Annotated in this window: 54 protein-coding genes (2 of these 54 running past the window's edge); 12 read left to right on the top strand and 42 right to left on the bottom strand. The window is 75.1% G+C overall.

The annotated features are described in order from the left end of the window. Positions 1 to 313, bottom strand: the start of a protein-coding gene (locus ACYX4T_RS03560; RefSeq protein ID WP_476013202.1) for an alpha/beta hydrolase family protein. The gene continues 491 nt to the left of window position 1, outside the view; only the first 313 of its 804 coding nucleotides appear in the window; it begins with the start codon at positions 311 to 313; its stop codon lies beyond the left edge, outside the window. A gap of 62 nt (positions 314 to 375) precedes the next feature. Here ACYX4T_RS03560 and ACYX4T_RS03555 point away from each other — a divergent pair, with 62 nt between their 5' ends. Beyond that, the gene (locus tag ACYX4T_RS03555) at positions 376 to 927 is read left to right on the top strand and encodes a TetR/AcrR family transcriptional regulator (RefSeq protein ID WP_476013201.1); all 552 of its coding nucleotides are present in this window, start codon (positions 376 to 378) and stop codon (positions 925 to 927) included. Here ACYX4T_RS03555 and pheT read toward each other — a convergent pair. From pheT to ACYX4T_RS03515, 8 genes are all read right to left on the bottom strand, one after another. Continuing rightward, on the bottom strand, positions 924 to 3,446 hold the full coding sequence (gene pheT / locus ACYX4T_RS03550) for a phenylalanine--tRNA ligase subunit beta (protein WP_476013200.1): 2,523 nt from the start codon (positions 3,444 to 3,446) through the stop codon (positions 924 to 926). The genes ACYX4T_RS03555 and pheT overlap by 4 nt on opposite strands. A gap of 48 nt (positions 3,447 to 3,494) precedes the next feature. After that, positions 3,495 to 4,562 (bottom strand): phenylalanine--tRNA ligase subunit alpha, encoded by a 1,068-nt coding sequence (pheS, locus tag ACYX4T_RS03545; protein ID WP_476013199.1) that lies wholly within the window; start codon positions 4,560 to 4,562, stop codon positions 3,495 to 3,497. A gap of 81 nt (positions 4,563 to 4,643) precedes the next feature. Beyond that, positions 4,644 to 5,477, bottom strand: a complete 834-nt coding sequence (locus ACYX4T_RS03540; protein WP_476015175.1) for a TrmH family RNA methyltransferase — start codon at positions 5,475 to 5,477, stop codon at positions 4,644 to 4,646. Beyond that, on the bottom strand, positions 5,474 to 5,866 hold the full coding sequence (rplT, locus tag ACYX4T_RS03535; RefSeq protein ID WP_476013198.1) for a 50S ribosomal protein L20: 393 nt from the start codon (positions 5,864 to 5,866) through the stop codon (positions 5,474 to 5,476). Before rplT ends, ACYX4T_RS03540 begins: the two co-directional genes overlap by 4 nt. An 81-nt stretch (positions 5,867 to 5,947) precedes the next feature. Next, on the bottom strand, positions 5,948 to 6,145 hold the full coding sequence (gene rpmI / locus ACYX4T_RS03530; RefSeq protein WP_274203414.1) for a 50S ribosomal protein L35: 198 nt from the start codon (positions 6,143 to 6,145) through the stop codon (positions 5,948 to 5,950). 138 nt (positions 6,146 to 6,283) lie between these two features. Further along, complete coding sequence (infC, locus tag ACYX4T_RS03525) at positions 6,284 to 6,883, bottom strand: translation initiation factor IF-3 (protein WP_476013197.1); 600 nt, start codon at positions 6,881 to 6,883, stop codon at positions 6,284 to 6,286. Positions 6,884 to 7,188: 305 nt separating this feature from the next. Next, positions 7,189 to 7,875 carry an alpha/beta fold hydrolase gene (locus ACYX4T_RS03520; protein ID WP_476013196.1) on the bottom strand — a complete coding sequence of 229 codons (687 nt, stop codon included), beginning with the start codon at positions 7,873 to 7,875 and terminating at the stop codon, positions 7,189 to 7,191. Between the two features lie 32 nt (positions 7,876 to 7,907). Continuing rightward, a complete protein-coding gene (locus tag ACYX4T_RS03515) occupies positions 7,908 to 8,636 on the bottom strand; it encodes an alpha/beta fold hydrolase (RefSeq protein WP_476013195.1) in 729 nt (242 codons plus the stop codon). 137 nt (positions 8,637 to 8,773) lie between these two features. Here ACYX4T_RS03515 and ACYX4T_RS03510 point away from each other — a divergent pair, with 137 nt between their 5' ends. After that, positions 8,774 to 10,843, top strand: a complete 2,070-nt coding sequence (locus ACYX4T_RS03510) for an alpha/beta fold hydrolase (protein ID WP_476013194.1) — start codon at positions 8,774 to 8,776, stop codon at positions 10,841 to 10,843. Here ACYX4T_RS03510 and ACYX4T_RS03505 read toward each other — a convergent pair. The 3 genes from ACYX4T_RS03505 to ACYX4T_RS03495 all read right to left on the bottom strand — a co-directional run bounded on the left by ACYX4T_RS03505 (position 10,780) and on the right by ACYX4T_RS03495 (position 18,105). Beyond that, positions 10,780 to 14,040, bottom strand: a complete 3,261-nt coding sequence (locus ACYX4T_RS03505) for an ATP-binding protein (RefSeq protein ID WP_476013193.1) — start codon at positions 14,038 to 14,040, stop codon at positions 10,780 to 10,782. The genes ACYX4T_RS03510 and ACYX4T_RS03505 overlap by 64 nt on opposite strands. Before the next feature lie 141 nt (positions 14,041 to 14,181). Continuing rightward, positions 14,182 to 17,082 (bottom strand): excinuclease ABC subunit UvrA, encoded by a 2,901-nt coding sequence (uvrA, locus tag ACYX4T_RS03500; protein WP_476013192.1) that lies wholly within the window; start codon positions 17,080 to 17,082, stop codon positions 14,182 to 14,184. Between the two features lie 189 nt (positions 17,083 to 17,271). Further along, complete coding sequence (locus tag ACYX4T_RS03495) at positions 17,272 to 18,105, bottom strand: AraC family transcriptional regulator (protein WP_476013191.1); 834 nt, start codon at positions 18,103 to 18,105, stop codon at positions 17,272 to 17,274. Positions 18,106 to 18,157: 52 nt separating this feature from the next. On the opposite strand from ACYX4T_RS03495, the gene ACYX4T_RS03490 reads away from it, so the two are divergent. From ACYX4T_RS03490 to ACYX4T_RS03470, 5 genes are all read left to right on the top strand, one after another. Continuing rightward, complete coding sequence (locus ACYX4T_RS03490) at positions 18,158 to 18,730, top strand: TIGR03086 family metal-binding protein (protein ID WP_476013190.1); 573 nt, start codon at positions 18,158 to 18,160, stop codon at positions 18,728 to 18,730. A 19-nt stretch (positions 18,731 to 18,749) separates the two neighbouring features. After that, positions 18,750 to 18,983 carry a hypothetical protein gene (locus ACYX4T_RS03485; protein ID WP_476013189.1) on the top strand — a complete coding sequence of 78 codons (234 nt, stop codon included), beginning with the start codon at positions 18,750 to 18,752 and terminating at the stop codon, positions 18,981 to 18,983. A gap of 10 nt (positions 18,984 to 18,993) precedes the next feature. Further along, positions 18,994 to 19,671, top strand: coding sequence for an MBL fold metallo-hydrolase (locus ACYX4T_RS03480; RefSeq protein ID WP_476013188.1), 678 nt, complete (start codon positions 18,994 to 18,996; stop codon positions 19,669 to 19,671). Positions 19,672 to 19,786: 115 nt separating this feature from the next. Further along, entirely contained in the window at positions 19,787 to 20,305 is a 519-nt protein-coding gene (locus ACYX4T_RS03475; RefSeq protein ID WP_476013187.1) for a hypothetical protein, read from the top strand. A 96-nt stretch (positions 20,306 to 20,401) separates the two neighbouring features. Further along, positions 20,402 to 21,322: an alpha/beta hydrolase gene (locus ACYX4T_RS03470; protein ID WP_476013186.1), complete on the top strand. Its 921-nt coding sequence runs from the start codon at positions 20,402 to 20,404 to the stop codon at positions 21,320 to 21,322. A gap of 9 nt (positions 21,323 to 21,331) precedes the next feature. Here ACYX4T_RS03470 and ACYX4T_RS03465 read toward each other — a convergent pair whose 3' ends face one another. The 3 genes from ACYX4T_RS03465 to ACYX4T_RS03455 form a co-directional block, all read right to left on the bottom strand. After that, complete coding sequence (locus ACYX4T_RS03465) at positions 21,332 to 21,784, bottom strand: pyridoxamine 5'-phosphate oxidase family protein (protein ID WP_476013185.1); 453 nt, start codon at positions 21,782 to 21,784, stop codon at positions 21,332 to 21,334. Positions 21,785 to 21,873: 89 nt separating this feature from the next. Beyond that, positions 21,874 to 22,293: a TIGR03668 family PPOX class F420-dependent oxidoreductase gene (locus tag ACYX4T_RS03460; RefSeq protein WP_476013184.1), complete on the bottom strand. Its 420-nt coding sequence runs from the start codon at positions 22,291 to 22,293 to the stop codon at positions 21,874 to 21,876. Beyond that, complete coding sequence (locus ACYX4T_RS03455) at positions 22,293 to 23,132, bottom strand: LLM class F420-dependent oxidoreductase (protein WP_476013183.1); 840 nt, start codon at positions 23,130 to 23,132, stop codon at positions 22,293 to 22,295. The genes ACYX4T_RS03460 and ACYX4T_RS03455 overlap by 1 nt, the downstream gene beginning before the upstream one ends. 45 nt (positions 23,133 to 23,177) lie before the next feature. On the opposite strand from ACYX4T_RS03455, the gene ACYX4T_RS03450 reads away from it, so the two are divergent. After that, the gene (locus ACYX4T_RS03450; RefSeq protein ID WP_476013182.1) at positions 23,178 to 23,561 is read left to right on the top strand and encodes an RNA-binding S4 domain-containing protein; all 384 of its coding nucleotides are present in this window, start codon (positions 23,178 to 23,180) and stop codon (positions 23,559 to 23,561) included. Here the strand turns inward: ACYX4T_RS03450 and ACYX4T_RS03445 are convergent. The 6 genes from ACYX4T_RS03445 to nadA form a co-directional block, all read right to left on the bottom strand. Continuing rightward, positions 23,547 to 24,326, bottom strand: a complete 780-nt coding sequence (locus ACYX4T_RS03445) for a GH12 family glycosyl hydrolase domain-containing protein (RefSeq protein WP_476013181.1) — start codon at positions 24,324 to 24,326, stop codon at positions 23,547 to 23,549. The genes ACYX4T_RS03450 and ACYX4T_RS03445 overlap by 15 nt on opposite strands. A 113-nt stretch (positions 24,327 to 24,439) precedes the next feature. Then, entirely contained in the window at positions 24,440 to 25,318 is an 879-nt protein-coding gene (locus ACYX4T_RS03440) for a GH12 family glycosyl hydrolase domain-containing protein (protein WP_476013180.1), read from the bottom strand. A 10-nt stretch (positions 25,319 to 25,328) separates the two neighbouring features. Further along, complete coding sequence (locus ACYX4T_RS03435) at positions 25,329 to 26,450, bottom strand: NAD(P)/FAD-dependent oxidoreductase (RefSeq protein WP_476013179.1); 1,122 nt, start codon at positions 26,448 to 26,450, stop codon at positions 25,329 to 25,331. Between the two features lie 47 nt (positions 26,451 to 26,497). Further along, a complete protein-coding gene (gene nadC / locus ACYX4T_RS03430; protein WP_476013178.1) occupies positions 26,498 to 27,376 on the bottom strand; it encodes a carboxylating nicotinate-nucleotide diphosphorylase in 879 nt (292 codons plus the stop codon). Next, positions 27,373 to 28,965, bottom strand: a complete 1,593-nt coding sequence (locus ACYX4T_RS03425) for an L-aspartate oxidase (RefSeq protein WP_476013177.1) — start codon at positions 28,963 to 28,965, stop codon at positions 27,373 to 27,375. Before ACYX4T_RS03425 ends, nadC begins: the two co-directional genes overlap by 4 nt. Continuing rightward, a complete protein-coding gene (nadA, locus tag ACYX4T_RS03420) occupies positions 28,962 to 30,005 on the bottom strand; it encodes a quinolinate synthase NadA (protein ID WP_476013176.1) in 1,044 nt (347 codons plus the stop codon). The genes ACYX4T_RS03425 and nadA overlap by 4 nt, the downstream gene beginning before the upstream one ends. A gap of 231 nt (positions 30,006 to 30,236) precedes the next feature. Between nadA and ACYX4T_RS03415 the strand changes: the two genes are divergently transcribed. From ACYX4T_RS03415 to ACYX4T_RS03405, 3 genes are read left to right on the top strand one after another with little or no spacing between them, the layout of a single operon-like run. Beyond that, positions 30,237 to 30,941: an NUDIX hydrolase gene (locus ACYX4T_RS03415; protein WP_476013175.1), complete on the top strand. Its 705-nt coding sequence runs from the start codon at positions 30,237 to 30,239 to the stop codon at positions 30,939 to 30,941. 47 nt (positions 30,942 to 30,988) lie between these two features. After that, positions 30,989 to 31,699: an LON peptidase substrate-binding domain-containing protein gene (locus ACYX4T_RS03410; RefSeq protein WP_476013174.1), complete on the top strand. Its 711-nt coding sequence runs from the start codon at positions 30,989 to 30,991 to the stop codon at positions 31,697 to 31,699. A gap of 20 nt (positions 31,700 to 31,719) precedes the next feature. Then, positions 31,720 to 32,184 (top strand): DUF3237 domain-containing protein, encoded by a 465-nt coding sequence (locus tag ACYX4T_RS03405; protein WP_476013173.1) that lies wholly within the window; start codon positions 31,720 to 31,722, stop codon positions 32,182 to 32,184. Here ACYX4T_RS03405 and ACYX4T_RS03400 read toward each other — a convergent pair. The 10 genes from ACYX4T_RS03400 to ACYX4T_RS03355 form a co-directional block, all read right to left on the bottom strand. Further along, complete coding sequence (locus ACYX4T_RS03400) at positions 32,169 to 33,278, bottom strand: M20 family metallopeptidase (protein WP_476013172.1); 1,110 nt, start codon at positions 33,276 to 33,278, stop codon at positions 32,169 to 32,171. The genes ACYX4T_RS03405 and ACYX4T_RS03400 overlap by 16 nt on opposite strands. Next, on the bottom strand, positions 33,275 to 33,877 hold the full coding sequence (locus ACYX4T_RS03395; protein ID WP_476013171.1) for a DUF2567 domain-containing protein: 603 nt from the start codon (positions 33,875 to 33,877) through the stop codon (positions 33,275 to 33,277). The genes ACYX4T_RS03400 and ACYX4T_RS03395 overlap by 4 nt, the downstream gene beginning before the upstream one ends. After that, positions 33,874 to 34,131, bottom strand: coding sequence for a biotin synthase auxiliary protein BsaP (gene bsaP / locus ACYX4T_RS03390; RefSeq protein ID WP_476013170.1), 258 nt, complete (start codon positions 34,129 to 34,131; stop codon positions 33,874 to 33,876). The genes ACYX4T_RS03395 and bsaP overlap by 4 nt, the downstream gene beginning before the upstream one ends. After that, entirely contained in the window at positions 34,128 to 35,162 is a 1,035-nt protein-coding gene (gene bioB / locus ACYX4T_RS03385; protein ID WP_476013169.1) for a biotin synthase BioB, read from the bottom strand. Before bioB ends, bsaP begins: the two co-directional genes overlap by 4 nt. A gap of 56 nt (positions 35,163 to 35,218) precedes the next feature. After that, the gene (gene bioD / locus ACYX4T_RS03380; RefSeq protein ID WP_476013168.1) at positions 35,219 to 35,914 is read right to left on the bottom strand and encodes a dethiobiotin synthase; all 696 of its coding nucleotides are present in this window, start codon (positions 35,912 to 35,914) and stop codon (positions 35,219 to 35,221) included. Positions 35,915 to 35,948: 34 nt separating this feature from the next. Then, positions 35,949 to 36,851 (bottom strand): MEDS domain-containing protein, encoded by a 903-nt coding sequence (locus tag ACYX4T_RS03375; protein ID WP_476013167.1) that lies wholly within the window; start codon positions 36,849 to 36,851, stop codon positions 35,949 to 35,951. Continuing rightward, complete coding sequence (locus ACYX4T_RS03370; RefSeq protein WP_476013166.1) at positions 36,848 to 37,726, bottom strand: STAS domain-containing protein; 879 nt, start codon at positions 37,724 to 37,726, stop codon at positions 36,848 to 36,850. Before ACYX4T_RS03370 ends, ACYX4T_RS03375 begins: the two co-directional genes overlap by 4 nt. A 170-nt stretch (positions 37,727 to 37,896) precedes the next feature. Then, complete coding sequence (locus ACYX4T_RS03365; RefSeq protein ID WP_476013165.1) at positions 37,897 to 39,057, bottom strand: 8-amino-7-oxononanoate synthase; 1,161 nt, start codon at positions 39,055 to 39,057, stop codon at positions 37,897 to 37,899. A gap of 108 nt (positions 39,058 to 39,165) precedes the next feature. Next, positions 39,166 to 41,595 (bottom strand): SulP family inorganic anion transporter, encoded by a 2,430-nt coding sequence (locus ACYX4T_RS03360; RefSeq protein WP_476013164.1) that lies wholly within the window; start codon positions 41,593 to 41,595, stop codon positions 39,166 to 39,168. Between the two features lie 473 nt (positions 41,596 to 42,068). Continuing rightward, positions 42,069 to 43,382, bottom strand: a complete 1,314-nt coding sequence (locus ACYX4T_RS03355; RefSeq protein WP_476013163.1) for an adenosylmethionine--8-amino-7-oxononanoate transaminase — start codon at positions 43,380 to 43,382, stop codon at positions 42,069 to 42,071. A gap of 49 nt (positions 43,383 to 43,431) precedes the next feature. Here ACYX4T_RS03355 and ACYX4T_RS03350 point away from each other — a divergent pair, with 49 nt between their 5' ends. Then, entirely contained in the window at positions 43,432 to 44,289 is an 858-nt protein-coding gene (locus ACYX4T_RS03350) for a PaaX family transcriptional regulator (RefSeq protein ID WP_476013162.1), read from the top strand. Positions 44,290 to 44,334: 45 nt separating this feature from the next. Here ACYX4T_RS03350 and ACYX4T_RS03345 read toward each other — a convergent pair whose 3' ends face one another. The 11 genes from ACYX4T_RS03345 to ACYX4T_RS03295 all read right to left on the bottom strand — a co-directional run. Further along, positions 44,335 to 45,717 carry an NAD-dependent succinate-semialdehyde dehydrogenase gene (locus ACYX4T_RS03345; RefSeq protein WP_476013161.1) on the bottom strand — a complete coding sequence of 461 codons (1,383 nt, stop codon included), beginning with the start codon at positions 45,715 to 45,717 and terminating at the stop codon, positions 44,335 to 44,337. Positions 45,718 to 45,726: 9 nt separating this feature from the next. After that, positions 45,727 to 47,172 carry an MFS transporter gene (locus tag ACYX4T_RS03340; RefSeq protein WP_476013160.1) on the bottom strand — a complete coding sequence of 482 codons (1,446 nt, stop codon included), beginning with the start codon at positions 47,170 to 47,172 and terminating at the stop codon, positions 45,727 to 45,729. Beyond that, positions 47,169 to 47,786, bottom strand: coding sequence for a TetR/AcrR family transcriptional regulator (locus ACYX4T_RS03335; protein ID WP_476013159.1), 618 nt, complete (start codon positions 47,784 to 47,786; stop codon positions 47,169 to 47,171). Before ACYX4T_RS03335 ends, ACYX4T_RS03340 begins: the two co-directional genes overlap by 4 nt. Before the next feature lie 86 nt (positions 47,787 to 47,872). Continuing rightward, positions 47,873 to 48,727, bottom strand: a complete 855-nt coding sequence (locus tag ACYX4T_RS03330; RefSeq protein ID WP_476013158.1) for an amidohydrolase family protein — start codon at positions 48,725 to 48,727, stop codon at positions 47,873 to 47,875. Positions 48,728 to 48,812: 85 nt separating this feature from the next. After that, positions 48,813 to 49,640: a class II aldolase/adducin family protein gene (locus ACYX4T_RS03325; RefSeq protein WP_476013157.1), complete on the bottom strand. Its 828-nt coding sequence runs from the start codon at positions 49,638 to 49,640 to the stop codon at positions 48,813 to 48,815. A gap of 69 nt (positions 49,641 to 49,709) precedes the next feature. Further along, complete coding sequence (locus tag ACYX4T_RS03320) at positions 49,710 to 50,096, bottom strand: VOC family protein (RefSeq protein ID WP_476013156.1); 387 nt, start codon at positions 50,094 to 50,096, stop codon at positions 49,710 to 49,712. 40 nt (positions 50,097 to 50,136) lie between these two features. After that, on the bottom strand, positions 50,137 to 53,673 hold the full coding sequence (gene dnaE / locus ACYX4T_RS03315) for a DNA polymerase III subunit alpha (protein WP_476013155.1): 3,537 nt from the start codon (positions 53,671 to 53,673) through the stop codon (positions 50,137 to 50,139). 195 nt (positions 53,674 to 53,868) lie between these two features. Beyond that, a complete protein-coding gene (locus tag ACYX4T_RS03310) occupies positions 53,869 to 54,519 on the bottom strand; it encodes a hypothetical protein (RefSeq protein ID WP_476013154.1) in 651 nt (216 codons plus the stop codon). Between the two features lie 234 nt (positions 54,520 to 54,753). Then, positions 54,754 to 55,596 (bottom strand): 4-hydroxy-tetrahydrodipicolinate synthase, encoded by an 843-nt coding sequence (gene dapA / locus ACYX4T_RS03305; RefSeq protein ID WP_476013153.1) that lies wholly within the window; start codon positions 55,594 to 55,596, stop codon positions 54,754 to 54,756. Then, complete coding sequence (locus tag ACYX4T_RS03300) at positions 55,593 to 56,021, bottom strand: cupin domain-containing protein (protein ID WP_476013152.1); 429 nt, start codon at positions 56,019 to 56,021, stop codon at positions 55,593 to 55,595. The genes dapA and ACYX4T_RS03300 overlap by 4 nt, the downstream gene beginning before the upstream one ends. 37 nt (positions 56,022 to 56,058) lie before the next feature. Then, positions 56,059 to 56,489, bottom strand: partial view of a malate dehydrogenase gene (locus ACYX4T_RS03295; protein WP_476013151.1) — the final stretch only. It continues 550 nt past the right edge of the window; 431 of the gene's 981 nt are visible here — the last part of the coding sequence; the start codon falls outside the window, past its right edge; the stop codon is at positions 56,059 to 56,061.

The following is a 56,489-nucleotide window of genomic DNA, read 5'->3' as shown; positions in this document are numbered from 1 at the left end:
CGTCGCACTCGTCGGCGGCCTGCGCGTTGACCGGGCCGTGCAGGAGCAGGACCGCGTCCTCGTAGCCGCGGCGCATGACCTCGTCCATCCCGCCCTCGGGCAGCCGCGCGCCCGGCATCGGCAGGCCGAGGTAGACCTTCCAGGCGTCGAGCCCGGCGAGCGGCAGCGCGGCGGCGAACGCGGCCTCGCTGCGCGGCGCGTCCATGAGGTGCCAGCCGACGAGCAGCGGCGCGTCGGCCCGCCCGCTCTCCGGCGGCACCAGCAGCGAGGGCACCCCGGCGAGGGTTCCGACCTCGGCGTTCGTGGCGATCACGACGACTCCTCCCACGACGAGCTGTACGCTGTCCAACTTACTGGACGCTGTACAGTTCGTCCATGCCCCGCTCCCCCGGTCAGCGTGCCGGACTGACGTACGAGGCGGTCCTCGCCGCGGCGCGGGAGGTGTTCGCCGAGCGCGGACCGGCCGGGCTCTCGATGCGCGCGGTCGCCGCGGCGCTGGGCGTCGCCCCCAACGCCCTCTACAGCCACGTCGCCGACAAGACGGCGCTGGTGGACGCGCTGCTCGACGACCAGCTCGCCGCGCTCGACCCCCCGGCCCCGGACGTGGAGCCGGTGACCGGGCTGCGCGAGGTGATGCTCGCGACCTACGACCTGCTCGGCCGCCACCCCGACACGGTGCCGCTCTACCTCGCGCGCCAGGGCGCCCGCGGCCCGCGGGCCCGCGCCCTGGGCGCGGCGATGACCGTCCTGCTCGCGCGCCTCGGCCTCGGCGAGGAGGCCGCCGGGCGGGTCGTGCGGGCCCTCATCGTGCACACCCTCGGCTACGCCGCGCTCGCCACCGCCGACGACCCGAACCTCCGTCCGCCCGAGCTGCGCGCCGACCTCGAGGTGACGCTCGACTGGCTGCTGCGGGGAGCGACCGCCTAACGCAGCCGCGCCCCGTGGCGCTCGGCGGCGGTGGCCACCGCGGCGTCGCGGCGCGCCGAGGCCTCCTCGAGGGTCAGCGTCCGGTCCGGGGCGCGCAGGCGCAGGGCGAAGGCCAGCGAGCGCTTGCCCTCGCCGACCTGCGGCCCGGTGTAGACGTCGAACAGGCGCACATCCTCGACGAGGTCACCCCCGCCGTCGCGCAGCGCCGTCACCACCGACGCGGCCGGCACGTCCTCGTCGAGCACCAGCGCCACGTCGAGCAGCACCGGCGGGAACGACGACACCGCGGGCACCGGACGGTCCTCGGCCAGCGGCAGCCGGTCGAGCTCGAGCTCCATGGCACACGTGCGCGCCGGCAGGCCGAGGCCCTCGAGGACCTTCGGGTGCAGCTCGCCGGCGTGCCCGACGAGGGTGTCGCCGAGCGTCAGCGCCGCGCAGCGACCCGGGTGCCACGGTGCGTGCCGGTCCGCGGTGACGGTCAGCTCGGCGCCGTACACCCGGCCCACGAGGCGCGCGGCCTCGATCGCGTCCGCCCAGTCGGCCGGCCGCCCCGGTCCCCACCAGCCGGGCCGCTCCCAGGCCCCGGCCAGCACCGCGCCGACCCGCAGCGGCTGGCGCGGCAGCCCCGCGAGCACCGACGCGACCGCCGCGTCGTCGGGGCGGGCGTCGACCGGCAGCACCGGCGCCGCCGGCGGCTCCTCCGGGCCGGGCCGCACGACCTGCCCCACCTGGTAGAGCGCGAGGTCGCGCAGGCCGCGCGAGACGTTGCGGACCACCGCGTCGAGCAGCCCGGGCAGCAGCGTCGTCGCCATCAGCGAGCGGTCGGCGTCGAGCGGGTTGGCCAGGCGCAGGGCGTTCCGGCGGTCGTCGTCGGCGTCGAGGCCGAACGCGTCGAACACCGTCGGCGGCACGAACGGCGAGGGCAGCACCTCGTCGTACCCGGCGTCGGCCAGCGCGCGCGACACCTGGCGGCGGCGGCGCTGCGCCAGGGTGAGGCCGGTGCCCGGGTGGGCGGCGGGGAGCTCGGACGGGATGCCGGCGTAGCCCTCGAGGCGCAGGACCTCCTCGACGAGGTCGGCCGGGCGCGTCAGGTCGGGGCGCCACGTCGGCGGCTCGGCGCGCAGCCCCGCGCTGCCGCCGTCACCGGGGTCGGCGCCGGCGACCTCCACCCGGCAGCCGATCTGGCTCAGCCGCCGCACCACCGCCCCGCGCTCGTAGCGGGTGCCGGCGACGCGGTCGGGCAGGTCGAGAGCCATGGTCACGGGCTCGGGCGCCGGCACGCCACCCTCGTCGGTGACGCCGGGGGCGACGGTGGCGCCGCCGTAGTGCGCGAGCAGCCAGGCGGCGCGGTCGGTGGCGGCGCGCGCGACGCCCGGGTCGACCTCGCGCTCGAAGCGCCGGGCCGCCTCGCTGGGCAACCGGTGCCGCCGCGCGGCGCGCGCGACCGACGGCGCGTCCCACGTCGCGGCCTCGAGCAGCACGTCCGCGGTGGCGGACCCGACCTCGGTGCTCGCGCCGCCCATGACGCCGGCGAGCCCGATCGGGCCGGAGTCGTCGGTGACGACGACGTCGTCGGGGTCGAGCACGCGCTGGGCGTCGTCCAGCGTGGTGATCTTCTCGTCCTGCGAGGCCCGCCGGACCACGACGTCGCCGCGCACCGTGGACGCGTCGTAGGCGTGCATCGGCTGGCCGAGCTCGAGCATCACGTAGTTGGTGACGTCGACGGCCAGCGAGATCGGGCGCATCCCGCACAGCAGCAGCCGCCGGCGCAGCCACCACGGCGACGGGGCGGTCGGGTCGAGGTCGGTGACGCGGCGGGCGACGAAGCGCCGGCACTGCGACGACGGGTCCAGGCGCACCGGCCACGCCTCGCCCTGCGGCTCCGGCAGGTCGCGGCCGACGAGCGCCGGGTCGCCGTACGCGACGTCGAGCGCGCTCGCGAGCTCGCGGGCCAGGCCGCGCACCGAGAGGCAGTAGCCGCGGTCGGGCGTGACGGCGATGTCGAGGACCGCGTCGTCCAGCCCGAGCAGCACCGCCGCGTCGTCGCCCGGGTCCGCGGTGCCCGGCGGCAGGACGAGGATGCCGCTGTGGTCGTCACCGAGGCCCAGCTCGTCGAGCGCGCAGATCATGCCGTCGGAGACGTGGCCGTAGGTCTTCCGCGCCGCGATGGCGAAGTCGCCGGGCAGCACCGCGCCGGGCAGTGCGACCACGACGAGGTCGCCCTCGACGAAGTTCGTCGCCCCGCAGACGATGCCGCGGGTGCCCGCGCCCTCGCCCTCGGCCTCGTTGTGGTCGGATCCCACGTCGACCCGGCAGTAGCGGATCGGCTTCTTGTACTCCGTGAGCTCCGACAGCGCGGCGACGCGGCCGACGACGAGCGGGCCGGTCGAGGCCGGGATCGGGAGCACGTCCTCGACCTCGAGCCCGACCCGGATCAGCGCCTCACCGACCGCCTCGGCGGTGTGGGAGTCCGCGGGCAGGTCGACGTGCTCGAGGAGCCACGAGACGGGGACGCGCACGGCGACGGGGCCTTTCTGGTGCTGGCTGGCAGGCGGGAGGGGGTGGGGCTAGGGCTCGACGGCGAACGCCGAGGTGAACCGCACGTCGCCCTCGACCATGTCCCGCATGTCGGGCAGGCCGTTGCGGAACATGAGGGTGCGCTCGAGGCCCATGCCGAAGGCGAACCCGGAGTAGACGTCGGGGTCGACGCCGCAGGCGCGCAGGACGTTCGGGTCGACCATGCCGCAGCCGCCCCACTCGACCCAGCCCGCGCCACCCTTCTTCTGCGGGAACCAGACGTCGGGCTCGGCCGACGGCTCGGTGAACGGGAAGTACGAGGGCCGCAGCCGGATCGTCGACTCCTCGCCGAACATCGCCCGCGCGAAGGCGTCGAGCGTGCCCTTGAGGTGGGCCATGGTCAGGCCCTTGTCGACGGCCAGGCCCTCGATCTGGTGGAAGACCGGGGTGTGGGTCGCGTCGAGCTCGTCGGTGCGGAACGTCCGCCCGGGGCAGACGACGTAGACGGGCAGGTCCCGCTCGAGCAGCGCCCGGATCTGCACCGGCGAGGTGTGGGTGCGCAGCACCTGGCGGGCGGGGGCGGGCTCGACGTGGAAGGTGTCCTGCATCGTGCGCGCCGGGTGGTCGGGCAGGAAGTTCAGGGCGTCGAAGTTGAACCACTCCGACTCGACCTCGGGGCCCTCGGCCACCTCGTAGCCCATGCCGACGAAGATGTCGGCGATCCGCTCGGAGAGCTGCGTGAGCGGGTGCCGGCTGCCGCGCGGGTGGCGGTCGCCGGGCAGCGTGACGTCGACGGCCTCCTCGGCGAGCACCCGCTCGTCACGCTCCGCCGACAGCACCGCGTGGCGCTCGTCGTACGCGGTCTGGATCGCGACGCGGACCTCGTTGACCCGCTTCCCCGACTCCGAGCGCGCCTGCGGCGGCAGCGCCCCGATCTCGCGCCGCGCGGTGAGCACCGGCGAGCGGTCGCCGAGGTGCGCGGGCTTCAGCGCGGTCAGCGCGTCGAGCGTGGTGGCTCCCGCGAACGCCGCGCTCGCGTCGGCGCGGGCGGCGTCGAGGGTCTCGGGGTCGAGCGCCGCGACCTGCTTGGGGTCGTAGAGGTCGTTGGTGCCGGACATCGAGGTCGTCTCGCTCCTGCTGCTCTCGGGTGCGCACCGATCCTATCGGAGCAGGTCGAGGGCGATCCCCGGCCGTGGTGACTAGCCGTGCTGCGCCCGGGCCGAGGCGTAGAGGCACACCGCGGCGGCCGTCGCGAGGTTGAGGCTCTCGGCACGGCCGTGGATCGGCACGCGGACGCGGTGGTCGGCGAGGCCCGCGGCGTGGTCGTCGAGACCGTGGGCCTCGCTGCCGAACAGCCACGCCGTCGGGGCGGCCAGCAGCGCGTCGGCGGACGCGTCGAGCACCGTCTCGCCGTCGCCGGCGGCCGCGAGCAGCGTCAGCCCGCGCTCGCGCAGCGCGGCCACGACGGCGTCGACGTCCCGGGACACCGCGAGCGGGAGGTGGAACAGGCTGCCCATCGTCGCGCGCACGCACTTGCCGTTGTGCGGGTCGACCGGCTGGTTCCGGCCGTCCCCGGCGAGCACGACGGCGTCGACGCCGGCCGCGTCGCTGGTGCGGATGACGGTGCCGGCGTTGCCGGGGTCGGCGACGCCGGCGAGCACCGTGACGAGCCGGGGACGGTCGCCGAGGGCCGCGTCGAGCCCGACGGTGACCGTGGAGCAGACGACGGCCACGCCCTGCGGGGTGACGGTGTCCGACAGCCCCGCGGCGGCCTTCTCGGTGACCCGGGCGACGCGCACCCCGGCGGCGATCGCCCGGTCCTCCAGCGTGGGGTCCCGGTCGGCGACGGCGTCGGTGAGGAAGAGGTCGTGCACGCGGCCGGGATCGTCGGCGGCCCACGTGAGGGCCTCGTGCACCGGCCGAACACCCTCGACGAGGAAGCGCCCGGCCTCCGAACGCGCCGCGCGCCGCAGCAGCTTGCGGGCTGCGGCGACGCGCGGCGTGCGTTCGGTGAGGAGCGTGCCCGACGTCAGGCGGCGTCCCCGGTGTCGTGCTTCTTCTGGTCGGTCGGCACCGCCGCGCGGGCGACCTCGACCAGCGCGGTGAACGCGGCCGGGTCCGAGACGGCGATCTCGGCCAGGTTCTTGCGGTCGACCTCGACGCCCGCGAGCTTGAGGCCCTGCATGAACCGGTTGTAGGTCATGTCGTTGGAGCGCGCGGCCGCGTTGATGCGGGTGATCCACAGCTGCCGGAAGTCGCCCTTGCGCTGCTTGCGGTCGCGGTAGGCGTACGTCAGCGAGTGGAGCGTCTGCTCCTTGGCCTTGCGGTAGAGCCGGGAGCGCTGGCCGCGGTAGCCGCTGGCCATCTCCAGGGTGGTGCGACGCTTCTTCTGCGCGTTGACCGCGCGCTTCACGCGTGCCACGTGGTCCTGCCTTCGATCAGATCAGGGAGCGGAGCGGGTCCGGTCCGGATGGGGTCGCGGGGTGGGTCGGCGTGAGGGGGCTCAGGCGCGGCCGAGCAGGCGGCGCATGCGCGAGCTGTCCTGCGGCGCGACCTCGTCGTTGCCGGAGAGCGCGCGGGTCTTGTGGCTGGACTTCTTCTCCAGCAGGTGGCGCTTGCCGGCCTTCTCGCGCAGCAGCTTGCCGCTCCCGGTCACCTTGATGCGCTTCTTGGCGCCGCTGTGCGTCTTGTTCTTCGGCATGTCCTGTCCTTGCTCCTCGTGCGGACCGACGTGCTCCGCCGGGGTGGTCGACGCCCGTCCCGCCGTCGGGGACGACGGTACGGGCGCCCGGGAAGCCGGCCGCACCCGGAGGGGTGCGGCCGGTCGTGCTCGACCCGGTCAGCCCGCCGGCTCGGGGGCCGGCTCCTGCTGCGCCTCCTGCTGGGGGCGCTGGGCCTTCTGCGGCTTCTTGTTCGGCGCCAGGACCATGGTCATGTTCCGGCCGTCCTGCTTCGGCGTCGCCTCGACGTAGCCGAGCTCGCCGACGTCCTCGGCGAGGCGCTGCAGGAGGCGGAAGCCCAGCTCCGGGCGCGACTGCTCGCGGCCACGGAACATGATGGTGACCTTGACCTTGTGACCCTGCCCGAGGAAGCGGGTCACGTGACCCTTCTTCGTCTCGTAGTCGTGCGGGTCGATCTTCGGCCGGAGCTTCTGCTCCTTGATCACCGTCTGCTGCTGGTTGCGCCGCGACTCGCGGGCCTTCTGCGCGCTCTCGTACTTGAACTTGCCGTAGTCCATGAGCTTGCAGACCGGCGGGCGGGCCTGGGCGGCCACCTCGACCAGGTCGAGGTCGGCCTCGCGGGCCAGGCGCAGGGCGTCCTCGATGCGGACGATCCCGACCTGCTCGCCGTTGGGGCCGACCAGTCGCACCTCGGGAACGCGGATGCGCTCGTTGATGCGGGTCTCTGTGCTGATGAGCTCTCCTCGGGTCCGTGACACAGTCTCTGCGACCCGGCGGTCGGAGCCCCGACGAACGTCGGGCCCCGCGCCACGCGAGGTGGCGGCAGGGCCCACGGTCGACCGATCCACGTCCCCTCGCGGCAACGCTGCCGCCGGTGGCGCTCGCGCGCCGCGACGGCCGGACCGGGACCCGCTCACCTGTACGGCGGACGGGTGGGAGCCGGGGCTCCACTTGCCGCTCGGCGGACGCAGAACACCCACCGAGCTGGTCGCTCACCGCACAACGTACCACCGGACCGCGGTGTTCCCGGTCGGCGCCCCGGCCGGGCAGGACGGCGGCGGGGTCAGCGCGCGGCGGCGGCGTCCTCGAGCAGGCGGGCGAGCCCGCGCGGGTCGACCAGCATCGGGGAGTGCGAGGTGTCGATGCCGGCGACACGGTCGGCCGTCGCTGCCATCCGCCGCTGCAGGTCGGGAACCAGGGAGGCGTCCCGCTCGCACACCACGTAGGTCACCGGATGGCGACGGTCCGGAGCGACCGCGGTGTGCCCGAAGTCGGCCAGCGAGGAGTAGCCGAGAGCGTCGTGCCACGGCCGCCAGCGCTCGGCGTCGAGGTCCGCGGCCAGGCCCCGTCGGGTGGTCTCCGGGTCGTCGGAGACCCCGAGGGCGGCACCGCTGGGGTGGACCCGCATCCAGTCGAGGAGCTCCGGGAGCAGGTCGCCGATCCCCTGCCCGCGGGCCGGCCGGAAGGCGCTCACGTAGACCGACGCGGCGATCCCCGGGTGGTCGGCGACCTCGGTGAGGACCAGACCCCCGTAGGAGTGCCCGACGAGCACCGAGGCCTCCGCCTCGTCGAGCAGCCGGCGGACCTCCGCGACGTCGTCGGCGAGCCCACCCAGCGCGGCCGGGTCGGGCCCGGTGCTCGGCAGCTCGGCGAGCGCGACCTCGTGACCGGACTCCTCGAGCACCGCGCGGGTCTCCCCCCAGTAGGTGCTGTCGACGAACCCGCCGTGCACCAGGACGAAACGCGTCATCGTTCCTCCTCCTCACTCCTCCTCGCCGGTACTCACGCCGGGCTCGAGCTGCGGGCCGGGGTACGGATCGGGGTGCGGGCCGCCTCGCGTTCGAGGACGGCGGCGAGCTCCGTGGGCACGGAGAGCTGGGGCCAGTGGGAGCTGACGATCCGCGTGACGGAGTCGGCCTGCGCCGCCATCCGGTCCTGGGCCTCCGGCGGGACCACGGCGTCCCGGGTGCAGATCACGTAGCTCGCGGGGTGGGAGCGCGCGGGTGCGGTGCTCGGCGTGCCGAAGGCGACCGCCGACGAGAGCAGCAGACGCGAGTGCCAGGGACGGAACCGCTCCCGCCCGATGTCCGCGCACAGGGCGGCGTGCGCGCGGTCGAGGTCCGGTGTGACGCTCAGCGCGGTGCCGGTGTCGTCCATCCCGAACCAGTCCGGTGGCTCGTCCCCGCCGAGGGCCGCCAGCGAGACCCCCGGTGAGGGCCAGAAGGCCGCGACGTAGATCGAGCGTGCGATGCGCGGGTGATCGGCGACCTCCGTGAGCACCATGCCGCCGTAGGAGTGGCCGACAGGCACGGCGGGCTCGCCGACCTCGTCGAGCAGGCGCCGCACCGCAGTGGCGTCCTCGACGAGCCCGCCCAGAGCCGCCGGATCGGACCCGGTGCTCGGCAGCTCGGCGACGGCGACGCCGTGGCCGTCGGCCTCGAGCGCCGTCGCCGTCTCGCCCCAGTACAGCCCGTCACTGAACGCCCCGTGCACCAGCACGAACGTGGTCATCGGTGCTTCTCCTCCGTCGCCGGGTCGGTGTCGCGGGAACGGTCCCGGGACGGATTGCGGATGCGTTGCAGTCCACGCCTGCAACGCCGCCGGGCACAGTGGTCCGGGTGCGCGCGAGGTATCCCGACGTCGAAGACGTGATCGTCCGCAACGGTGTGCGGGTCGGCTTCGAGGTGTACGAGCCCCTGGACACCCCGGACACGGCCGTGAGCGTGCTGCTCGTGACCTCGATGCCGCTCGTCCATGCCCGGCAGTGGAAGGCGCAGATCCCGGTGCTGGCGCGGCATGTCCGGGTGGTCGTGGTCGATCATCGCGGGAACGGTCGCAGCGACCGCCCCACCGAGCCCTCGGCCTACGGCATCGAGGAGGACCTCGCCGACCTCGTCGCGGTGCTGGACGCGACGGGGACGGACGAGGTGGTGGTCGTCGGCCTGTCCTCCGGTGCGCACCGCGCCCTCGAGCTCGCCGTCCACCGGCCCGAACGCGTGGTCGGGGTGGCGGCGATCGCGCCGACCGTCGTGTTCGAGATGGACGACTTCGAGGTGGTGCGGGAGCGCTACGACGGCCTCCAGCGCTTCAACCGGCACCACATCACCGCCGACTACGACGACTTCGCGTCCTGGTTCCTCTCCCTGTGCTTCAGCGATGCGCACGCCCTCCACCCCTTCGCGGACGCCCGCGGGTACGCCGCCGAGACGACCCCGGAGGCGCTGGTGGCGTTCTTCGAGGGTCATGCGTTGCCCGATCCGGCGGGCGCCCGCGCCCTGTGCGAGTCCGTGACGTGCCCGGTGCTCGTCGTCCACGGCACCGAGGACGTGCTGATCCCGCACGACCTCGGAGCCGCCGTTGCCGGCTGGACCGGGGGCGACCTGGTCTCGTTGGAGGGCGTGGGTCACGTCCCCATCGCCCGCGAGCCCGTCCGCACGAACCTGCTGCTCCGCGACTTCGTCCGCGCCACCACCGGCCACCGGACCCCCGCGCCGCGCTGGGTCGCGCCGCGGCGGCGGTCACGTCGCGCGCTGTTCCTCTCCTCACCGATCGGCCTCGGTCACGTCCGCCGGGACCTCGCGGTCGCCGACGAGCTGCGGGCCCGGCGCCCGGACGTCGAGGTCGAGTGGCTCGCCCAGGACCCGGTCGCCCCGGTGCTCGCCGCCCGCGGGGAGCGCGTCCACCCGGCCTCCCGGTGGCTGGCCTCGGAGGCGGCGCACGTCGAGGGCGAGGCCGGCGAGCACGACCTCCACGCGTTCCGCGCCCTGCGGTCGATGGACGAGATCCTCACGGCCAACTTCCACGTGCTGGCCGAGCTCGGGGAGTCCGACCACCACGACCTGTGGGTCGGCGACGAGGCCTGGGAGCTCGACCACTTCCTGCACGAGAACCCGGAGCTGAAGTCGGCGGCGTACGCGTGGTTCACGGACTTCGTCGGATTCCTGCCGGTGGACGCCGACGACCCCTGGGAACACCGGATCGCCGCCGACCACAACGCCTGGATGATCGAGCAGGTCGACCGTCTGCCCCGCCTGCGCGACGGCGCCCTGTTCGTCGGCGACGTCGAGGACGTGGTGCCCGACGCCTTCGGCCCCGGCCTGCCCTCCATCCGGGAGTGGACGCGGGACCACTACGCCTTCCCCGGCTACGTCACCGGGTTCACCCCGATGGATTCGGCCGATCGCGAGGGTGTCCGTGCCGAGCTCGGGTGGCGTCCCGGCGAGCCCGTGTGCCTGGTGACCGCCGGCGGCACCGGCATCGGGCTGCCGTTGCTGCGCCGGGTGGTGGACGCGCTGCCCGCGATCCGGTCGCGCATCCCGGATCTGCGAACGGTCGTCGTCACGGGGCCCCGGATCGACACCGCCGCGGTCCCCCCGGCGCCCGGCCTCGAGGTCCACGGGTGGGTGCCCGACCTCTACCGGCACCTCGGCGCGTGCGACGTGGCCATCACACACGGGGGTCTGACCACCACCATGGAGCTCACGGCGAACCGCCGCCCGTTCGTCTACGTGCCCCTGCGCCGACACTTCGAGCAGCAGCGCCACGTGACCCATCGGCTGGCGCGCCACCGTGCCGGCCGGCGGATGGACTGGGACGAGCTGGGCCCGGAGGCGCTGGCCGAGGCCCTGGCCGAGGCCCTGGCGCGCCCCGTCGACTACCGCCCGGTGGCCACCGACGGCGCCTCCCGTGCCGCCGCCCGGCTCGCGACGCTGCTCTGAGCCCCGTCCGTCGCCTCCGGCGCGCCGGAGGCGACGGCGGCGGCGCGGTGGTCGAGGTCGCGCGCAGCGCGCTCCCAGAGCGTCCAGCCGTGGCGGCGGGCCGCGCCGAGCAGGGGCCGCACCGCCTCGCGGGCCGCGGTGGGCTGACCGAGCGCGAGGCGGGCCCGGGCCACGGCGAGGTAGGCGTCGGCACCCCCCAGCCAGCACCCGCCGGGCGGGGCGTCGACCGTCGCGAGCATGCGCTCGCCGCGCCGGACCAGATCCGGGTCCCCCCGGATCTCGGACAACGGGGCCAGGCAGCGCAGCACGTAGGCCTCCGTGCCCCCCTCCTCGGCCAGGGCGAGCCCCGCCGTGAGGACGTGCTCGGCCTCCTCCCGGTCCCCCGGCGCGTCTCGCTCCGCCAGGGCGGTACCGAGGGCGCTGGCGGCGGTGGTCCACCACCAGGCGTGGCGCGGGCGCGCAATGCCCTCGCGGCCTCGATCCACCGCCCGTTCGAGGTCCCCGCGCAGCCGCTCGACGAGGGAGAGGTGCGCATCGAACCACGCCGCATGGGCCGGCAGCCCCACCGCGCGACACAGGGCCTCGGCCTCGTCGATCCTGGCCTCGGCCGTGTCCAGCTCGCCGCGGGCGACCGCAGCCAGGCCCGATTCGAACATCGTCCAGAACAGGACCTGGCGGTCGCCGCGGCGACGGGCCAGGGGCTCTAGCTCGGCCAGGACCGGATCGAGGGCGGCGAGGTCCCCGACGTAGGCCAGCGCGGTCTTGAGGCCGTCGAGACCGGCGACGAGCGATGCCTCGTCGCCGCACCCGCGGGCCGCGGCGAGCCCCAGACGGCCCCAGGCCACCGCGTCGACGAACCGCAGCCGGTTGCTGGCGACCACCGCTCGCCACCCGCAGAGCTCGGCGTCCGCAGACCGGTCGACGCGTGCCTCGGCCACCCGGAGCGCCTCGTCGGCCGCGGGCCCCTCCGGGACCGCGCTCCCGGGCCGTCGTGTCGCGACGGGCGAGGGCATCGCGCACCGGGCGCTGGCGATCGCGGCGGAGACCCCCTCGTCCATCGCCGCGGCGTCGGCCAGGGCATCGCTCGTGCGCGCGCGCACGAGGTGGACGCGGCCCAGGAGCACGGCGTCCCGGGCCGTGATCGCCGCCTCCAGCGCCGCGTCCAGCAGGACCGCGGCATCGCTGGCCGCACCGCGGCCCAGGGCCCGCTGACCGGCGACCAACCAGGCCCGCGCGGCACGGGCGTGCTCACCGATCTCGGCGGCGTGCCGGGCCAGGGCCTCGGGCCGGTCGGCGAGGAGGTCCGCGGCGACCCGGTGGTGAGCGGAGCGCAACGGCGTGGACGTGGAGGCGTAGACGATCTCGCGGACGACGTCGTTGGCGAACTGGTGGGCTGACCGCTCGACGGCGAGGACGTGCGCTCCGGAGGCGCGGTCGAAGCGCCGCAGCACCTCGACCATCGGGACGTCGAGCATCGCCGCGACGATCTCCGGCGCCGGCACCGACCCCAGGACGGCCGCGGCGCGCACGGCCTCGGCCACATCGCGACCGAGGTGACGCAGCCGGGTGTCCACGGCCTCCTGCAGCGTTCCCGGCACGCCTGATTGGCCCTCGGCGAGAGCGCGCAGCGTCTCGGTCACGAACAGCGGGTGACCCCGCGTCCGCCGGGCGATGTCCGCCGCCCGGTCGGGCCGCCCGGCGCGGGCGGCGAGCTCGGCGACCGACTCCGCGGTCAGCGGGCCCAGGGTCAGATGCCTGGCCACCCCGCCGAGCGTCTCGATCACCTCGGCGCCCTCGGTGTCCCGGACGGCAGCGACGAGCAGCACCGGGACGCCCCGGAGCCGGAGCGCTGCGTAGTGGAGGAACTCCGTGCTCGCCGACCCAGCGTCGTGCAGGTCGTCGACGAGCAGCAGGACCGGGCGTGGCGCGGCCAGAGCAGTGAGAAGCGCCCGGAGGGCGTCGAAGGCCTGCCGACGGGCCAGGTCGCCCTCCGCCGGAACCGCCGACGCCCCCAGCACGGCGGCCAGATCCGGGAACAGGGCCGCGAGCACCGGGGCCCGCGCACCGGCCAGGGTGCGAACCTCCGCGGGCGAGCGGGAGGTCAGCTGCGGCGCGACCGCGTCGAGCACCGGCTGGAGGAACAGCGAGCGCTCGGCGGCGTGCCCGCGGGCCCGCAGCACCGTTGCCCCGTCCGCCTCGGCGACCGCGGCCAGGGCGTTCGCCACGGTCGTCTTGCCGATGCCGCCCTCCCCGGCGACGAGCCACAGCGCCGGCTCGCCCCGGCGGGCGGCGGCCCAGGCGTCGGTGAGGACGGCGAGCTCCCGCTCACGGCCGACCGGGGCGCTCGGGAGATCCGGTGCCGGAGTGGCGACGGGGCCGGCCACGCCGGCCGCCTCCTCGTCCCCGACCGGGGGCGCGGTCCCCGCCGGCACATCCTCGACCGGGTCGCCCCGCAGGATGGCCAGGTGGCGCTCTCGGGTCTTCGGCGCGGGATCCACGCCGAGGTCCTCGTTCAGCGCGCCCCGGAGCCGTTCGAAGACCTGGAGCGCGCGGGCCGACTCACCGGCGGCCTGGTAGGCGGTCATGAGCAGGCGGTGCGCGGTGTCGTCGAGGGGGTCGTCCGCCGCGGCGGACCGTGCCGCGGCGGTGGCGGTGGCGACGTCGCCCACTGCGAGCGCCGCCGCGGCGGCGGCGTGCCGCAGGCTGCGGCGCAGCTCCTCGACCTCGGCGCGCAGCGCGCCCACCCACTCGGCGTCGTGCTCGCCGGCCAGCGGCTCCCCCTCGCCGAGCAGCTCGAGGCCGCGTGCGGCGGGGGCGAGGGCCTCCGCGGCCCTCTCGGCCCCGAGCGCGCGCCGCGCCTCAGCGGCCTCCCAGGCGGCGACGTCGAGGTCGACCAGGACGACCGGCGGACCGCCGAGGCGGTAGCCGCCCCGCCCGCCCAGCACGGCTCCCGACCCGAGCCAGGACCGGAGGCGGCTCACGAGGACCGCGACGTTGTCCTCGGGACGCCGGGGCGGCCGGTCGCCCCAGAGCTCCGCGGCCGCGGTCGTCGCGCTGACGTGACGGCCCCGGGCCGCGGCGAGGAGCGCCAGCAGGCGGCGCGCCTTGCGGCTCCCGACGGCCACGGCAGTGCCGGGACGGTCGATGTCGCCGTGGTGCACGGCGAGCTCGCCGGCCAGCCGGACCACCAACGCCATCGCCGCTCCCTCCGCCCACCCGCCACGATGGTTGTGTCACAACGGGTTGTGTACGGACAAGCCGTCCGCAGGCCGTGGAGCTGGGGATGTCAGGGAATCGTCAGGCGCTCAGCGCACACTTGCCGCTACGCGGCGTGACCCTCAGCCCGCTTTCTTCGCGCGGCTCTTGCGGACCGGGCCGGCGTCCGGCGTGACCAGCCTCGACAGGAACTGGCCCGTGTAGCTGCCCTCGACGGCCGCGACCTGTTCCGGCGTGCCCTGGGCGACGACGGTGCCGCCGTTGTTGCCGCCCTCGGGGCCCATGTCGACGACCCAGTCCGACACCTTGATGACGTCGAGGTTGTGCTCGATGACGAGGACGGTGTTGCCCTTGTCGACCAGGCCGTTGATGACGCCGAGCAGCTTGCGGATGTCCTCGAAGTGCAGGCCGGTGGTCGGCTCGTCGAGGATGTAGATCGTCCGGCCCATCGAGCGCTTCTGCAGCTCCGAGGCCAGCTTGACGCGCTGCGCCTCGCCGCCCGACAGCGTCGGCGCCGGCTGGCCCAGGCGGACGTAGCCCAGCCCGACCTCGGTGAGCGTCTGCAGGTGGCGGTGGATCGCCCCGATCGGCTTGAAGAACTCTGCGGCCTCCTCGATCGGCATGTCGAGGACCTCGGCCACGTTCTTGCCCTTGTAGTGCACCTCGAGGGTCTCGCGGTTGTAGCGGGCGCCCTTGCAGACCTCGCAGGGCACGTACACGTCGGGCAGGAAGTTCATCTCGATCTTGATCGTGCCGTCGCCGGCGCACGCCTCGCAGCGCCCGCCCTTGACGTTGAACGAGAACCGCCCGGGCCCGTAGCCGCGCACCTTCGCCTCGTTCGTGCTGGCGAAGAGCTTGCGCATGTGGTCCCAGACGCCGGTGTACGTCGCCGGGTTGGACCGGGGCGTGCGGCCGATGGGCGACTGGTCGACCCGGACGAGCTTGTCGAGGTGCTCGAGGCCCGTGACCCGCGTGTGCCGGCCCGGCACCTGGCGGGCGTTGTTGAGCTTGTTGGCCAGGACCGTGGCCAGGATGTCGTTGACCAGCGTCGACTTCCCCGACCCGGACACCCCGGTGATCGAGACGAGGCAGCCCAGGGGGAACTCGACGTCGACGTCGTGCAGGTTGTGCTCGCGCGCGCCGACCACGCCGACCTGGCGCTTGCGGTCGATCGGCCGCCGGATCTCGGGCACCGGGATCTGCTCGCGACCCGAGAGGTAGGCGCCGGTGAGCGACTCCTCGCTCTTCTCGAGCCCGTCGACCGGCCCCGAGTAGACGACGCGGCCGCCGTGCTCGCCGGCGCCCGGCCCGATGTCGACCACCCAGTCCGAGGCGCGGACGGTGTCCTCGTCGTGCTCGACGACGATCAGGGTGTTGCCGAGGTCGCGCAGGCGGGACAGCGTGTCGATCAGCCGCCGGTTGTCCCGCTGGTGGAGCCCGATCGACGGCTCGTCGAGGACGTAGAGCACGCCGACCAGCCCGGACCCGATCTGCGTGGCGAGGCGGATGCGCTGGGCCTCGCCCCCGGACAGCGTCGCCGCGGCGCGCGCCAGCGACAGGTAGTCGAGCCCGACGTCGAGCAGGAAGCCCAGGCGGGCGTCGATCTCCTTGAGCACCGCGCCCGCGATGACCTGCTCGCGCGTGCCCAGGACCAGGCCCTTCATGAACTCCGCGCAGTCGGCCACCGAGAGCGCGGTGAGGTCGGCGATCGAGCGGTCGCCGAGCGACTCGTGCCGCAGCGTCACCGCGAGGATCTCGGGCTTGAGCCGCGTCCCGCCGCAGGCCGGGCACGGGACGTCGCGCATGTAGCCCTCGTAGCGCTCGCGGGCGCTGTCGGACTCCGCCTGGTCGAGCCGGCGCTCGAGGAAGGGCACGACGCCCTCGAACGACGCGTAGTACGAACGCTCGCGGCCGTAGCGGTTGCGGTAGCGCACGTGCACCTGCTCGTCCGAGCCGTGCAGCACCGCCTTCTGCACCCGCGCGGGCAGCTTGCGCCACGGCGTGTCCATCCGGAACCCGACCTGCTCGGACAGCGCGGTGAGCAGGCGCGTGAAGTACTCCGCGGATTGGCCGATCGCCCACGGCGCGATGGCCCCGTCGGCGAGCGAGAGCTCGTCGTCGGGCACCAGCAGCTCCGGGTCGACCTCCTTCTTGATGCCCAGACCCGCGCACGTCGGGCACGCGCCGTAGGGCGAGTTGAAGGAGAAGGCGCGGGGCTCGAGGTCGTCGACCTGGAGCTGGTGGCCGTTCGGGCACGCCATGCGCTCGGAGAAGCGGCGCTCGCGGTCCGGGTCGTCGTCGGGGAGGTCGACGAAGTCGAGCACGAGGATGCCCTCGGCCAGGCGCAGCGCCGTCTCGACCGAGTCGGTGAGGCGCTGCTTGGCGCTCGACTTCACCGACAACCGGTCGACCACGACGGCGATGTCGTGCTTCTCCTGCTTCTTCAGCGTCGGCGGCTCGGAGAGCGGATGCACCGTGCCGTCGACCAGCACGCGGGAGTAGCCCTGGCCCTGGAGCTGGCTGAACAGGTCGACGTACTCGCCCTTGCGCCCGCGGATGACCGGCGCGAGCACCTGGAACCGGCGGCCCGGCTCCATCTCGAGCACCTGGTCGACGATCTGCTGCGGCGTCTGCTTCGAGATGATCTCGCCGCAGGTCGGGCAGTGGGGCGTGCCGGCGCGGGCGTAGAGGAGCCGCAGGTAGTCGTAGACCTCGGTGATGGTGCCGACCGTCGAGCGCGGGTTGCGGCTGGTCGACTTCTGGTCGATCGACACCGCGGGCGAGAGGCCCTCGATGAAGTCGACGTCGGGCTTGTCCATCTGCCCGAGGAACTGGCGCGCGTAGGCCGACAGCGACTCGACGTACCGGCGCTGGCCCTCGGCGAAGATCGTGTCGAACGCCAGGCTCGACTTGCCCGAGCCCGACAGGCCGGTGAAGACGACCAGGCTGTCGCGGGGCAGGTCGAGATCGACGCCCGTGAGGTTGTGCTCACGAGCGCCCTGGACGACGAGACGATCGACCACGTGCGAGGCCTCCAGGCTCCGGGCGAGAACGCGCCGGGGAGGGAACACGCGACGACGGATGTCTCTTCCCCCGGACCACTCCATGCTAGGAGCGCCCCCCGACAACGGCCGTCCCGCCCGGGTGCGGGGCGACCGGGGTGGGCGTCGGGGCGACGACCGGTTGGTCCATCGGGGTGGTGCCGCCCGGCCTCAGGTCGCCGGGTAGCGCCGGGCGTACCAGGTGGGCGGTTCACCGAAGAGGTCGGCGAAGTCGCGGGAGAGGTGCGCCTGGTCGGCGTAGCCCAGCGTCGCGGCGAGGTCGGCCCAGTCGACCCGTCCCCCGGCCTCGAGCCGCCCGACGACCTCCTGGAGCCGGTAGCGCCGGATCACCCACTTCGGGCCCGGGCCCACGTGCTCGGCGAACAGCCGCTGCAGCGTCCGCATGCTCGTGCCGGCCGCCGCGGCGAGCCGGTCGACCCGGGCGATGGTGGGGTCGGCGGCGACGTGCGCGACGAGCTCGCCGGCCTCCCGCGCCGCGCGGGGCGGCCCGTCGGCGGGCAGGTGGGCGCGGAGCCAGGCCGCCAGGTCCCCGGCGAAGGGCGGCTCGCCGGCGAGGCCCGGCACGTCGGGGACGTCGAGCTCGCGGTCCACCAGCTCGGCCACCGGCCGCCCGGCGACCACCCGGAACACGCCGGGCCGGAACGCCGCGCCCACCACCGACCCGCGCCCGGCCAGCTCGCGGACCAGGTGCCGGCTGCGGGGACCGACGACCCGGGGCCCGCGAGCGAGGGTCGCCCCCGCTGCGTCCGACGCCACCGAGGTGACCCTCGCTCCCCCCTCGGCGCGCCCACCGCCGCCGTCGATCACGGACACATGCACCTGCGGCAGCGGGACGATCTTCTGCCGGTAGGGCTCCGCGTACTCCCACGACGCGGTCCACAGGCGCTCGACCCAGGGCGCGAGGTCGGCGTCGGGCTCGTGCACGGCGATCCGCTGCGCGGTGCGCCAGTGCCCGCCGAGCTCGCGCGGATCCCGCTCCAGCACCTGTCGCGTTCCTCCATGACCTGCCGAGGCGCCGTGGTTAGCGTCCCGACCCGTGTTCCCCGACTTCACGCCCCGCCCGCACCTCGTCGCCGCCGCCGCGGCCCCGCACGGGAAACTGGTCGCGGCCGCCGCCGACCACCTCGACGCCCCCGTCCCCTGCGCGGACTGGACCGTGCGCCACCTCGTCGAGCACATGATGACCTGGACGCCGGTGCTCGCGGGCGCCGGTCGCGGGGCCCCGCCCGAGCCGGGCACGCCGCGGGCCGTCGGCGACTGGCCCGCCGAGCTCGGCGCCGCCCGCGACGACCTCGTCGCCGTGTGGAGCGACCCGGCCTCGTGGTCGGGCACGACGACGATGACGAGCACCGAGCTGCCCGCGGCCGTCGTCGGAACGATGACGTTCTGCGAGCTCGTCCTGCACGCCTGGGACCTCGGCCGCGGGCTCGGCGAGCCGGTGACGTGGGACGACGCCCTGCTCGAGGAGGCGCACGCCGCGCTCGAGGGCCTCACGCCGCTGGGCCGGGGCATGGGCGCGTTCGGCCCGGCCGTCCCCGTCCCCCACGACGCGCCGCTGCTCGACCGCGTCGTCGCCCTCGCGGGCCGCGACCCGCTCTGGACACCCTGATGCGGGCACCATGGTCGGTATGGGCGACATCGATCCCGCGGAGCTGAAGCGTCTGCGCGCGCGGCGGACGTGGAGCTCCGCGACCGAGGTCGATTCCGACGTCGAGCGGGCCCGCGCCGCGTGCGCCGCCAGCCGCGCCGGGCACCTCGCGGTGGTGATGACCGAGGACGGGCCCCCGCGCTGCGAGCACTGCGGCGAGGTCCTGAGCCCGGACGCGCTGCGGAAGGCCGGCTACCGGCCCGAGCGGCGTTAGTCTTCCCCGCGTGGACCTCCTCGACGACTACACCGGTCACGTCGAGCCCGGCGGCCCCGCCGCGCGGCGCGACCTCCAGGACGTCTCGATCACCAAGGTGTCGGTCGGGCCGATGGACAACAACGCCTACCTGCTCGTCGACCGCGCCACCGGCGAGGCGCTGCTCATCGACGCCGCGAACGAGACCGAGCGCCTGCTCGACACCGTCGACACGGTCGCCGACCGCGGCAGGGTGACGAGCCTCGCGACCACCCACAAGCACTGGGACCACATCCAGTCGCTCGAGGACGCGGTCGCCGCCCTCTCCCCCACCACCTACGCCGGCGAGCGCGACGCCCCCGAGCTGCCCGTGGCGCCGGACCACACGGTCGGCGACGGCGACACCGTCGGCTTCGGCGGCTCGCAGGTGGAGATCATCCACCTCGACGGCCACACCCCCGGCTCGATCGCGCTGCTCTACCGCGACCCCGCCGGCTCCGGGCACCTGTTCACCGGCGACTCGCTCTTCCCCGGCGGCCCGGGCAAGACCGCCGGCCCGGACGAGTTCCGTTCGCTGATGGACGACCTCGAGGCCAAGGTCTTCGGACAGCTGGGCGACGACACCGTCGTCTACCCCGGCCACGGCGACGACACGACCCTGGGCACCGAGCGCCCCCATCTCGGGGAGTGGCGCGAACGGGGCTGGTGAGGGCACGGGTCGCCCCGACCCGTCACCCGTTCGGAGCCGGGAGTAGCTAACGCTGCGTCGCCCTGGTGCGATCGAGCGGGTACACGTCGGTCGCAGCCAGCTCGGGGGACCCTTCATGACCAGCACGCAGCAACGCTCGACCAGCGGGAGGACCCGGACGATCCTCGCCATCGTGGCGGCGGTCGTCATCGTCCTCGTCCTGCTGCTCGCCCTGGCGCTCACCGGCGTCGCGAGCAGCCTCTTCGCCCGGCAGGTCGACCGCACCGTCCGCACCGACGTCGACGCGAGCGCCCTCGTGGCGACGCTCGCCACCTACCAGGACTCCTTCCGCGGCGGCACCCTCGCGGCCGGCCGGGTCGACCTCGGCGTGCAGATCGACCAGACCGCCGTCCGGGGCGGCGACGCCGCGGCGCAGCCGGCCACGATCGTCCTGCGCACCTACAGCTGCCCCGGCGCGAACAGCGCCGCGGCGCCCACCCGCCTCACCATCGCCGACGCGGACGCCGCGCACCTGCGGGTCCGCCCGGCGGCCGAGGGCGGTGGGGTGGCGCTGACCGGCGCCTTCGAGATCGTCGGCGTGCAGCCGCTCGCGCCCGGCGTCCCCGAGTGCCGGATCGACCTCGCCGCGCGCTGATCTCTGCCGGACCGTGACCTCGCGGCCGGTGCGCGCCCGCCCCTCGGCCCACCAGGCTGAGGCGTCGTCGGACCCGACGACGACAGGAGCGCGAGGATGCGCGAGGACATCTCTTTCGACGCCGAGGGCGCGACGCTGCGCGGGTGGTTCTACCGACCCGACGGCGACGCGGACGGAGGCCACCCCTGCGTGGTCATGGCCCACGGTTTCTCCGCGGTGAAGGAACAGCACCTCGACGACTACGCCGAGGTGTTCGCCGCCGCCGGGCTGGCGTGCGTGGTGTACGACAACCGCGGGCTCGGCGCCTCGGACGCGGCGCCGGGCAAGCCGCGCCAGGAGATCGATCCCTGGGAGCAGGTCCGCGACTACCAGCACGCGATCACCTACGCGCAGGGCCGTGACGACGTCGACGCCGACCGGATCGGCGTCTGGGGCTCGAGCTACTCGGGCGCCCACGCCTACGTGGTGGGCGCGATCGACCGCCGGGTGAAGGCGGTGTCCGGCCAGGTGCCGCTGGTGTCGGGTCGGCGGGCCTTCGAGTCGCTCGTGCGCATCGACCAGTGGGGACCGACGTGGGAGGCGTTCGCCGCCGACCGTCTCGAGCGGGCCCGTGGGGGCGAGCCGGCGATGATGCCGGTGGTCAGCGAGGACCCGACGGCGCCCGCGGCCCTGCCGACCCCGGACTCGTACGAGTTCTTCACGCGCACGCAGTCCGACCGGGCTCCGTCCTGGCGCAACGAGGTGACACTGCGGTCGATCGAGCTCTTCCAGGGCTACGAGCCCGGCCGTTTCCTGCCGCTCATCGCCCCGACACCGTTGCAGATGGTCGTCGCGCCGTACGACCGGCTCGTCGCCGGCGAGGCCGCGGCCGCCGCGTTCGAGAGCGCGGTGCACCCGAAGAAGCTGGTCATCGTGCCCGGCGGGCACTTCGACGCCTACACCGGCCCCGGCTTCGAGGTCAGCTCCGGCGCCGCCCGAGACTGGTTCGTCGAGCACCTGCACGTCGGCAAGGGGTGAGCCGCTCCGTCACGGCTCCAGGTCCTCGTCCTCCCGGGGCAGGTGCACGACGACGACCTCTCCGGGGGTGAGGCGCACGCGCCGGCCGCTGATCTGCTGGGGGCGCAGCCGGACGGTCCAGGGGTGCGACCCGCGGGCCCACGGTGCCACCCGCCCCTCCGCGGAGCCGGTGGGGTCCTCGACGCCGTAGCCGACGGCCGCGACGCTCCACCCCGTGCGCAGGGCCGGCTCGATCCGGTCCGCCTCGACGGTGAGCGGGCGCCCGGCGCGCACGGCGTCGAGCAGGGGCCCGTCGGCCACGCGGAACAGGAGGTCGTCCCCGTCGACCCCGACGTTCACCAGCCGGACCTCGACGTGCCCGTCCGGCTCGGCCCACGCGAGCCGCCCGACCGGGACGGTGCCCAACAACGCGCGGCACGTCGTCGCGTCGAGCACCTCCAGCCCGTCGTCGCTCGTGTGCATACGCCGCTCCTCCGCCGGGACCCCGGACGGAGGAGACCGTCTCCGGCGCGCCGGCACCAGGGCCGGTCGGCCCGCGCACCGGGTCACGCTCAGGTCGCCGACCACCCGCTCCACCGCGCCACCTCGACCGTGACCGCCGGGCCCTCCGGCGGGTCCGCGCGGTGCTGGGGGTAGCGCTCCCCCAGCGCCGCGCGGACGCGGGCGAGCAGCGGCTCGGCGTCGGAGACGCTCGCCGTCCCGTCGGCGCGCACCCACCAGAGGGTGCTCCAGTCGTCGTCGTAGTGGTCGACGAGCAGCGACACCGCGGGGTCGTCGTCGACGTTGCGCAGCCGCTTGAGGTCGCGGTGGCGCTTGGGCTTCTGGTCGACGGCCATGAGCACGGTGTCCTGCTCGACCGCGAACACCACGGGCACGAGGTGCGGCTGCCCGTCGCCCGACACCGTGGCCAGACGCGCGACGCGCGCCGCGGCGAACCGGCGGCGCGCGTCGTCGACGTCGAGCGTGGGCATCAGTCGACCAGCGTGGCCAGGTCGTCGAGCTCCTTGAGAACCGTGTCGCGGTCGGCCGAGCTCACCCCGTAGATGGCCCGCTCGAGGCCGATGCGGCGGTAGCCCTCGATCGCCTCCGAGGACGTCTCCGCGCCGAACAGCGACATCGGGATCGGGCCGCGCCCGGCGTCGGCAGCGCGCTGCTGCAGGGCGTTCGCGCGCTGCTCGAACTCGTCGATGTTGTCCGGCCCGACGCGCTGGGGCAGCCAGGCGTCGCCGAAGTCGAGGACGCGGTCCTCGACGCCGGGCCCCATGCCGCCGACGTAGACCGGCGGGTGCGGCTCCTGCAGCGGCTTGGGCCACGCCCAGCTGCGCTCGATGTCCACGAACTCGCCGTGGAACTCGGCCTCCTCCTGGGTCCACAGCGCCTTCATCGCCTTGACCTGCTCGGCCATGAGGCGCATGCGGGTCTTCGGGTTGGTGCCGTGGTCGGCCATCTCCTCGCGGTTCCAGCCGCCGCCGATGCCGAACAGGAAGCGCCCGCCCGACAGGCGGTCGAGGCTCGCGACCTCCTTGGCGGTGTGGATGGTGTCGCGCTGGATGACCAGGCAGATGCCCGTGGCGATCTTCAGCGTCGACGTCGCGGCCGCGGCGGCGGTGAGGGCGACGAACGGGTCGTAGGTGTGGACGTACATCCGCGGCAGGTCACCGCCGCCCGGGTAGGGCGACTGCCGGCTCGTCGGGATGTGGCTGTGCTCGGGGAACCAGAGCGAGTCGAAGCCCCGGTCCTCCACCTCCTTGGCCAGCGTGGCCGGGTCGATGGCGTAGTCCGTCGGGAACATCATGATGCCGTGCTGCACGTGCTGCGGGTTATCCCGGCGACGGCGGTGCCATGCTGGAGCGCGATGGACTCCACCCGCGTCGACCGCTGGCTCTGGGCGGTGCGGCTGACGAAGACTCGCGCCGACGCCGCCGAGGCGTGCCGGGGCGGTCACGTGCGCGTCAACGACACCCCGGCCAAGCCGGCGACGCCGGTCCGGGCGGGCGACACGGTGCGCACGCGCGTCTACGAGATCCCGCGGATCGTCGAGGTCGCCAAGGTCATCGAGAAGCGCGTGGGCGCCCCGGTGGCCGTGACCTGCTACGTCGACCACACCCCGCCGCCACCGCCGCCGGAGGAGCGCCCGGCCGCGGTCGCCGTTCGCGACCGCGGCGCCGGGCGCCCCACCAAGCGCGACCGCCGGATGATCGACGCGCTGCGCGAGGAGGCCGAGTCACGGGGCGGGTGACGGCGCCCCGATGTCGGCGGAGAACGAGCGGGTGGTCAGCCCCCGGCCACCGATCCACGGCTCGAAGCCGGCCTGCACGCTGGTCATGTACCACTCGGGCCTGGCGACGCCGCGGCGCTGGGCGTCGGCGACGAACTGGTCGAGGGGCAGGTCGCGGACCTCGAGCGTCGGCTGCTGGCGCACGTAGCTGATCGTCGGCAGGTCGATGGCGCCGAGCCAGACGTCCCACCGGGCACCGGCGATCGTGACCTCGGCCTTCTTGCTGCCGATCGGCTGGACGCGCGGGGTGTTCTTCAGCCAGATCATCAGCTCGAGGCCGGTCGGGCGCCCGTTGCGCCGCGGCGTCGGGTCCATCCAGAGGTCGTAGGAGACGTTGTAGTCGCCGGTCGGGGGCACCGAGACCGCCCACGAGGAGCGCAGCCCGGCGAGCTCGGAGACCCGCTTCGGGAAGGGCGTGCCCTTCGTGCAGTTGCCGTAGTTGCAGCCCCACACCATCGACGGGTACGAGGCGGGCCCGCTCTCCTTGCGGTGGTCGGCCGGGTCGACGACGAAGCCGGTGTCGAAGGCCGTGATGCACTGCGGGGTGTCCGCGCCCCAGACGTTGTTCTGGGCCTCGTAGCGCCCGCCGGCCACCGGCGTGGACTCGGTCTTGCCGCAGACCCGCTTGCCCTCGACACGGGGGGTGCCCGGGTCGGTGGCCAGCGCCGGACTGCCCCCCACCAGCATCGCGAGCACGGCGAGGACCGCCACGACCACACCGCTCATCGCCCGCTTCTGACCGTTCATCCGCCGCCGCCCTCGCCGCTCGACCGTTCGTCGCGCTGAAACGTACGGTGAGCGTGTGGGTGACGACAGGTCGTCTCCCCCGTTCGGGACGGTCAGACCCCGTTCCGGGTGAGGGCGAAGGCGTCGGTCGCGAGGCCCTCGCCGCCGATCCAGGGCTCGAAGCCGGCCTGGATGTTGGTGAGGAACCAGGTCGGCTCGACGACCCCGCGCTCCGTCGCCTCGGTGACGAACTCGCTGACGGGCAGGTCGATCACGGTCGTCGTCGGCTCCGCGCGCACGTAGGAGATGACCGGCGTGCCGTGGTTCTCCCCCGTCCACACCTCCCAGTCCGCGCCGGCGATCCCGACGGTCGCGCGGCGGGACCCGATGGGCTGGACGCGGTCGGTGCGGTCGAGCCAGATCATCAGCTCGGCACCGGTGTTGGCGCCCTCGCGTCGCGGGGTCGGGTCGAGCCACACGTCGTAGGCGACGTTGAAGTCCCCGCGCCGGGGCACGGTGACCGCCCAGCTCGAACGGATGTCGCCCATCTCCGCCAGGGGCAGCGGGTAGGGCGAGTCGCGGGTGCACGTGCCGTAGTTGCAGCCGACGACGATCGAGGGGTAGGCGGCCGGCCCGGAGTCCTTGTCGTGACGCGCGGAGACGACGAAGCCGGTGTCGAAAGCCGTGGTGCACTGGGGCGTGTCGGCGCCCCAGGCGTTGTTCTGGACCTCGTAGCGCCCGCCCGCGACCGGCACCGACTCGGTCTTCCCGCAGATCCGCGGGCCCTCCTGCGGGCCTTCGACGGGTAGGGGCGCGAGCACGCCGCGCGTGGGGTCGCCGGTGCCCGCCGGGGCGGCGGCGGACGGGGTCGCGGGGGCCGGCGACGGCTCGCCGGTCCCGCCGGTGCAGCCGGTGCCGCCGCACCCGACGGCCACGAGCGCGAGCGCGGCCAGGAGCGCGGCGACCGGTCGCCGCGATCGTGTGTCCCCCATACGGGCGAGGCTAGCGAGTGGCCCCCGATGCCCCGAACCGGGTCGCGAGCACCGCCTCGAGCCCCGTCCCGTGCGCGGCGAGGGCGTCGCGGACGTCCGCGGGCGGCGCCTCCCCGCGGATCACGGCGGCGGCGAGGGCGGCGGCGGCCGGCGCGGTCTCGATGCCCGAGCCGCCCTGCCCGGCGTACAGGTGCAGGCCGGGGTGCTCGGGACGGTCGCCGATCACGAGCGCGCGGTCGGGGGCGAAGGTGCGCAGGCCCGTCCAGCTCGTCGCGACCGAGCGCAGACCCAGGGTGGTGACGGCGTTGACGGTCTCGAGCGCACGGGCGACGTCGAGCTCGTCGGGGCGCGGGTCGCCGGGCTCGGCGGGGGTCTCCTCGGACGGGGAGACGAGCAGGTGCTCGCCCTCGGGCTTGGCGTACCAGCGCTCGCCGGCCGACACGACGAACGGGTCGTCGCGGCGCACCGGCGCCCCGTCGGGGAGGCGCACGACGGCGATCGTGCGCCGCAGCGGGCGCAGGCCGACCGGGGCGGCGCCGGCGAGGGCGAGCAGGGTGTCGGTCCAGGCGCCGGCGGCGAGCACGACGGTGCCGGCGGCGAGCTGCTCGTCGCCGAGCCCCACGCGCCAGCCCGTCGCCGTCGCCCGGAGCGAGGTGACCGGGGAGCCCGTCCGGATCTCGCCGCCGCGGGCGCGCAGGGTGCGGCGGTAGTGCTGGTGCAGGCCGAGCGGGTCGGCGTCCTGGGCGTCCTCGACGACCCCGGCGGCGCGCAGGACGTCGGGGCGCAGCGCGGGCCATCGGGCGACGGCCTCGTCGGGGGTCAGCTCGTCGACCGCGTCGAGTCCCAGCAGCTCCTCGCGCAGGGTCCGCTCCTCGGCCTCGTCGTGGGCGACGTGGAGCACGGGGCGCGGGCGCAGGAACGGGTGGCCGGCCTCGTCGGCGAGTGCGGCGAACCGGTCCTTCGAGGCCGCGATCAGCGCCCGGCCCGGCGGCGCGCCGTGGCCGGGGATGTAGCTCGCGGCCGAGCGGCCGGTGGTGTGCCGGGCGAGCTCGGTCTCCCCCTCGACGAGCAGGACCGACGCGTCGCGGGCGAGCTCCGCCGCCACCGACATCCCGGCGATCCCGCCACCCACCACGACCGTGTGTGAGCACTTTCCGGCGCTATAGGGCATGAAAGTACTCACGTACGGAGGTCGAGCCCGAGGTCGAGGACCGGGGCGGAGTGGGTGAGGGCGCCGACGGCGAGGAAGTCGACGCCGGCCGCGGCGTGGGCGGCCCCGACGTCGAGGGTGAGCCCGCCGGAGACCTCGAGGCCGGTGTCCGGGGCGCGACGGTCCCGCCGGGCGACCGCCGCGGCCGACTCGGCCGGCGTGACGTTGTCGAGCAGGACGAGCTCGACCCCGAGGCCGAGCACCTCGTCGAGCTCGTCGAGGGAGTCGACCTCGACCTCGCACGGCAGGTCTGGGGCGGCCCGACGCGCCGCCGCCAGCGCCGCCGTGACCGAGCCCGCCGCGGCGACGTGGTTGTCCTTGATGAGGACCGCGTCGCCCAGCGACATCCGGTGGTTCACCCCGCCACCGCAGCGCACCGCGTACTTCTGCAGGGCGCGCAGCCCCGGGACGGTCTTGCGGGTGTCGCGGATGCGCGCGCGGGTGCCGGCGACGGCGTCGACCCAGGCCGCGGTGGCCGTCGCGACCCCGGAGAGCTGCGAGAGCAGGTTGAGCGCGGTCCGCTCGGCGGTCAGCAGGGTCCGCAGCGGCGCGCGGACGGCGAGGGCGACGTCGCCGGGGACGAGGCGGTCACCGTCGGCGCGGGCGTCGAGCACCTCCAGCTCGGGCCCGCACACCCGCTCGAGCACCCGCACCGCCACCCCGACGCCCGCGAGCGTCCCGGCCGGGCGCGTGCGGAACTCGCCGACCGCGACCGCGCCCTCGGGCACGCACGCGGTGGTGGTGACGTCGGGGCCGTCGCGCAGGTCCTCGTCGAGGGCGCGGGCGACGACGGCGTCGACCTCGGCCGGGTCGAGGGTCACCGGGAGCGCCGTGGTCGTGGCGGTCATGCCGCACCTCCGTGGCGGGCGTCGGTGGTGCCGACGTGCAGGCGCTCGCCCTCGAGGGCGACCGCGGACGAGGCGCGCTGCCAGTGGTCGTCGGTCCGGGGGTGGTCGGCGCGGACGTGGCAGCCGCGGGTCTCGGTGCGCGACCCGGCGGCGGCGAGCAGGGCGTGGGCGGCGAGGGTCAGCGCGGCGTCCTCGACGTCGGCGCGGGTCCGCGGGACGCGCGCGGTGCTCGCGGCCTCGACGGCATCGGAGGCGGCGGCGAGGCCGGCGGCGTCGCGGCCGATCGCCGCGCCGCGCGTCATCGCCGCCTGCAGCCCGGCGCGGTCGGCGATCGGGAGGGGCACGGCGGCCGGGGCGGTGGGCGCGGCGAGGCGCCGCGGGCCGGTGAGGCCGCGGACGACGTCCTCCGCGGCGCGCCGGCCCATGACCAGGCCCTCGAGCAGGCTGTTCGAGGCGAGCCGGTTGGCGCCGTGCAGGCCGGTGCGGGCGACCTCGCCGGCGGCCCAGAGCCCGGGCACCCCGGTGCGGCCGCGGACGTCGGTGACCACCCCGCCGCACGAATAGTGCGCGGCCGGGCGGACCGGGACGGGGTCGCGCGCGAGGTCGACGCCGATCGCGGCGCAGGCGGCGGCGACGGTCGGGAAGCGCGCGGCGACGTCGGGGACCCCGGTGGCGTCGAGCCAGACGTGCTCGGCCCCGAGCTCCGCGAGCCGCCGGGTGATCGCGGCCGCGACGACGTCGCGGGGCGCGAGGTCGCCGAGCGGGTGGACGCCGGCGGTCACCGAGCGCCCGCTCGTGTCCCGCAGCACCGCGCCCTCGCCGCGCAGCGCCTCGGTGACCAGTGGCGCGCGCCCCTTCCCGGCGTCCGGCACGTGCAGCGCCGTCGGGTGGAACTGCACGAACTCGACGTCGGCGAGCGACGCCCCGGCGCGCAGGGCCAGCGCCCAGCCGTCGGCGGTGGCGACCGCGGGATTCGTGGTCGTCTCGTAGAGCGCGCCGACACCGCCGGTCGCGAGCAGCACCGCGGGCGCGGCGAGGAGGCCCGCGCGCCCCTCCTCGTCGCGGACCTCGAGGCCCGCGACGGCGCCGTCGGGGCCGGTGAGCACGGCGGACGCGGCGTGGCCGGGGAGCACGACGATCTCCGCGCGCCGCGTCGCCGCGAGCAGCGCGCGCTCGACCTCGGCGCCCGTGGCGTCGCCGCCGGCGTGCACGACCCGCAGCGCGGAGTGCCCGCCCTCGCGGGTGCGGGCGAGGCCGTCGGGCCCGCCGTCGAACACCGCGCCCTCACCTCGCAGGTCGGCGACCGCCGCGGGGCCGGCGGCGAGGATCGTGCCCGCCGCGGCGGCGTCGACGAGTCCCCCGCCGGCGGCGACGGTGTCGGCGAGGTGGGCCGCGACCGAGTCGCCCGTGATGTCACCGAGCACCACCGCGATGCCCCCCTGGGCCCACCGGGTGCTGCCGGCGTCCGGGGCGTCCTTGGTGGCGACGACCACCCGCAGACCGGCCCGCGCCGCGGTGAGCGCGGCGGTGAGGCCGGCGACGCCCGACCCGACGACGACGAGGTCGGCCGCCGTCTCCCAGCGGGTCACTCCCCGCCCCCGGGCTGCCCGATCTCGATCATCCGCTGGACCGCGCCGCGCGCCCGCGCGGCGGTCGCGGCGTCGACGTGCACCTCGTCGCGGCCCTCGCGCAGCGCCCGCGTCAGGGCGCCCGCAGTGATCATCTTCATGTAGCCGCAGGCGGCGCGCTCGTTGACCGGACGGAAGTCGACGTCGGGGTTGGCGCGGCGCAGCTGGTGGAGCATGCCGACCTCGGTGGCGACGAGCACGCTCTGCTTGGTGGTGTTCTTGGCGGCGTCGAGCATCCCACCCGTCGAGAGGATGTGGACCTGCTCGGCGGGCACCGCGCCCGCCCCGGTGAGGTAGAGCGCGCTGGTGGCGCAGCCGCACTCGGGGTGCACGAACAGGTCGGCGTCGGGGTCGGCCCGGGCCTGCGCGGAGAGCTCGGCGCCGTTGATGCCGGCGTGGACGTGGCACTCGCCGGCCCAGACGTGCAGGTTCTCCCGCCCGGTGACCCGCTTGACGTGGGCGCCGAGGAACTGGTCGGGCAGGAAGAGCACCTCGCGGTCGGCGTCGATGCTCTCGACCACCTCGACCGCGTTCGACGACGTGGCGCAGACGTCCGTCTCGGCCTTCACCGCGGCGGTGGTGTTGACGTAGCTGACGACGACCGCACCCGGGTGCTCGGCCTTCCAGGCGCGCAGCTCGTCGGCGGTGATCGAGTCGGCGAGGCTGCAGCCGGCGCGCGCGTCCGGGATGAGGACGGTCTTCTCCGGCGCGAGGATCTTCGCGGTCTCGGCCATGAAGTGGACGCCGCAGAAGACGATCGTGCTCGCGTCGCTGGCCGCGGCGATGCGGGAGAGGGCGAGCGAGTCGCCGGTGTGGTCGGCGACGTCCTGGATCTCCGGGCGCTGGTAGTTGTGCGCGAGCACCACGGCGTCGCGCTCGCGGGCGAGCCGGCGGACCTCCTCGGCCCAGCCGGGACCCGCGGCCAGGGGCTCGACGAGGTCGGTGGGCGGGGCGTGGAGGCCCGCCTCGTCCGTCGTCTCCGTGCCGCGCAGGACGGTCATCGCCGTCTCCTCCCCCGGTGGCCGCGCCATCCTCGGCGCGGTCCGGTTCGCTCGACTAGTTTTCGCCTCGTGGTCGAAAACGTGCCCCGACCGTACCCCCACGCGGCGCGGCGACGCCACCCCTCGTCACGCGGGGTGGCGAGCACCACCTGCCCGCTCGCGAGGATGTGGCTTTCCTGGCGATGAGTGCGAGCGATGCCGCATCGCTCGCACCCCCTACGATCACGCTCCGTGGACGACGAGGGCGCGGGGGGCGCGGGGAGGTTCGCCCACGACGTGCTGGCGGTGGTCCTGCGGATCATCGAGCCGGTGCCGAGCGTCCTGCTCTGGCAGCGCGCCCGCGAGCCGCACCTCGGGCGCTGGGCCCTGCCCGGCGGGCGGCTGGGCGCCGACGAGGACGTCGAGGCGTCGGTGCGCCGCCACCTGGCCGAGAAGGTCGATCTCGCCGAGGTGGCCCACGTCGAGCAGCTCGGCGTGTTCTCCGACCCCCACCGCGGCCCGCCCCCGCGCCGGGTCGCCACAGCGTTCCTGGGGCTCGTGCCCACCGACGCCGACCCCGCCGTCCCCGACGACACCGCCTGGCACCGCGTCGACCGCCTGCCCCCGACGGCCTTCGACCACGGCGCCATCACCCGCGACGGCCTCGACCGCCTGCGCGCCAAGCTCTCGTACACGAACATCGGGTTCGCGCTCGCGCCCGACGCGTTCACCGTCTCCGAGCTGCGCGACCTCTACGCCGCCGCGCTCGGGCACCGCGTCTCCGCGACCAACCTGCAGCGCGTGCTCACCCGCCGCGGCGTGCTCGTCCCCACCGGCGCGACCGCCGCGTCGGGGCCCGCCGGCGGACGGCCGGCCGCGGTCTTCCGCTTCTCCGAGCACGTGCTGCGCGTGACCGACCCCTTCGCCGCGCTGCGCCCACCGGGCGACACGGGCTGAGCAGGGGGTTCGCGTCCACCCGGCGGGGTACGCCCCGGAGTCGTAGCGTGGGCGACGTGGTCGAGACGCTGCCCCTGTTCCCCCTGGGGACCGTGCTGCTGCCGGGCGCGTCGCTGCCACTGCACATCTTCGAGCCGCGCTACCGGCAGCTGACCATCGACCTGGTCACCGGCACGCTCCCGGGCAAGCAGTTCGGCGTCGTCGCCGTGCGCGAGGGGTGGAGCCCGGACGACGGCCGCGAGGGCCTGCACGACGTCGGGTGCACCGCGACGCTGCGTGAGGTCCGCCGCCTGCCCGACGGCCGCTTCGACATCCAGACCACCGGCGACCGGCGCTTCCGGCTCATCGACGTCGACGACCGCGCGGCCCCCTACCTCGTGGGAGGAGTCGAGTGGCTGCCCGACGACGAGGGCGACGACGAGACCGACCTCGCGCCGCTCGCGATGGCCGCCCGCGCCGCGCACCGTCGCTACTGCACCACCGCGTGGCGCCAGCAGGGCGGCGGCGACGGCGAGATGCCCGCCGAGCTGTCCGAGGAGCCGGCGCCCGACGTCGCCGACCCCGAGCTCGCCCACATCCTCGCCGGCGACTGCCTGCTCCCCCTCGTCGACCGCCAGGAGCTGCTCGAGGAGACCTGCCCGATGGAGCGCCTGCAGCTCGTCCGGCGGTCGATGACCCGCGAGGCCGTGCTGCTCGGCGAGCTGCGCGCGGTGTGGGCGCCGTCGGTGAAGTACGCCGTCGAGCACAGCCTCAACTAAGGGCCCGGGGAGCCCGGTCGATGAGCCTGCCCGTGCCCGTCCTGGAGTTCCTGGCCCACGTCGAGGTCGAGCTCGGCGAGCTGCTCGACCTCGGGACCACCGACGCGGGCCACCGGCGGGTCGTCCCCATCGTCGGCGGCACCGTGACCGGCGAGCGCTTCTCCGGCGTCGTCGTCTCGGGTGGGGCGGACTGGCAGGTGGTCCAGGACGACGGCGCGGTGGTCGTCGACACGCGCTACACGCTGCGGGCCGACGACGGCGCGCTGGTGGGAATCCGCACCGCCGGGGTGCGCTCCGGCCCGCCCGCCGTGCTCGCCGCGCTGGCCCGCGGCGAGGACGCCGACCCCTCGACGTACTACTTCCGCGTCGCCGCGACGTTCGAGACCTCGGCGCCGCGGTACCGGTGGATGACCCGCGTCGTGACGGTGGCGACGGCGCGGCGCGCCCCCTCCGCGGTCGTCTACGACGCCTACACGGTCGGCTGACCGCCGACTCGGGTCAGCGCCGCCAGCACCCGCCGGTAGGCCTCCGCCGCCGGGTCGACGAGCCCCGCGGGTGCCCACTCGTCGGTGACGTGGCACTGCTCGGGCTCGCCGGGGCCGCAGACGATCGTGTCCGCGCCCCCGAGCGCACCGGCGAGCACGCTCGCGTCGGTGAAGTAGGTCGCGTACTGGAACTCACCCCGCCCACCCGCGCCACCCAGCAGCTCCACCGCGCGCGTGACCCGCGCCGGGTCGGTGTCGACGAGCGGCAGCTCGACGAGCCGCTCGGTCTCGACGGGGACCCCGGCCAGGCCGACGACGGTCGCCTCGGCGGCGTCGGCGGTGTCGCCGGGCACGAGGCGCAGGTCGACGGTGAGCGCGGCACGGTCGGGGACGACGTTGGGCTGGACGCCGGCGCGCATCATGCCGACGTTGGCGGTGGTCGCGCCGTGGGTCGAGCTGGTCGGCCAGGCGTCGTGCTCGTGGATCCGGACGGCGGCGCGGGCGAGGTCGACCAGCGCGTTGTGCCCGAGGTCGGGGCGCGAGCCGTGCGCCGGCACCCCGCGGGCGTGCAGCACCAGCCAGAGCACGCCCTTGTGCCCGAGCACCACGCGGTTCGCGGTCGGCTCGGCCACCAGCAGCGTGCCCGACGGGCGCAGCGCGTCGGCCGGGAGCTCGCGGGCGCCCTCGCAGCCGGTCTCCTCGCCGAACGTCAGCACGACCTGCACCCCGGTCCCGCCGGCGCGCACGTGCTCGGCGGCCGCGACGACGGCGGCGGCCACCCCGGCCTTCATGTCGCTCGACCCGCGCCCGCGCAGGCGCCCGTCGACGACGTCGCCGGCGAGCGGGTCGAACGACCACACCGCCTCGTCGGCGGGGACGGTGTCGAGGTGCCCGGTGAGCGTCACCGGGGTCTCGTCGCCGTGGTGGGCGACGAGGTTCGCGCGCCCGGGCCGCGTCTCGTGGATCGCCACGGTGAGCCCGGCGTCCTCGAGACGGTTCGCGACGAGGTCCGCGGCGACCCGCTCCCCGCGGCCGCGGGTGTCGAGGCGGACCAGCTCGCACGCCAGGTCGAGAGCGGCCGTCGAGTGGGTCATGCGGGGTCCCTCCCCATGTCCTCGTGGCCGTCGACGATCGCGGCCAGCACGTAGGACAGCGCCGCGCCCAGGCCCGCGACCAGCGCGATCCACCATGGCCCGGGCGACGGCGGCAGGCTCGTCAGCACGGCGGGCACCGGCGCGCCGGGGACGCCGGCGGGGCCGATCGCGGCGGGGTCGACGAGCACCGGCACCGGGGACGCCGCCCACGCCAGCATCGCGCCGACGCGCCCGCAGAGCCAGCCGCCGACCAGCGCACCGGCCACCAGCGACACGAGCACGACCGGCCCCCGCCGGTGGCGGCGGCGCCACGCCACGGCCCCGGCGATCACCCCGTACGACGCGACGAGCAGCAGGTGGATCGCGACGGCGTCGAAGGCGTGGTCGGCCTCCCCCGCGGGCGACCCGCTGCCCCCGCCGGGCAGGGCCACGACGTGCACGACCGGCGCCAGCAGTGCCCACAGCGCGCCGAGCGGGAGCCCGACGACGGCGAGGATCGCGCCCAGGCGCAGGGCGGCGGGCAGGTCGTCGCGCAGCTCGGCCCGCTCGAGCCGGCCGGAGGGCTCGGTGGGGAGGAAGTCGTCGTCGAGCGCCGTCATGGCCGGAAGCCGTGGGTGCCCGCCGACTCGCCGTGCCGGCTGCAGCGCGCGGTCCAGCCCACGGGGTCGACCTGCACGACCATCCGGCGGGCGCACACCGGGCAGTGCCGCGGCGGGTCGACGGTGGCGAGCCGCCGCTCGCAGGCGGTGTGGTCGCCCTCGGCCCGCGGGGCGCCGCACCAGGCGCAGAAGGGCCGCTCGGCGTTGTCCGCGGCGGTCGCGGGGTCCGCCGGCGGCTCCACGACGGCGCTCACAACGTGTCGTTCAGGGCCTTGATCGGCATCTTGAGGGTCTCGAGCATGTCGAGGTCCTGCTCGGCCGGGCGCCCGAGGTTGGTCAGGTAGTTGCCGACGATGATCGCGTTGACCCCGCCGAGCATGCCCTGCTCCGCGCCGAGGTCGCCGAGGGTCAGCTCGCGGCCGCCGGCGAAGCGCAGCACCGTGCGCGGCAGCGCGAGGCGGAACGCCGCCACGGTCATCAGCGCGTCGGCGCCCTGGGGCACCTCGAGGTGCGCGAACGGCGTGCCGGGGTTGGGGATGAGGAAGTTCAGCGGGACCTCGTCGGGCTCGAGCTCGGCGAGCTGCACCGCGAACTCCGCGCGCTGCTCGAGCGTCTCCCCCATGCCCACGATGCCGCCGCAGCAGACCTCCATGCCCGCCGCGCGCACCATCTGCAGGGTCTCCCAGCGCTCCTCCCAGGAGTGCGTGGTGACGACCTCCGGGAAGTGGCTGCGGGCGGTCTCGAGGTTGTGGTTGTAGCGGTGCACGCCCATCGCGGCGAGCTCGTCGACCTGGGCCTGGGTCAGCATCCCCAGCGAGCAGGCGACGTTGATGTCGACCTCGGCGCGGATCGCGGCGATCCCCGCGCGGACCTGCTCCATGAGCTTCGCGTCCGGCCCGCGCACGGCGGCGACGATGCAGAACTCCGTGGCCCCGGTCTTGGCGGTCTGCTTGGCCGCCTCGACCAGCCGGTCGACGTCCAGCCACGCAGCACGCACCGGGGAGTCGAACAGGCCCGACTGCGAGCAGAAGTGGCAGTCCTCGGGGCAGCCGCCGGTCTTGAGCGACACGATGCCCTCGACCTCGACCTCCGGCCCGCAGTGGCGCATCCGCACCTCGTGGGCCAGCCCGAGGGCCTCGGACAACCGCTCGGTCGGCAGCTCCAGCACGGCCAGGACCTGCTCCTGCGAGAGGCCCTCGCCCCGCTCGAGCACCTGCTCGCGGGCCACGGCGAGGATGTCCCCGCCGGCGTCCTGCGGGGTGGTGCTGGGATCGACGGCCGTCACGCACGGCTCCCTTCGTCGGGCACTCTCGGGCACTGTCGGGCTCGCCGCAGTGTGCCTCACGGTGCGCGCCCGGGGGACCACCCACCGCCGAGGACGGGACCGAGGCCACAGCGCGCGGCCGCGAGGAGGTCCTCGCGGCTCGCCGACCCGAGGCCCGCGGGCAGCACGCCGAGCAGCGGGGCGCCGGTCACGGCCGGCAGGTCGTCGAGGTTGGTCCGCTCGGCGAGGTCGGGGTGCTCCGGGTAGGCGCCGACGACGGTGCCGGCGAGGGTCACCCCGCGGCGGGCGAGCGCCTCGGCGGTCAGCGCGGCGGTGTTGAGCACGCCGAGCCCGGCGCTCGCGACGAGCACGACCGGCGCCGCGAGGCCGGCGGCGACGTCGGCGAGGGTCTCGGCGAGGTCGTTGAAGCGGACGAGCAGCCCTCCCGCGCCCTCGACGATCACCAGGTCGGTGTCCTGGGCCCGGACGGCGTCGACGACCTGCGCGGCCATCACCGGCATCGCCCCGGCCCGGCGCGCCGCGGTCGCGGGCGCGAGGGGCTCGGGGAAGCGGGCGAGCTCCACCGTCCCCACGGGCCCGGCCAGGCCCGCCACGGCGGCGAGGTCGCCGTCCTCCCCCGGCGCGACGCCGGTCTGCGCCGGCTTCACGACCGTCACCCGCTCCCCCGCCGCCCGGGCCAGCGCGGCGATCGCCGCGACCACCACCGTCTTGCCGACGTCGGTGCCGGTGCCGGTGACGACGAGGATGCGCACGGCGGGCGAGGGTAGCCCCGGTCGTCCGGGACCGTCAGACGGTCGCCAGCACCCGCACGGCGCGGCGTCCGGCGTCCTCGTGCACCGCGGCGCAGGTGCAGAACGGCCGCAGGTGCGACAGCAGATCCCCGCCGGTCGCCGTCCCGGACCGCGGCGGGCCGATGACCTCGGCGAACAGCTGGCCGGGGCGGGCACGGACCTCCAGGGTCAGCCCGGCGCCGACGTCGCCGCGGCATCCGAGCACCGCCGCCTCGTGCACGGCGAGCACCGCGGCGCGGACCGCGTCGCCCTCCAGCCCCGCGCGCGCCGCGACCTCGCCGACGCACCGACGCAGCTCGGCGAGGTCGCCCGTGCCGTCGACGCCGAGCCGCGCCGCCACCGCGCCCCACAGGTCGGCGGGGACGGGGTCGGACGTCGGGGGCGGGCGGAAGGCGGGGTTGTCGGCGCGTCCGCTGCTCGCGGCGAGGTGCGGGTGGGTGCTGCGGGCCACCGCGACGAGCTCGGGGTCGGCGTCGCGGCGGCAGCAGCAGATCACCGTCAACGGCAGGTCACCGCGCACGGCGTTCAGCCCGTCCTCGCCGACGCGGCACGCCGACGCCGGCATCGCCGCGGGGTACTGGCCGAGCACCGTGGTGCGCCGGCCGGGCCGGACCCAGTCGCGGGCGGCGGCGAGGAAGCCGGCGGCGGACGGCGGGAGCAGCGACGAGGGCGGCGGGAACGCGACGCGCGCGGCGTCGTCGCCGAGGGCCTCGCGGAAGGCCCGCACGGTGGCGCGGTCGACGACGAGGGACACCTCGTCGCCGTCGGCCAGCGCCCGGCGCACCTCGGCGAGCGCGGCGGCCACGAGGTCGTCGGGGCCGTCGTGGAACAGCGCGAGGTGGACCAGGCCCCCCTCCACCTCGCGGCCCGTCCCGCGGCCCGTCCCGCCGCCCGTCACGGCCCGTCCCCGCTCTCCCGCACCGAGTCGGGCCGTCCCACCGCGTCGAACAGCCGGCGCAGGAAGCGCGAGCCGCCGTGCAGGACGACGTGCTGCCCCTCCGGGGCGGAGCGGGCGGCGAGCATGAGGATGTCGGCGCAGGCCACGTCCATGAAGTCGACGGCCGACAGGTCGAGGTGCAGGTCGGGGCCGGTCGCGTGAGCGCGCGCCGCCCGCAGGGCCCCGTGCACCGCGGCCCCGAAGCGGCGGGCGACGTGCGCGTCCAGGTCGCCGCGGGGCTGCCAGCGCCCGCAGCCGGCGCTCGCCGACCAGACGTCGTCGACGAGGTCGCGGTGGTGCACCGCGACCGTCTCCCAGACCGCGGCCTCGTCCTCGTCGGGCACGCTGAGCTGGCACAGCGTGCGGACCGGGCCCTCGTCGGCGAGGACGTCGAACCCGCCCTCCCACGCGGTGTAGGCCGCGAGGACGTCCTCGTCGGCCAGCGGGAGGCCCGGGCTCTCCTGGGTCAGCGCGACCGTCGGCCAGGCGTCCGCGAACGCGCGCGCCACCTCCTCGCGGAAGAGCGCGGTCACGCCGTCGGCCGTGGCCCGGGTGCGCTCGACGACGGTCGGGAGGTCGAGGAACTCCAGCTGGCCGCTCGCGAGCGCGTCCCGGGCCCCGCGCGGCCCGGCGGGTCCGGTGATCCAGTGCTGGTCGGGGCGCTGGCCCGCCGGCAGCCAGCCCTTGTAGAGGACCTTGGCGCCGTGGGCGAGCTCGCGCTCGATCCACGACGCGGTGCCGCGCCGGCCGTGCTCGACGCCCTCGGCGACGAGCAGCGTGTGGCGGGACCGGACCTCGTGGAGGCCGGGACCGTCCGCGCGCAGGAGTGCCGCCACGTGACCTCCCTCCACCGTCCTCGGTCCGGACCCGGACGAGTACCCCGGAACCACGATCCGTGAACCTGTTCGCTACACTGCGTAGTTCAGGGGAGCGGGCGCCCGCCGATCGGGCGTGCGCGAGTCCATCGAGCGGGGGGGATCGGCGGCGGGCGGCACGACCGACCGGCTCAGCGCGCAGCGACGATCGGCCCGAGCACCTTGTGCAGCACCTGGTCGACGAGCGCGAGGTCGTCGGCGGTGAGGTCGGCCCGGGCGGTCAGGCGCAGCCGCGAGGTGCCCGGCGGCACCGACGGCGGGCGGAAGCAGCCGGCGCGCAGCCCGTGCTCGCCGCAGCCCGCGGCCGCGGCGAGGGCCACCTCGGGGTCGCCGAGCACGACCGGCACCATCGCCGCGGTCGGCGCCGGCACGTCGAGCCCGGGCGCTGCGGCGCGCGCGGAGGCCGCCACCGAGGCCGCGGCGACGTGCAGCGCGGCGACCCGGTCCGGCTCGGCGTCGACGACCGCCAGCGCCGCGAGCGCCGCACCCGCGGCGGCCGGGGCGAGGCCGGTGTCGAAGATGAACGGCCGCGCGGTGTCGACGAGGTGCTCGACCACCGCCCGCTCCCCGAGCACCACCCCGCCCTGGCTGCCGAGCGACTTCGACAGCGTCGCGGTCAGCACCACGTCCGGCGCACCGGCGAGCCCCACCTCGGCGAGCGTGCCGCGCCCGCCGGGGCCGCGGACGCCGAGCCCGTGCGCGTCGTCGACGAGCAGAACGGCGTCGCGGGACCGGCACACCGCGTGCAGCGCCGCGAGCGGCGCGATCCCCCCGTCCACGCTGTCGACGCCGTCGACGACCACCAGCGCGCGGGGCTCCTCCCGCGCCGCGAGCACCTGGTCGACGACCGCGGGGTCGGTGCACCGGGCCACCTCGACCCGGGCGCGCGAGAGCCGCGCGGCGTCGACCAGCGAGGCGTGCGCGGCGACGTCGGAGACCACGAGCGCGCCACGGCCCGACAGTGCCGTCACCGCGCCGAGGTTCGCGGTGTAGCCCGACGAGAAGGCGAGGGCGGCGTCGCTGCCGGTGAAGGCGGCGAGCGCGTCCTCGAGCTCGCCGTGCAGCCGCGTCGAGCCCGTGACCAGCCGCGATCCCGTCGACCCGGCGCCCCACGCCCGCAGCGCGTCGACCCCGGCCTCGACGACGCGCGGGTCTCGGGCGAGGCCCAGGTAGTCGTTGGAGGCGAGGTCGACGACCGGGTCGGCGACCTCCCGCGGGCGCAGCGCGCGCCGCAGCCCCGCCTCCGCGCGCGACGCCGACGTCTGCTCCAGCCACGCACCCAGCCAGCCCACGGCGGCCACCCTACGGGCGCGCCGACGACGCCCCGGCCCGCGCGGCGAGCACCGGGTCTATGTGAGCACTTTCCGGGCCTATAGGCCCGGAAAGTGCTCACATGGGGGTCAGGACGGGTCCGCCGCCGGGAGGGGGATCGCGGAGGTCTCGGGGTCGCCGGGGGTGCCGGAGGCGCCGGCGCCGAGGCGGTCGCGCGAGGCCGCGACGAAGCGGTCCCCGTCCAGCACCGACATGCGCGCGGTGGCGATGTCGAAGTACAGACCCACCATCCGCACGCGGCCGGCGTCGAGGGCCCGCGCCACCGCCGGGTGCTCCCGCAGCCGCTCCAGCTGGACCGCGACGTTGACCATCGCGAGCTGGTCGACGTCCGACGCCCCGCGGGCCGCGGCCCCCGCCGCCACCGGGTGGCCCGCGCGCCACCGCGCGACGCTCTCGCCGGCCCCGTCGAGCCAGCGCCCGAGCACCCCGTCGCCGCCGGTCCCGCGCAGCGCCGCGGTCATCGCCCCGCAGCCCGAGTGCCCGCAGACCACGAGCGTCGGCACCTCGAGGGCGTCGAGGGCGTACTCCACCGACGCCGCCACCGAGGCGTCCCCGCCGTCGACGGGCGCGAGGTTGCCGACGTTGCGGACGGTGAACAGGTCCCCGGGGCCGCTCGAGGTGATCACGTTCGGCACGACCCGCGAGTCCGAGCAGGTCAGGAAGAACGCGGAGGGCGACTGCCGCTCGGCGAGGTCCGACAGGTACGGCGCGACCAGCCCGGCCGCCCGGCGGTGGTACTCGCGCAGGCCGGTGAGGATCGGGTCGTCGGCCGCCTCCTCGTGCCCGTGGCCGGCGCCCGGGCCGTACGTCGCGTCGTGGCCCGCCTGCCACACCGACCACGGCGACAGGAACCGCGGCACCGGGCCGGGACGCCGGTCGCCGGGGCCGCCGTTCGACGCCGCGCGGCGGTCGAGCAGGCCCATCGTCCCGACCTCGTCGACGCGCACGTGCCCGCCGTCCCGCTCGTGGCGCTCGATCCACTCCGAGAGGTGGTCGTAGGCGGCGTGGTCGAGGTAGTCGGTGACGAGGTCGACCACCACCGGCGCGCCGGCCGGCACCTGGCCGAGGCGGCGGGCCAGGCGCGGGATCGACGGGAAGCACAGGGCGCCCTCGACGACGACGTGCCACGGACGCGCGCCGCCGAGCCGGTCGTCGGGCTCCCCCGCCGTCGTGCCCGCCGGCTCCTGGACCTCGATCGACGCCCACACCACGCGGCGCAGCACCAGGAGCAGCGCCAGCACGAGCCCGGCGACGACCCCGGTGAGCAGATCCGTGACCACCACGCCCGCGATCGTCACGAGGTACACGGGCAGCTCGCCGTGGCGGTGCAGCTCGCGCATGTGGGCGAGCTTGACCAGCCGCGCGCCGATGACCACGAGCAGCCCGGCCAGCACGGCCATCGGGATCTGCTCCACGAGCCCCAGCAGCGCCACGGAGAACACGACGATCCAGACGCCGTGCAGGACCGCCGAGGCGCGGCTCCTCGCGCCCGACGCGACGTTGGTCGAGCTGCGGACGATGACCCCGGTGATCGGCAGGCCGCCGAGCAGGCCCGAGAGCGTGTTGCCCGCGCCCTGGCCGATGAGCTCGCGGTCGAGGTCGGACCTCGGGCGGGCGGGGGTGGAGGCCGCCATCCGGTCGACGGCGACCGCGGAGAGCAGGCTCTCGACGCTGGCGATGATCGCGATGGTCAGCACACCCACCGCGAACGCGCCCCACTGGCCGTCGGGCAGCACCGGCGGCGTGACGGCGTCGAACAGCGAGCCGCCGATCTCGACGCGCTCCACCGGCAGCGCGAGCGCCGCGGCCGCGACGGTCACGAGGACCACGGCGAGCAACGGCGCCGGGATGCCGCGCACCCGGCCCGGCACGCTGCGGGGCAGCCGCGGCCAGGCCAGGAGGATCGCGATGACGGCCAGGCCGAGCAGGGTGGCCGGGCCGTGCAGCGCCAGCAGCTGCCCGGGCAGGGCGAGGACGTTCGCGATCGCGTCGTCCTGCTGCTCGCCGCCGAGGACGACGTGCAGCTGGCCGAGCACGATCGTGACGCCGATGCCGGCGAGCATCCCGTGCACGACGGCCGGCGAGATCGCGAGCGCGGCGCGCCCGGTCCGCGTCAGGCCGAAGAGCACCTGCAGGACGCCGGCGGCGACCGTGATCGCGCAGGTGACGCCCCAGCCGAATCGGCCCACGAGGTCGGCGACGACGACGGTGAGGCCGGCCGCGGGCCCGCTGACCTGCAGCGGGGAGCCGCCGAGCGCGCCGGCGACGATGCCGCCGACCGCGGCGGCGATGAGCCCGGCGGTCAGCGGCGCGTCCGAGGCCACCGCGATGCCCAGCGAGAGGGGCACGGCGACGAGGAAGACGACGAGGGAGGCGGGGAGGTCGGCGCGCAGTGTGTCGCGCCAGGTCGGGGTGTCCCGGTCGGGGGCGGGGTCGGGGACGGGGTCGCCCGCGGGGACGGGGTCGTCAGCGGGCACGGCGGTCGCTCCGGTGGTCATGGGTCCTCCGTCGGGGGCCGTGGACCGGCCCGGCGGGGGGTGATCGGCGACGATCACCGGGGATCTGCGGTGTCGGGGGGCGCCCGCGTTCCGGCCGGCGACCACGTCGTCGTGGTCACCCGGCGTCACCATCGCGAGGTCCTCGCGACGGGCCGGGGCGCTGTCGATCACTCTGCCCTACCGGCGGGCCGCCCCTCGGCGCCTCGGAAAGATGATCATTACCGAGCGTTCTGATCAGACCGGGTCGAGCGGTACCAGCGGTACCTCGTCCGAGTGTGACCCCGCCCCGAGCTGGACATCCTGGTCGACACGACAACGCTCGGTCCGCCGTGGACGCGCCCTCCGTTACGCCACCCGGGTGGATTCGGGCGAATCGGGCGATCCGGCAGGGCACGTCACACCGCCTCACGGCGGTCTCATCGTCGTCTCACACCCCCGTCACGCTGCGTTCACCCAGGCGGCGTGACGACCTCTCAGCCGGCCCGCGCCGCGGCGACCATCGCGGCGCCGATCCGCAGGACGTCGTCGGCCGGCGTGACGTAGGGCGGCATCGCGTAGACGAGGTCGCGGAACGGGCGCAACCAGACCCCGTGCGCCTCGGCGGCGGCCTGCGCGGCGGGGACGTCGACGGGTCGGTCGAGCTGGACGACCCCGATCCCGCCCAGCACGCGCACGTCGACCACCCCGGGAAGGTCCCGCGCCGGCGCGAGCCCCTCGCGCAGGCCGGCGCCCAGCGCCGCGACCTCGCCCGCCCAGTCGCGGCGCAGCAGCTCGTCGACGCTCGCCGCGGCCACCGTCGCGGCGAGCGGGTTGGCCATGAACGTCGGCCCGTGCATGAGGCCGCCGGCCTCGCCCTCGCTGATCGCCGTGGCGACCGCCGGGGTGCAGAGGGCGGCGGCCATCGTCAGGTAACCGCCGGTCAGGGCCTTGCCCAGGCACATCACGTCCGGGGCGACCCCGGCCTGCTCGGCGGCGACGAGGGTGCCCGCGCGCCCGAAGCCGGTGGCGATCTCGTCGAACACCAGCACGAGGTCGTGGGCGTCGGCGATCGCCCGCAGCGCCCGCAGGTGGCGGGGGTCGTGGAAGCGCATCCCGCCCGCCCCCTGGACGACGGGCTCGACGATGATCCCGGCGATCTCGTCGGCGTGGGCGTCGGCCACCGCGCGCAGGTGCTCGTCGTAGGCCGCGTCGTAGGCCGCGTCGTGGTCGGACGGCGGGCGGTCGGCGAACACCTGCTGCGGCAGGAACCCGCTCCACGCCGCGTGCATCCCGCCCTCGGGGTCGCAGACGCTCATCGCGCCGAAGGTGTCGCCGTGGTAGCCGCCGCGCCAGGTCATCATGCGCGTGCGCCCGGGACGGCCGCGGGCGCGCTGGTACTGCAGGCACATCTTCAGCGCGACCTCGATCGACACCGACCCCGAGTCGGCGAGGAACACGTGCTCGAGCGGCTCCGGGGTCAGCGCCACGAGGCGCTCGGCCAGCGCCACCGCCGGGTCGTGGGTCAGCCCGCCGAACATCACGTGGCTCATCGCGCCGGTCGCCCGGGTCACCGCGGCGTCGAGCGCCGGGTGCCGGTAGCCGTGCACGGCCGCCCACCACGACGACATGCCGTCGACCAGCTCGCGGCCGTCGTCGAGGGTGAGCCGCACGCCCCGCGCCGAGCGCACCACGAGCGGGTCGGTCCGCCCCGGCATCGGGCCGTAGGGGTGCCAGACGTGCGCCCGGTCGCGGTCGCGCAGCGTGGGAGGCGGCAGGGGCGCCAGTGGTGCGGTCTCCGGCGACGTCATCCGCGCACCGTAACGGCGGGGGCGGGCGCGAGCCCTAGGATCAGGCGTGATGTCCACCCTCGACGAGAGCGCCCCCGACGCGCGGCCGGACCCGTTCTCCCGGCGCCGCGAGGTGGCGGCCACCAGCGCGCGCTCGCTGCTGGTCACGGTGCTCGGCGAGCTCGTGCTGCCCCGCGGCGCGCCGGTGTGGACGCAGACCGTCGTCGACGTCCTGGGGCTCGTCGGGGTCGAGGAGAAGTCGGCCCGCCAGGCCCTCGCCCGCACGGCCGCCGACGGGATGCTCGTCTCCGAGCGGGTGGGCCGGCGGGTCCGGTGGGACCTGACGCCCTGGGGCCGCGACCTGCTCACCGAGGGCGCCGCCCGCATCTACGCGCACGGGCGCACGCGCACGGCGTGGGACGGGCGCTGGCTCGTGGTCGTCGCGAGCGTCCCGGAGCAGCAGCGTGCCCGGCGCCACCGGCTGCGCACCCGCCTGGCGTGGGCGGGGCTCGGCTCCCCCGCCGCGGGCATGTGGGTCTCCCCGGACCCGGAGCGTCTCGAGGAGGTCCGCGAGGTGCTCGCCGAGCACGGGCCGGCCGACGCCCACGTCGTCACCGGCGAGTACCACGGCGAGCTGACCGCCGGCGAGCTCGCCTCGCGGGCGTGGGACCTCGGCGACCTCGAGGCGCGCTACGAGGAGTTCGTCGAGCGCTTCGCCGACCTCGAGCCCGCCCGGGACCCGGCGACGCTCGCCGCGCAGGTCCGCCTCGTCGACGCGTGGCGGCGCTTCCCGTTCCTCGACCCCGGGCTCCCCGACGCCCTGCTGCCCTCCCCGTGGATCGGGCACCGGGCGGCCGAGGTGTTCCACGGCCGGCACACCGCCTGGGCCGACGGCGCGTTGCGGGCGGCGACGACGCTGGGACTCTGACACCGCCCCGCCCCGGTCGCCGCCCGACGCGCGATCAGCCGCCGATCACTGGATCCAGATCGTCTTCGCGTTGACGAACGACTGCGGCCCGAAGCTCGCGAGCTCGCGGCCGTACCCGGAGTTCTTCGCGCCGCCGAACGGCACCTCCGGCGTCGACTCGGTGACCTTGTTGATGTAGACCATGCCCGACTCGACCTCGGTGGCGAAGCGCATCTTCTCGTCCTCGTCGGAGGTCCAGGCGCTGCCACCGAGCCCGAAGTCGGAGTCGTTGGCGATGCGGATGGCGTCGTCGGCGTCGGTGGCGCGGAAGACCAGCGCGACCGGGCCGAAGAGCTCCTCGGAGTAGGCCCGCGACTCCCGCGGGATGTCGGTGAGCACCGTCGGCGGGTACCAGTTGCCCGGCTTGTCGAGGCGCTCGCCGCCGGTCAGCAGGCGAGCACCGGCCTTGATCGAGTCCTGGACCTGCTCGTCGAGGTCGGTGACCCCGTTGCTCTGCGACATCGGCCCGAGGTCGGTGTCGGAGTCCATCGGGTCGCCGATCGTCAGCGCCTCCATCTTCGCCACGAGCTTCTGCGTGAAGTCGTCGGCGATGTCCTGGTGGACGATGAATCGCTTGGCGTTGATGCAGGACTGGCCGTTGTTGAGCATGCGGCTCGAGACGGCGGCGTCGACGACGGCGTCGAGGTCCTCCACCGACGGCATGACGATGAACGGGTCACTGCCGCCGAGCTCGAGCACGCTGGTCTTGACGTTCTGGCCGGCGCGGGCACCGACCTCGCGACCGGCGGGCTCGCTGCCGGTCAGCGTCACGGCGCGCACGCGGGGGTCGTCGATGATGCCCTCGATCATCGGGGAGCCGACGAGCAGCGTCTGGAAGGCGCCCTCGGGGAAGCCGGCGCGGTTCAGCACGTCCTCGATGGCCATGGCGACCTGCGGCACGTTCGACGCGTGCTTGAGCAGGCCGACGTTGCCGGCCATGAGCGCGGGCGCGGCGAAGCGCAGGACCTGCCAGAACGGGAAGTTCCACGGCATGATCGCGAGCACCGGGCCCAGCGGCTGGTAGCGCGTGAAGATCCGGGCGTTCTCGGGGGCGTTCTTCGGCTTCGGCCACTCGACGTCGGCGAGGTCCTCGGCGGCGTGGTCGGCGTACCAGCGGCAGCCCAGCGCGCACTTGGCGATCTCGGCCTTCGCCGCGGCGAAGGTCTTGCCCATCTCGAGGGTGGCGAGCTCGGCGAGGCGGTCGGTCTCCGCGTCGAAGATGTCGGCCGCCGCGCGCAGCCAGCCGGCGCGCTGCTCGAACGTCGTGTCGCGATAGCTCTCGAAGGTGTCCCAGGCGCGCTGGAGCTTCTCCTCCAGCTGCTCGGAGGTGAGGGACTCGAACTCCTCGACGGTCTGCCCCGTGGCGGGGTTCGTCGTTGCGATGGCCATGACGGTCGACTACCCCGCCCGCCCCGCCGGGCAATCCGCCACCGGCGCCGGCTCCGGCACCGGACGGGCGGCGACCCGCTCCGCCCGGGCGAGGGCGACGGCGAGGCCCGCCGCGACGACCCCGGCCAGCGCGAGCATCACCCACCCGTCCCGCAGCAGCCCGAGCTCGTCGGGCCGCCCCGTCGCGTGCGTCCCGATCACCGACACGAGCAGCGCCACCCCGAGCACCGACCCGACCTGCCGCGCCGTCGTGATCACCGAAGACCCCGTGCCCCACCGCTCCGGAGGCAGGGCCGCGCCGACGACCGACGACAGGGCGGGCAGCACGAGGCCGACGCCGAGGCCCGTCGCGAGCTGGCCGGGCAGCATGCCGGCGGCGTAGTCGGGGGCGACGTCGAGGCGCAGCGCCCACCACGTCGGGCCCGCCGCGAACAGCAGGGCGCCCACCGCCACGACCGGCCCGATCCCGACGCGGCCGGTCAGATGGCCCGTGAGCCGCGAGACCACGACGACCACGAGCGGGCCCACCGCGAGCGCCACCCCCGCCGCCGGCGCCGACCAGCCCCACGTCCCGGTGAGGTAGAGGACGTTGACGACGAGCATCCCGGCGAAGCCGGTGGTGAACGCGAGCATCGACAGGGCCGCGAGCCCGACCATCGGGGTGCGCACGACGGTCAGGTCCAGCGCCGGGACGGGGTGGCGGCGCGCGCGCAGGACCACGCCCACCACGCCCAGCACCGCCACGACCAGGCCGGCCACCACCGGTCCGGCCGCCCAGCCCAGGTCGGGCGCCCGGACCAGCGCGTAGGCCAGGGCCCCGACGCCGACGACGAGGCCCACGGCGCCGAGGACGTCGGGCCGCCCGGCCCCGGTGGTCGGCGTGGGGGCCGGGGCGGCCGTGCGCGGCAGGACCCGCAGGCCCGCGACCAGGGCGAGGAGCCCCACCGGCACGTTGACGAGGAAGACCCAGTGCCACGACGCCTCGACCAGCAGCCCGCCCAGCGGGGGCCCGAGCGCGGCCGCGACCGCCCCGATCGAGGCCCAGGCGCCGACGGCGTGCGCCCGCCGCTCGGCGGGGAACGCGGCCAGCAGCAGCGTCAGCGACGTCGGCGTCAGGAGCGCGGCGCCGAGGGCCTGGACGGCGCGGGCGGCCACGAGCAGTCCCACCGACGGCGCGAGGGCGCACGCCGCCGAGGCGAGGGTGAACACCGCGAGCCCGGCGAGGAACACGCGCCGGTGCCCGACCCGGTCGGCGAGGCGCCCGGCGAGGGCCAGGAACGCCGCGAAGACGACCGTGTAGCCGTTGAGGACCCAGGAGATCTGGCCGAGGTCGGTGCCCGGGAAGTCGGCGCGGATGTCGGGGAAGGCCAGGTTGACGATGAACAGGTCGAGGCTCGAGAGGAACGCCGCGGCCGAGGTGACGAGCAGGACCGCGCGCGGGCTCGGTGGCGTCATGCCACGGTCCCCGTCCGGTCGTCGATGAGCCGGCGGGCGAGGTCGACGGCCGTGTCGGCGGCGACCTCGCGGTCGAGACGGTCGCGGTAGGCGGCCTGGAGGTAGAGCCCGTCGACGACCAGCCAGAGCTCCTCGAGCAACCGGTCGGGGTCGGCGACGCCGAGGTCGGCGACCAGGTCGGCGAGCTCGTCGTGCGTCGCGGCGAGGAAGGCGCGTGCCACGCCGACCGGGGTCGGCGGGCCGTCGGCGTCGCCCGGGTCGGCGTCGTCGGGGAACTCCGTGAGGTAGTTGCGGAACGCGCACCCCCGGAAGCCGGGCCGCGCCGTCGTGCTCGCGACCTCGGTGACGAGGGCGAGCAGCTGCGCGCGCGGGGTGTCCTCCGCCGCCTCGCGGGCGCGGCGGGCGGCCGCGGTCCGGATCGCGCGGGCGCGCTCGAGGTAGGCCGCGACCAGGTCGTTCTTCGTCGGGAAGTGGGAGTACAGCAGGTTCTTGCCGGTGCCGGCATCGGAGATCACCTGGTTCATCCCGACCGCGCGCACCCCGTGCTCGTAGTAGAGGCGGGACGCGGTGGTGAGGATGCGCTCCCGCGTGCCGGGGGCGGGCGTCCGTGCCACGGGGGCTCCCTCCGTCGAGGACCGACCAGTCCCGGACCGCTCGGTCCGCCACGGACGCTACACCCGCCGCGGCGGGACGGCGAGCGTCAGCCGCGGCTCGAGGGCTCGGCCAGGCCGGGGTAGACCGCCAGGGCGTTCCCGCCGAGCAGCCGATCGGTCAGGTCGTCGCCGAGCCCGAGCTCGCGGATCGCGGTGATGTTGCGGGCGGGGTCGGCGGACGGCGAGTCGGTGCCGAAGATGCACTTGGCCGCGACCCGCTCGAAGCCGAAGCGCTCGTAGTAGACCGGCAGCTTGCGCGGCGGCAGCCCGGCGACGTCGAGCCACACGTCCTCGCGGGTCAGTGCCAGCGACGCCGCGGCCTCGTAGCTCCAGCCGCGCCCGCCGTGCGCGAGGACGAGCCGCAGGCCGGGGAAGTCGCGCAGGACGTCGTCGAGCAGCACCGGGTCCCCGTGGCGGGCGGTGGCGCCGGGGAAGTTCGACGGGCCGGTGTGGACGATCACCGGCACCCCGCGCTCGAGGCAGCGGGCGTAGGCCGGGTAGAGCTGCGGGTCGTTCGGCGCGATCCCGGCGTGGACCGGGTGCACCTTGAGCGCGACGGCGCCGAGGTCGAGCTGGCGGTCGAGCTCCGCGGCCACCGGGTGGTGCACATGCGGGTTGACGTTGGCGACGATCCGGAACCGTGCCGCGTCGGCCTCGACCAGCGGCAGCATGTCCTCGATCGTCTGCCACCCGGTGGCCTTCGGCGAGTACTCGCAGAACAGCAGCACCCGGTCGACCCCCGCACCCGCGAACAGTGCCGCGACCTTCTCGGGGATCGCGGCGCCGTCGGTGTCGTAGCAGGCCGACCACGCCTCCGCGGGCCCGGCCGGCCCGATCCACTGCGCCCACGGCACCTTGAGCCGGGCGAGGTGGGCGACGTGGACGTGGGCGTCGACGATCACCGGGCGGACGCTACCTTCCGCGCCGGAGATCGCGGGACCGCGCGACGGAGGAGCGCCGGCGTGCGCGTCTCCCCGGCGTGACGGGTCAGTCGAAGAGGTCCGGGTCGGTGCGGACGATCTCGTCCCAGATCGGCTGGAACGCGAACCAGCCGGCGTAGGGCGTGCCGGTCTGCTCGGCGGTGAACTTCGCGTTCACGTGGTCGATCTGCGTCGGCGTGCCGGCGGCCTCGGCGAGGAGCTGGGCCTGGCAGTTGCGCTCGGTGTTGATGAACCACCAGGCGGCCTCGGCGACGGTGTCGCCGACGCTGAAGATGCCGTGGTTCTGGTGGAAGACCATCCGGCGGCCCGTCAGCCCCGTCGCCAGCGCCCGCCCGACCTCGGGGTCGAGCACGACGGCGCCGCGCCCCTCGGTGACGACCCCGTGGTTCTCGTAGAGGGTGCAGGCGTCCTGGGTGATCGGGTCGAGCGGGCGGCCCAGCGACGACCAGGCCTTGCCGTACACCGAGTGCGCGTGCGCGGCGGCCACGACCTCCGGGTGCGCGTGGTGCACCGCGGAGTGGATGACGAAGCCGGCCTGGTTGACCGGCCTGTTCCCGTGCACGACCTGGCCGTCGTGGCTCACGGCGATGAGGTCGGAGACCCGGATGTGCCGGAAGCTCATGCCGAACGGGTTGACCCAGAACAGGTGCGGGTCCTCCGGGTCGCGCACCGTGATGTGACCGGCGATCCCCTCCCCGAACCCGAAGCGCCCGAAGACGCGGAACGCCCCGGCGAGCTGCTGCTTGCGGTGCAGCCGCTCCTCCGCGCTCGTCGCGAACGTCGGCGGCTGGGGCATCCGGATGCCCTCCTGCGACGGGCGGAAGCCCGCCATCTCCGTCTCGGGGCTGGGCGTGTCCTGCGTGGGGGCGGCCATCCCTCGACCGTGCGCCGCGTCACGTCCCCCGGTCAAGGGGTCGTGACGAGCCGGGCGGCGAGGGGCACGTCAGCCGGCCGCGGTCTCCCAGAGCCCGATGACGTTGCCCTCGGGGTCGCGGAAGTAGGCGGCGAAACCCATCTCTCCGACGGGCTGCTTGGCCGCGAGCACCGTGCCGCCGTAGCGGGTGACGTGCCCGAGCGTCTCGTCGATGTCGCCGACGTCGACGACGATCACGGGGCTGCGGGGCTCGTCGTCGCCGCGGCGGAACATGCCGCCGTTGATGTAGCCGGGGTCGGCCGGTGCGCCGTCCTCGGTGACCGGGCCGCTCAGGGCGATCGTGTAGTCCATCCCCGGCATGTCCTGCAGCGTCCAGCGGAACACCGCGCCGTAGAACGCCCGCGCCCGCTCGGCGTCGTCGAACGGGACCTCGAAGTGGACCACCCGACCGCTCATGACCTGCCCCTCCCGGTGCGGCGTGCTCAGCCGAGACGGCTCAGCCCAGACAGCGTGGCCCGAGCAGCGCCTTGAGGTCACCCATCAGCGCGCCCGAGTTCTGGACCTTCAGCCCGTCGTCGAGCCGCAGCACGTGGCTCGCGCCGTTGGCGGCGAGCAGCGTCAGGTGGACCTCGCTCGGGCCCGGGTGCGCGACCAGGACCTCCTTGAGCTTCCCGACCCGCTCCGGCGTGCACCGCGCGCTCTCGATGACGACCTTGACCGGCGCGCCGCCGACCCCGCCGGACAGGTCGGGTACCGCGAGGTCCTCGACGAACAGGCTCACCCGGTCGTCCCGCTTGTTGACCTTGCCCTTGACCAGCACGATCGCGTCCTCGGCGACGTCGATCGACACCGCGGCGTAGGTGCGCGGGAAGAACAGCACCTCGATGCCGCCGGCGAGGTCCTCGATCTGGGCCGACGCCCAGGGCTCGCCCTTCTTGTTCACCCGCCGCGTGACGCTCGCCAGGATGCCGCCGACCGTCACCGTGGCGCCCTCGGCGACGTCACCCTCGAGGATCTTGGTGATCGGGGTGTCGGCGCGGCTCGCGAGCACCTGCTCGATGCCGTTGAGCGGGTGGCCCGAGACGTAGAGGCCGAGCATCTCCCGCTCGAGGGCGAGCCGGTGCTTGGGCTCCCACTCCCCCTCGGGCACCTTGACGTCGAACATACCGGTGGTGTCCGCGCTCTCCTCGTCCGGCCCGTCGAAGCTCCCGAAGAGGTCGAACTGCCCGTCGGCCTCGGCCTTCTTCGTCGTCATCACCGCGTCGACGGCCTCGGCGTGCACCAGCGCGAGGCCCTTGCGCGGGTGGCCCAGCGAGTCGAAGGCGCCGGCCTTGATCAGCGACTCGACCGTCTTCTTGTTGCAGACCTGCTGGGGGACCTTGCGCAGGAAGTCCGAGAAGTCGGTGAACCCGCCCTTCTCGCGCCGGGTCTCGACGATGGCGTCGACGACGTTCGTGCCGACGTTGCGGATGGCGCCCAGGCCGAACCGGATGTCGTCCCCGACCGGGGCGAAGTCGCGCACCGAGTCGTTGACGTCGGGCGGGAGCACCGTGATGCCGATCTTGCGGCACTCGGCGAGGTAGATCGCCGCCTTGTCCTTGTCGTCGCGCACGCTGGTGAGCAGCGCGGCCATGTACTCGGCGGGGTAGTTCGCCTTGAGGTAGGCCGTCCAGTAGGAGACGAGCCCGTAGCCCGCGGTGTGCGCGCGGTTGAAGGCGTAGTCGGAGAACGGGACGAGGATGTCCCACAGCGTCTGGATCGACTGCTGCGAGTAGCCGTTGGCCTTCATGCCGTCGGAGAACGGCACGAACTCCTTGTCGAGGATCTCCTTCTTCTTCTTGCCCATCGCGCGGCGGAGCAGGTCGGCGGAGCCGAGCGAGTAGCCCGCGAGCTGCTGGGCGATCGCCATGACCTGCTCCTGGTAGACGATCAGACCGAACGTCTCGCCCAGGATCTCGGCCAGCGGCTCCGCCAGCTCCGGGTGGATCGGCGTGACCTCCTGCCGGCCGTTCTTGCGGTCGGCGTAGTCGTTGTGCGCGTTGGCGCCCATCGGGCCGGGTCGGTAGAGCGCGAGGACGGCCGAGATGTCCTCGAACGTGGTGGGCTCCATGCGGCGCAGCAGGTCGCGCATCGGGCCCCCGTCGAGCTGGAAGACGCCGAGCGTGTCGCCGCGGGCCAGCAGCTTGTAGGCCTCGGGGTCGTCGAGCTCGAGGGCGTCGAGGTCGAGCGCCGGCTTGCCGTTGAGCGTGATGTTGTGCAGCGCGTCGTCGATGACCGTGAGGTTGCGCAGCCCCAGGAAGTCCATCTTCAGCAGCCCGAGCGTCTCGCAGACGCCCATGTCGAACTGCGTGATGATCGCCCCGTCGGCCTCGCGGCGCTGGATCGGGATGACGTCGATCAGCGGCGTCGACGACATGATCACGCCCGCGGCGTGCACGCCCCACTGGCGCTTGAGGCCCTCGAGGTCGCGCGCGGTGTCGACGATCTCCTTGACCTGCGGGTCGGCCTCGTAGAGGGCGCGGACCTCGGTGGCCTCCGAGTAGCGCTTGTGGCCCGGGTCGAAGATGCCCGAGAGCGGGATGTCCTTGCCCATGACGGCCGGGGGCATCGCCTTGGAGATCCGGTCGGCCACCGCGTAGCCGGGCTGGCCGTAGAGCACCCGCGCCGAGTCCTTGATCGCGGCCTTCGCCTTGATCGTGGAGTAGGTGATGATCTGGGCGATCCGGTCCTCGCCGTACTTCTCGGTGACGTACCGGATCATCTCGCCGCGCCGGCGCTCGTCGAAGTCCAGGTCGATGTCGGGCATCGACTGGCGCTCGGGGTTGAGGAACCGCTCGAAGATCAGGTTGTGCTTGACCGGGTCGAGGTCGGTGATGCCCAGCGCGTAGGCGATGAGGCAGCCGGCGGCCGAGCCGCGGCCGGGGCCGACGCGGATGCCGACCGACTTCGCGTGCTGCACGAGGTCGGCCGTCACCAGGAAGTAGCCGGGGTAGCCCTTCTGCACGATGACGTCGATCTCGTAGGCGGCCTGCTTGCGGTGGCCGTCGGGGACCTGGCCGCCGAACCGCTGGTTGAGACCGCGCTCGACCTCCTTCACCAGCCACGACGCCTCGGTCTCGCCCTCGGGCACCGGGGCGCCGGGCATGAGGTCGCGACCCTCGTGGAACTCGACGTTCACCCGCTCGGCGATCGCGAGGGTGTTGTCGCAGGCCTCGGGGAAGACGCCGTCCCACTGGGCGCGCATCTCCTGCGCGCTCTTGAGGTAGAAGTCCTGCGCGTCGAACCGGAAGCGGTTCGGGTCGTTCATCGTCTTGCCGGTCTGCACGCAGAGCAGCACCTCGTGCGGCTTCGCGTCCTTGGCGTACGTGTAGTGCAGGTCGTTGGTGGCGAGGCCGGGCAGGTCGAGCTTCTTCTTGAGGTCGTAGAGGTCGTCGCGGACCCGGCGCTCGATCTCGATGCCGTGGTCCATGAGCTCGCAGAAGAAGTTGTCCGCGCCGAAGATGTCGCGGTAGTCGCTCGCGGCCTGGCAGGCGCCGTCGAAGTCGCCCTGCTGCAGGTAGCGCGCCACCTCGCCCGACGGGCAGCCGGTGGTGGCGATGATCCCCTTGCCGTAGGTCTCGAGCAGCTCGCGGTCCATGCGCGGCTTGTAGTAGTACCCCTCGAGGCTGGCGAGGCTCGAGAGCCGGAAGAGGTTGTGCATCCCCTCCGTGTTCTCGGCCAGCAGCGTCATGTGGGTGTACATCTGGCCCGGGTTGTCGTCCGAGATGACCTGCCCGCCGAGCGTGGCGCGCTTGCGCTCGTGCCGGCTGCCCGGCGCGAGGTAGCCCTCCATGCCGATGATCGGCTTGACCCCGTGGGCCTGCGACTTCTTCCAGAACTCGTAGGCGCCGAAGGTGTTGCCGTGGTCGGTCATCGCCAGGGCCGGCATGCCCATGCGCGCGGCCTCGGCGAACAGGTCGTCCAGCCGCGCGGCACCGTCGAGCATCGAGAACTCGGTGTGCGTGTGGAGGTGGACGAACGAGTCGCCGGTCACGTCGCGGGACCTCCCTGGGGCGCCGGGCACGGGGTGCCGTCGACCGGCCCCGGGGTACGGGGCACGGCCGGCGGGAGCGCCCCCAGAGTAGACGCGCCCCCCGACAGCGCCGCCCCTCCCCGCGGCCCGCGACCGTCGTCGCTGCTCACCTCCGCCGGCCCGGCGTGTCGCCCGGATCCGGGGTTGCCACAGGCGTCACAGGTGCCCCATCCACCGCTGGTCCTCGGCCGGCAGGAGGGCGTCGGACACCCGATCGGCCTCGCCCGACCCGACGGCCACGACCGCCGCCAGCAGCCAGATCCGCGCGACCAGGACGTCGTCGGGGACCCGGAGGAAGGGCGTGCGCAGCGCCTGCCCCGACCCGAGCGCGCGGACCGCGTCGTCGACCCCGGGACCGGTCTCGCCGAGGGTTCCGGCGACCCAGGCCGCGGCCCGGGCCGGCAGCTCGGGCTGCGGGTGGCGCCGGCGGGCCCGGGCGAGCCAGGCCCCGACGACGACGCCGAGCAGGATCCGGTCGCCCCGCGCGACCAGGCCCCGGGCGGCGCCGGGGTCGCGGTGCTCGACGGTGGCCACCACCGCGGCGCGCAGGGCGTCCCGGAGCGCGCGGACCAGGTCGGCCAGGGCCTCCTCGTCCCCGTCGTCCCCGTCGTCCCCGTCGTCCCCGTCGTCCTCGGCGTCCTCCTCGTCCTCGTCCCCGAGGTCGAGGTCCCACGCGTCGGCGTCGTCGGCATCGTGGTCGAACGCGTGGGGAGACTGCTCGAGGATCTCGCAGTCGCTCAGCATCGGCGCACGCACCCGCTCGACGGCCGCGTCGCGGGGACGCGGGTCGCGGGGCGGGCGCGTCACGGGCGGGCGGGACCGCCGCCTCCGCCGTGCCTCGACCGCCGCCCGCCGCCGACCCTCGCGCCTGCGCCCGCCCATGGCTCCTCCTCGCGTCGTCCCGAGGTGGAGCATGCGCCCGACCCCCGACAGTGCCGGGCCGCGCGGAGATCACCAGGCGGAAAGGCACCTCGGAGGTGCCCCGGGACGTGCGTTTCCGCCTGCTGATCACGAAGCGGGCGGGCGGGCGACGCCAGGCGCCTACAGCAGTCCGGCCCCCGCCAGCGCGGCGCGCACGACCTCGCGCTCGTGGTCGTCGGCCTCGACGAGCGGGAGGCGCAGGCCGCCGGCCCGGAGGCCGAGGAGCTCGAGCGCCGCCTTGACCGGGATGGGGTTGGTCGTCACCCCGAGGGCGTCGAAGACCGGCTTGAGCGAGGCCTCGATCTCGGCGCGCTGGTCGGGCTCGTCGACCATGCGGCGCATCTGGTCGCCGACGACGTGGCTGGCGACGAGGATGCCGCCGCAGCCGCCCATCTCGAGCACCGACCCGAACAGGTCGTCGTTGCCGGCGTAGACGCCGAGGCCGTCGACGGGCGCGAGGTTCGCGTTGTTGGCCTGCTTGACGTAGTCGATCCGCTCGATCTGCGCGAGCTCGGCGAGCAGGTCGTTGGGCAGGTCGACCACGACGCGCGAGGGGATGTTGTAGAGGACCACGGGCTTGTCGGTGGCCCGCGCGACCTCGCCGTAGTGCGCGAGCACTCCCCGCCGGTTCGGCTTGTTGTAGTACGGGGTGACCGAGAGGATCGCGTCGGCGCCCAGCTCCGTGGCCCGCTCGGTCATCTCGCAGGCGTGGCGGGTGTCGTTCGAGCCGGTGGAGGCGACCACCGTCGCGCCCGCGGGCCGGTGCTGTACGGCGAGCTCGACGAGGCGCAGGTGCTCCTCGGCGGACAGCGTCGACGCCTCGCCGGTGGTCCCGCACACGACGAGGCCGTCGGAGCCGTGGGCGTACAGGTGCGCCATCAGGTCCACGAACGCCGTCTCGTCGACCGAGCCGTCGGCGGCGAAGGGGGTCACGATGGCGGTGATGACGGCTCCGAGGCTCATGACCTCAGGTTGCCCCACCGGCCCGGGACGGGTCTACGTCGGGGCCAGGCCGGGTCGGGCCCGTCGACGTTCACCGTCGGCGGGCCCTCGCCGGCACGGCCGATGACGGCCGTCGAGCGCTCGTCCGTGGGGTTGGACTCGCGGTGGACCGTGTGCGGCGGCACCCGCAGGAAGTCGCCGGGCCCGGCCTCGACGGCGTCGGCGCCGCCCGGTCCGAACTCCAGGCGCATGGCGCCGCGGACCACGTAGAGGCTGGTCTCGTGGTCGCCGTGGTGGTGCCAGCCGGACGAGGCGCCGGGCTCGGTGTGCACGAGCCCGGCCCACAGCGCGTCGGTCGAGAACGCCACCTCGCGCCGCATCCCGGGTGTCGGGTCGCCCTCGGCCAGCTCGTCGCCGTGGAAGACCTCGACCGGTTCGCTGCTCACGCGCGACAGCGTGTCAGACGACGGGTCTCACACGGGCTCAGACCAGGCCCAGCTTCTGCACCGCGTCGCGCTCCTCGGCCAGCTCGTTCACCGACGCGTCGATGCGCTCGCGGGAGAAGTCGCTGATCTCCAGGCCCTGGACGATCTCGAACCTCCCGTCCGCCGCCGTCACCGGGAACGACGAGACGAGGCCCTCGGGCACGCCGTAGGAGCCGTCGGAGACGATCGCCGCCGAGGTCCAGTCGTTCGCGCGGGTGCCGTTGACCCAGGTGTGGACGTGGTCGATGGCCGCCGCGGCCGCCGACGCCGCCGACGAGGCGCCGCGCACCTCGATGATCTCCGCGCCGCGCTTGGCCACGCGCGGGATGAACTCGTCGGCCAGCCAGGAACGGTCGACCTCGCCGCCGATCGGCTTGCCGTCGATCTCGGTGTAGGTGACGTCGGGGTACTGGCTGGCCGAGTGGTTGC

Source organism: Actinomycetospora sp. ABD4_176, from assembly GCF_056311855.1.
This window is presented reverse-complemented; position numbering and strand designations above follow the sequence as displayed.

Bases quoted from the DNA above. Each gene is read 5' to 3' on its own strand.
- ACYX4T_RS03475 (WP_476013187.1), top strand. From the start codon at position 19,787: ATGACCAGCACGCAGCAACGCTCGACCAGCGGGAGGACCCGGACGATC.
- ACYX4T_RS03515 (WP_476013195.1), bottom strand. From the start codon at position 8,636: ATGACCACGTTCGTGCTGGTGCACGGGGCGTTCAGTGACGGGCTGTAC.
- ACYX4T_RS03505 (WP_476013193.1), bottom strand. From the start codon at position 14,040: ATGGCGTTGGTGGTCCGGCTGGCCGGCGAGCTCGCCGTGCACCACGGC.
- ACYX4T_RS03465 (WP_476013185.1), bottom strand. From the start codon at position 21,784: ATGCACACGAGCGACGACGGGCTGGAGGTGCTCGACGCGACGACGTGC.
- rpmI (WP_274203414.1), bottom strand. From the start codon at position 6,145: ATGCCGAAGAACAAGACGCACAGCGGCGCCAAGAAGCGCATCAAGGTG.
- ACYX4T_RS03555 (WP_476013201.1), top strand. From the start codon at position 376: ATGCCCCGCTCCCCCGGTCAGCGTGCCGGACTGACGTACGAGGCGGTC.
- ACYX4T_RS03405 (WP_476013173.1), top strand. From the start codon at position 31,720: ATGAGCCTGCCCGTGCCCGTCCTGGAGTTCCTGGCCCACGTCGAGGTC.
- ACYX4T_RS03340 (WP_476013160.1), bottom strand. From the start codon at position 47,172: ATGACGCCACCGAGCCCGCGCGCGGTCCTGCTCGTCACCTCGGCCGCG.
- ACYX4T_RS03350 (WP_476013162.1), top strand. From the start codon at position 43,432: ATGTCCACCCTCGACGAGAGCGCCCCCGACGCGCGGCCGGACCCGTTC.
- ACYX4T_RS03445 (WP_476013181.1), bottom strand. From the start codon at position 24,326: ATGAGCGGTGTGGTCGTGGCGGTCCTCGCCGTGCTCGCGATGCTGGTG.
- ACYX4T_RS03395 (WP_476013171.1), bottom strand. From the start codon at position 33,877: ATGACGGCGCTCGACGACGACTTCCTCCCCACCGAGCCCTCCGGCCGG.
- ACYX4T_RS03345 (WP_476013161.1), bottom strand. From the start codon at position 45,717: ATGGCCATCGCAACGACGAACCCCGCCACGGGGCAGACCGTCGAGGAG.
- nadA (WP_476013176.1), bottom strand. From the start codon at position 30,005: ATGACCGTCCTGCGCGGCACGGAGACGACGGACGAGGCGGGCCTCCAC.
- ACYX4T_RS03470 (WP_476013186.1), top strand. From the start codon at position 20,402: ATGCGCGAGGACATCTCTTTCGACGCCGAGGGCGCGACGCTGCGCGGG.
- ACYX4T_RS03355 (WP_476013163.1), bottom strand. From the start codon at position 43,382: ATGACGTCGCCGGAGACCGCACCACTGGCGCCCCTGCCGCCTCCCACG.
- ACYX4T_RS03485 (WP_476013189.1), top strand. From the start codon at position 18,750: ATGGGCGACATCGATCCCGCGGAGCTGAAGCGTCTGCGCGCGCGGCGG.
- ACYX4T_RS03450 (WP_476013182.1), top strand. From the start codon at position 23,178: ATGGACTCCACCCGCGTCGACCGCTGGCTCTGGGCGGTGCGGCTGACG.
- ACYX4T_RS03460 (WP_476013184.1), bottom strand. From the start codon at position 22,293: ATGCCCACGCTCGACGTCGACGACGCGCGCCGCCGGTTCGCCGCGGCG.
- dapA (WP_476013153.1), bottom strand. From the start codon at position 55,596: ATGAGCCTCGGAGCCGTCATCACCGCCATCGTGACCCCCTTCGCCGCC.
- ACYX4T_RS03440 (WP_476013180.1), bottom strand. From the start codon at position 25,318: ATGGGGGACACACGATCGCGGCGACCGGTCGCCGCGCTCCTGGCCGCG.
- ACYX4T_RS03400 (WP_476013172.1), bottom strand. From the start codon at position 33,278: ATGACCCACTCGACGGCCGCTCTCGACCTGGCGTGCGAGCTGGTCCGC.
- ACYX4T_RS03325 (WP_476013157.1), bottom strand. From the start codon at position 49,640: ATGGCCGCCCCCACGCAGGACACGCCCAGCCCCGAGACGGAGATGGCG.
- nadC (WP_476013178.1), bottom strand. From the start codon at position 27,376: ATGACCGCCACGACCACGGCGCTCCCGGTGACCCTCGACCCGGCCGAG.
- pheS (WP_476013199.1), bottom strand. From the start codon at position 4,562: ATGTCCGGCACCAACGACCTCTACGACCCCAAGCAGGTCGCGGCGCTC.
- ACYX4T_RS03520 (WP_476013196.1), bottom strand. From the start codon at position 7,875: ATGACGCGTTTCGTCCTGGTGCACGGCGGGTTCGTCGACAGCACCTAC.
- ACYX4T_RS03360 (WP_476013164.1), bottom strand. From the start codon at position 41,595: ATGACCACCGGAGCGACCGCCGTGCCCGCTGACGACCCCGTCCCCGCG.
- ACYX4T_RS03320 (WP_476013156.1), bottom strand. From the start codon at position 50,096: ATGAGCGGTCGGGTGGTCCACTTCGAGGTCCCGTTCGACGACGCCGAG.